Origin of the sequence: Exiguobacterium sp. 9-2, from assembly GCF_036287235.1 — a bacterium.
Taxonomy (GTDB): Bacteria; Bacillota; Bacilli; order Exiguobacteriales; family Exiguobacteriaceae; genus Exiguobacterium_A.
Window position 1 is genome coordinate 95,172 of the sequence record NZ_CP142850.1, and the last position, 49,829, is coordinate 145,000.

A 49,829-nucleotide genomic window follows, 5' to 3' on the forward strand; every position below is an offset into this window, starting at 1 on the left:
GATGCATCGAATATCCTTAAACCGTCGCTCGCACGAGGCGAACTCCAGTGTATTGGAGCTACAACACTTGATGAGTACCGGAAGTACATCGAAAAAGATGCGGCACTCGAACGTCGTTTCCAACCGATCCAAGTCGCAGAGCCAACAACGGATGAAGCGACGCAAATCCTATTTGGTCTTCGCGATCGTTATGAAGCACACCACCGTGTGACGATCACAGATGAAGCGATTCAAGAAGCCGTCACCTTGTCGGATCGATACATTTCGGATCGGTTCCTTCCGGATAAAGCGATTGACTTGATCGATGAAGCGGCATCAAAAGTTCGGTTGCGTTCGTATACAGCACCACCGAACTTAAAAGAAGTTGAAGCAAAACTCGAAGGCATCCGTAAGGACAAAGATGAAGCTGTCCAAAGTCAAGAGTTTGAAAAAGCAGCAAGCCTCCGCGATACGGAACAAAAATTACGCGATGAGCTTGAGCGTTTGAAAGAGGAATGGCAGAATAAACAAGGCAACGAAAAACTTGAAGTCACAAAAGATGACATCGCACAAGTTGTTGCCAACTGGACAGGTGTACCGGTCACGAAGATTGCGGAAGAAGAGACGGATCGTCTCCTTCGTCTCGAAGAAATCCTTCACGATCGTGTCATCGGTCAAAATGAAGCCGTTAAATCGATTTCAAAAGCGATCCGTCGCGCACGTGCTGGACTGAAAGATCCAAAACGTCCGATCGGTTCGTTCATTTTCCTCGGTCCTACTGGGGTTGGTAAGACAGAACTCGCACGTGCGGTTGCCGAAGCAATGTTCGGTGATGAGGATGCAATCATCCGGATCGACATGTCAGAGTACATGGAGAAACATGCAACGAGTCGTCTCGTTGGTTCACCTCCAGGATATGTCGGTTACGAAGAGGGCGGTCAATTGACTGAAAAAGTTCGCCGGAAACCATACTCAGTCATCTTACTTGATGAAATCGAGAAGGCGCACCCAGAAGTCTTCAACATTCTCTTGCAGGTACTCGATGATGGGCGCCTAACAGACTCGAAAGGTCGCACGGTTGATTTCCGTAACACGATCATCGTCATGACGTCGAACGTCGGTGCAAGTGCCCTTAAACGTAATAAATATGTCGGCTTCGCTGTTTCTGAAGATACGGATCGCGAATACAAAGACATGAAAGATAAAGTCATGGAAGAACTCAAACGGGCCTTCCGTCCAGAGTTCTTGAACCGGATTGATGAAACGATCGTCTTCCATTCACTCGAGAAACAACATATCGAAGAGATCGTGAAGTTGATGGCGAAAACCCTTGAAAAACGTTTGGCTGAACAGGAAATTCATTTCGAATTGACACCAGCTGCCCTCTCGAAGATCGCCGATATCGGATACGATCCAGAGTACGGCGCACGTCCAATCCGTCGTGCCCTTCAACGGGAAGCGGAAGACCGGTTGTCAGAAGCATTGCTCGCAGGTGATATTCAAAAAGGAGAGCATGTTGCGCTTGATGTCGAAGAGAACGAATTCATCGTTCGCCGGAATCACGTGAGTTCTGCCGCAACGGAATAAGCACTGAGCACAGGGCCAGCTTTCGCACTTTCTGAGCGAAGCTGGTCTTTTTTTGAAACAGAAAGGATGAATCGATTGGCTAAGTTAAAAACAAAATTCGTTTGCCAAAGCTGTGGAACTGAATCACCGAAATGGATGGGACGTTGTTCTGGATGCGGAGAATGGAACACGATGGTCGAAGAAGTCGTCGAAGAAAAAAAAGGACGGCGCGGTGCCGCTTTTGTTCATACGACGACAAAACAATTAAAGCCTGAACGCCTCGCGAATATCGTCTCGCAAGAAGAGAGTCGTGTCTTTACCGGAAGTGGTGAATTCGATCGTGTCCTCGGAGGCGGCATCGTTCCAGGTTCGATGGTGCTTGTTGGAGGAGACCCGGGGATCGGGAAGTCGACGATCTTACTGCAGACGAGTGCACGGCTTGCCCAACGTGGTGAAAAAGTGCTCTACATCTCAGGGGAAGAATCGCTTAAACAAACCAAATTGCGCGCGGAACGGCTTGGATTGCCGACACAGGATTTGTTCGTCCTTAGTGAAACGGACATGAACATGATTGAACGTGTCGTTGATGAAGAACAGCCACGGTTTTTAATCATCGACTCGATTCAAACCGTCTACATTGATGAAATTCAGTCCGCACCCGGGAGTGTGACACAGGTACGTGAATGTACGGCGATGCTGATGAAAATTGCAAAGAGTCGTGGTATTGCAATCTTTATCGTTGGTCATGTTACGAAACAGGGGTCGATTGCTGGACCACGTTTACTTGAGCACATGGTGGATGCTGTCTTGTATTTCGAAGGCGAACGTCACCATACGTTTCGGATTCTGCGTGCTGTTAAAAACCGATTTGGTTCAACGAATGAGATCGGAATTTTTGAAATGCGGGAGTCTGGTCTTGAAGAGGTCTTAAATCCGTCAGAAATTTTCCTCGAAGAGCGGACATCCGGCGTATCCGGTTCAACGATCGTTGCTTCAATGGAAGGGACACGGACCGTCCTCGTCGAACTGCAAGCATTGATTTCACCGACGTCATTTGGGAATCCTAGACGGATGGCGACCGGAATCGATCAAAATAAAGTAGCGTTATTGATGGCCGTTCTTGAGAAACGATCGGGTCTTCTCTTACAAACACAAGATGCCTATCTCAAGGCAGCGGGTGGTGTGAAGCTCGATGAACCAGCGATCGACTTAGCAGTCTGTGTTGCCATTGCCTCTAGTTTCCGTGACAAGCCGACGCGTCCGACGGATGTCGTGATTGGTGAGGTCGGGTTGACGGGAGAAGTCCGTCGTGTTTCACGGATTGAGCAACGTGTAGCAGAAGCAGCCAAACTCGGTTTTACACGAGCGATCATTCCGAAAAATAACTTAGGAGGCTGGACGTATCCGGACGGGATTACGGTCGTCGGTGTCGAAAGCGTGGACGAAGCATTACGCGAAACAATTCCGTTTTAAGCTGGAATGACGTAAAAAATGGGGGAACTGTAATGGATATGTAAACAGTTTCCCCTCCTTCCGGCGTAGGTAGTTCAATTCAGTACATGTTACAATGAACTTAAAATAGGCAAAGGAGGTGAGAAGATTGAAAATCGTCATACGGGTATTTTTTGCATTACTCGGACTTGCCCTTGGGATCTTGTTGCTTCCTCAGTTTTTCCAATTGATTGAAACAGCGACAAGTACGACTTTCCCGGCATGGTTGATGAGCGAATACGTAACTGGAACGATTGGTGCACTCATATTCTTATTAATTGGATTATTCATTACGGATTCGGTAATTCGACTTCTCCGATTTTTAGAAGAACGACTCGTCAAAGCCCCAGTAGCAGATCTCTTTTTTGGTACGTTTGGTTTGTTGATCGGATTAGTATTAGCATTTCTCGTCAGTACGTTAATCGACTTAGTTGGGATTCCTGTCCTCAGTAATGTCTTAACAATCTTCGTGACCGCGTTATTCGGATATCTCGGCTTTACGGTCGGGTATCGAAAACGTCATGAATTGACGAAAATCTTCTTACGTAGCAACCAAAGTGAAAAAAAGACGGCATCTGAAGTCGTCGTTCCAGCAAAGTCGAATAGTAAAGTGCTCGATACGAGCGTCATCATCGACGGACGAATCACAGATATCACGAAAACAGGCTTCGTCGAAGGGAAACTGATCGTTCCGCAATTCGTCATCGGTGAGTTGCAGTACATCGCGGATTCTTCTGATACGTTGAAACGAAACCGTGGACGCCGCGGGCTCGATGTCTTAAAAGAATTACAAGAGATCCCTGGAGTCGAGGTCGAAATTTATGATGGCGACTTCGAGGATGTACCGGAAGTCGACATCAAATTGATCAAACTTGCGGAACTCGTTAAAGGAATCGTCGTCACGAACGACTATAACTTAAACAAAGTCTGTGAAGTCCGACATGTTCCTGTCCTTAACATCAATGACCTGGCGAATGCGGTCAAACAAGTCGTCATTCCAGGAGAAGAAATGACCGTCCTTGTCATCAAGGAAGGGAAAGAACAAAAGCAAGGAATCGCCTATCTCGAAGATGGAACGATGGTCGTCGTCGAAGGAGGCAAACATCTCATTTCGAAAACGATTGGCGTCGTCGTCACGAGTGTCTTACAGACGTCAGCTGGACGAATGATTTTTGCGAAACCACAGGAAAAATGAGACACTATGCCTAGAGAGATATCGAGAGGCATTCAGATAGACCCGCAACGGATTCGATTTCATGATCGAGTCCGTTTTCGGTGTGATGGAATGGATCACGATGATCAGTGAGAGAGAAAAGAGGGAATGAGATGTCTACAGCCACATATCGCGTCGTCATCCCCGCTGCCGGTGCCGGTAAGCGGATGGGCGCAGATCGTAATAAATTGATGCTTGAACTAAGAGACCGTCCAATCATCGCTTGGACATTGGATGTCTTCGAGGCGGACCCGGCATGTGCGGAAATCGTTCTTGCGATCAATCCAATGGAGAAAGACTGGTTTACGGATGTCACTTCGTCCTATGCGACAGCCATCAAACTGGTTGCGGGTGGTGCCGAACGTCAAGAAAGTGTTCTCCGTGGTCTTGAGGCATTAGAAGGCGAAGGGATCGTCTTGATTCATGATGGGGCTCGACCGTTCATTTCACAAGAAGCGATTCATGCGGTCGTCCAGGCGGCAGTGTTGGATCAAGCAGCGATTCTCGCCGTACCGATCAAAGACACCGTCAAACGGATCGAAGCGAATCACATCAGTGAGACCGTTCCGCGAGAACACTTGATGGCAGCCCAGACACCACAAGCATTTGATCTTGCAACGATTCGCACGGTTCATGAAAAAGCGGCAACAAAATACCTAGGAACCGATGATGCAAGTTTGATAGAATGGGACGGAGGAAAAGTAACGATCGTCCACGGTCACTACGAAAATATCAAGATGACGACACCGGACGATCTATGGTTCGGTGAAGCAATTCTAATGAAACGAGGGAAATGACGATGATTCGAATTGGACAAGGTTTTGATGTACATGCCTTTGCAGAGGATCGGAAATTGATTTTAGGCGGCATTGAGATTCCGCATACGAAAGGATTGCTCGGTCATTCGGATGCAGACGTCTTGTTACATACGATTGCCGACGCAGCACTTGGTGCGATTGCAGCGGGGGATATCGGAAAACATTTTCCGGATACGGATCCGGAATTCAAGGATGCGGATTCAGCAAAATTACTGCAGCATGTCTACGCGCTCGTTAAACAACAAGGATATGAGCTTGGCAACCTAGATGCGACAGTCATCGCACAGGCACCAAAGCTTCGTCCGTACATCGACACGATGCGCGCTCGGATCGCAGAATTACTCGAAGCGGACATTGAACAGATCAATGTCAAGGCAACGACAACGGAATGGTTAGGTTTTACGGGACGAGAAGAGGGAATCGCTTGTCAAGCAGTGATTCTACTGAAACGAATCGAAGAATAAGGTATACTAGATAAGCGAATTTTAGTCGAAGGAGTGATTGGCAATGGCAGAAGTACGAGTACGTTATGCCCCAAGTCCAACAGGACACTTGCATATCGGGAATGCCCGGACTGCATTATTTAACTATCTGTTTGCACGCCATTTAGGCGGCAAGATGGTATTACGAATCGAGGATACGGACCAAAAGCGGAACATTGCAGGTGGTGTCGAGAGTCAAATGAAGAATCTCGAGTGGCTCGGTGTCGATTGGGACGAAGGTCCAGGTCGCGGTGGTGAGTACGGTCCTTATTCACAAATGGAGCGTCTTGATATCTATCAAAAGTATACGGATGAGTTACTTGAAAAGGGACTCGCTTACCGTTGCTACATGACATCGGAAGAGCTCGAAGCAGAACGCGAAGCGCAAATCGCACGCGGAGAAGCACCACGTTATTCAGGGGCACACCGTAACCTGACAGCAGAACAAGAAGAAGCGTTCCGCTCAGAAGGTCGCACGCCATCGATTCGGATTCGTGTACCGGAAGATGTCACGTATACATGGAATGATATCGTCAAAGACGACGTCTCGTTCGAATCAAAAGACTTCGGTGACTGGGTCATCGTTAAAAAAGACGGCATTCCGACGTATAACTTTGCTGTCGTCATCGACGATCACTTGATGGCGATCAGTCATGTTCTTCGTGGAGATGATCATATTTCGAACACACCGAAACAGATGATGATCTATGATGCGTTCGGTTGGGAATACCCGACGTTTGGTCACATGACATTGATTGTCAATGAAGCACACAAGAAACTCTCGAAGCGTGATCACTCGATCATTCAGTACATCGAGCAGTATAAAGAGCTCGGTTATCTCCCGGAAGCATTACTCAACTTCATCACGCTTCTCGGCTGGTCACCTGTCGGCGAAGAGGAAATCTTCACAAAAGAAGAGTTAATCAAGATCTTTGATGCGGATCGTCTCTCGAAGAGTCCGGCTGTCTTTGACCAAAACAAATTGGCTTGGATCAACAGTCAGTATATGAAACATCAATCGTTCGAAGAAGTATTCGAAGCAAGTCTTCCGTTCCTACAAGAAGCAGGTCGCGTCGAAGCGTCACCTTCAGAAGAAGAGCTCGCTTGGGCACGTGATCTTGTCGCGCTATACCGCGAACAGATGACGCATGGCGCGGAAATCGTCAAGCTTTCAGAGATGTTCTTTGAGGATGAAGTGGTGTATGATGAAGAGGCAAACACTGTCTTGAGTGGCGAGACGGTTCCGACTGTACTTGCAGAATTCGCGAACCAGTTACGCGCTCTCGAAGAGTGGACACCAGAAGCAATCAAAGCATCGATCAAAGCGACGCAAAAAGCGACTGGTCAAAAAGGAAAAAACTTGTTCATGCCAATTCGTGTTGCGACGACAGGACAGACGCATGGTCCAGAACTCCCGAACACGATTCAATTACTAGGAAAAGACCGTGTGCTTGCACGGCTTGAAGCAGAATAACGAAAGCGTAGACGAGGAAAGTAACGATGCGTCTTCTTCTCCAGAGACAAGCTCGAATGGTGCGAGGGCTTGAAGAAGCGAATCATGAAATGCCCCTCTGAGTGCTGCCCGAAATCCGTGAGAGTAGGCGCAGACGTATCTCCGGCGTTAACGGACGTCGAGAGGGACGAGTCAGTCAATCGTCCAAACAGAGTGGGACCGCGCTTCGTTAGCGTCTCTGTGCAGCAATGCATAGAGGCGCTTTTTCTTATGGAGAGGAGAACGTATATGGCACGGATGCGAGAAGATATCCGCAATGTGTTTGAGCAAGATCCAGCTGCCCGCAGCACGTTAGAAGTCATTTTGACATACCCGGGCTTACATGCGATTTGGATGCATCGCCTGGCCCATCGGCTCTGGAACGCGAAGTTTCGCTTGCTCGGTCGATTGATTTCGCAATTCAGTCGCTTTTTGACAGGCATCGAGATTCATCCAGGAGCGACGATTGGACGCCGATTCTTTATTGACCATGGGATGGGTGTCGTCATTGGTGAGACGACGATCATTGGCGATGACGTCACGTTGTTTCAAGGCGTGACACTCGGCGGAACGGGGAAAGAAACAGGAAAGCGTCATCCGACGATTGAAGACGGCGTACTTGTCTCTGCCGGTGCTCGTGTCCTAGGTGATATCACGATCGGGGCATACTCAAAAATCGGTGCCAGTTCCGTCGTCTTAAAACACGTTCCTCCAAATGCGACCGTCGTCGGCATTCCGGGACGTGTCGTCATTCAAGACGGCATGAAGGTCGAAGCACCACTTGATCATCGTTTCCCGGATCCGGTCAGCGAATGCCAAGAGCGGATTGAAATGGAACTAGAAGTATTAAAACAAGAAATTGAACGGATTAAAGGAGGGCGACGTCATGATTCAACTGTACAACAGCATGACCGGAAAAAAGGAACCATTTAAACCATTAGAAGAAGGAAAGGTCAAGATGTATGTCTGTGGTCCAACTGTGTACAACTACATTCATATCGGCAATGCACGTCCAGCGATCGTCTTCGATACAGTCCGTCGCTACTTCACATACCGCGGATATGAGGTCAAATACGTCTCGAACTTCACGGACGTCGACGATAAGATCATCCGGACAGCAAACGAACTGGGAGAAGATTATCATGCGTTGACGAAACGTTTCATTGAAGCGTATCACGCGGATACGGGTGCTTTAAATGTCCAAAAAGCGGACATCCATCCACTCGTCACGGAAACGATGGACGATATCATCGCATTCATCGAAGTCCTTGTTGAAAAAGGCAATGCCTACGCTTCAAGCGGAGATGTCTACTTCCGGACGCGTAGTTTCAAGGATTACGGACAATTAAGCCAACAGTCAATCGACGAGTTGCGTGCAGGTGCGCGAATCGAAGTCGGAGAGAAAAAAGAAGATCCGCTTGATTTCGTGCTCTGGAAAGCAGCAAAACCAGGCGAGCCGGCATGGACGAGTCCGTGGGGCGAAGGGCGACCAGGCTGGCACATCGAGTGCTCGGCGATGGCGAAGAAATACCTCGGAGAGACGATCGATATCCATGCCGGTGGACAAGACTTGAAGTTCCCGCACCATGAGAATGAGATCGCTCAGTCGGAAGCATGCAATTCTCAGAAGTTCGCGAACTACTGGATGCATAACGGGTTCTTGAACATCGAAAATGAGAAGATGTCGAAGTCGCTCGGTAACTTCCTGACGGTCCATGAAGCCATTCAAGCGGTCGATCCGATGGTCTTACGGTTCTTCATGTTGTCGGTTCAATATCGTCATCCGATCAACTACAGTCGTGAACTGATCGACCAAGCAGCGAATGGTCTCGCACGAATTCGGGAATCGGTCGCAAACATTGAACACCGACTTGACATGACGGCTGATCTCGGAACAGGTGACGAGAAGTGGTTGAATCGTCTAGCGGCGATCAAGGAACACTTCATCACATCGATGGATGATGATTTTAATACAGCGAACGCGGTGACGGATTTGTTTGATCTCTCAAAAGAAGCCAACCTATACCTTGGAGAAGCGCATGTATCGAAACAGGTTCTCGAACAGTTCCTCGCACTCTTCTCGGAATTATCAGGCGTCCTAGGTGTGACGTTGACAGTTGATAAAGGCTTACTCGATGAAGAAGTCGAACAGTTGATCGAAGAGCGGAACACAGCCCGTCAAAATCGTGACTTTGCACGAGCAGATGCAATCCGCGACCAACTACGTGACCAAGGCATTCTGCTCGAAGATACAGCACAAGGGATGCGGTGGAAGCGCGGATGAAGAACTACAAACAACTGAATGCACTCGCGTTAGCGTACATGGGCGATGTCGTCTATGAGATTCGTGTGCGCGAGCGATTGCTCGAACAAGGTTATGTGAAGCCGGGCGAGTTGCACAAAGCAGCTGTCCGGTACGTTCGGGCACAAGCACAAGCGACGGTCGTGACGCACTGGTTGAACACGGATGCGTTGACGGAAGAAGAGGCAGCGGTCGTCCGGCGCGGGAAGAACGCAAAATCCGGTTCCATCCCGAAGAGTACAGACGTCCACACGTATCGCTACGCGACAGCATTTGAAGCATTACTCGGTTATATTTATCTTTCAGAAGGAGGGGATCGCCTTGAAGAACTCATCGGACAAGCGTTCGAATTACTCGAAGCCGAAAAAACAGACGAATCCTAAGGCTACAAGCGCGAAGCCAAAAACGAAGGCACAGCGTCCAGCACAAGAGAAACGAAAAGCCGCTCCGGTCAAGGAACAGCCAGTCGCGATCGAACCGCTCGAAGAAGGACAAGATTTCTTGTCGGGTCGAAATCCGGTTCTAGAAGCATTACGGAGCGGACGAGAGATGAACAAGCTGTTTCTGCAGGAAGGACAACAAAAAGGACCACTTGCCGTCATCCACGCGATGGCGCAGGAAGCAGGGATTCAAATCCAGCTCGTACCTCGCTCACGGTTAACGGGTTTAGCCGGAACGGAAAATCACCAAGGTGTCGTCGCAGCGGTAGCGGCGTATGAGTACGCCGAGATGGAAGACATCTTTGAGCTCGCGCGTCAAAAGGACGAAACACCGCTCTTGATCCTACTCGATGAACTGGAGGATCCACATAATCTCGGATCAATCTTGCGGACAGCAGATGCTGTCGGGGCACACGGGATCATCATTCCGAAGCGTCGATCAGTCGGATTGACGCAAGTCGTCGCAAAGGCATCAACAGGCGCGATCGAACATATTCCTGTCGTTCGCGTGACGAACCTTGCGCGGACGATGGAGGATCTAAAGAAACAAGGCATCTGGTTCGTCGGAACGGATGCGCGCGAAAGTGATGACTACCGGACACTTGATGGGACGATGCCACTCGGAATCGTCATTGGAAGTGAAGGAAAAGGAATGAGCCGGCTCGTCCGTGAGAAATGTGATTTCCTCGTCCACCTCCCGATGGCGGGACATGTCACATCGCTCAACGCATCGGTTGCTGCTTCGTTATTACTATATGAAGTCTACCGGACTAGAAAGCCGTATGCGCGATGAAATATGATCGTCTCATCGTAGATGGCTATAATATCATTGGCGCATGGCCAGAATTTCGGACGTTGCGGGAGCAAGATTTTGAATTGGCACGGGAACGGCTGATTCATGCGATGGCGGAATACCAAGCTGTCACAGGTCTTAGCGTTACGATCGTCTTCGATGCCTATCTTCAACCGGGACGTGAATCCCGGATGCAAAAAAGCGGGATTGATATCGTCTACACACGGGAGAACGAAACGGCAGATGAATGGATTGAAAAGACAGCTGCTGATTGGCTACAAGATATCCGAGTCAAGTTAACGGTAGCGACGAATGATTATACGGAGCAGTGGGTCATCTTCACGCTCGGAGCACTCCGCATATCGGCGCAAGAGCTCCGGCGAGAGTGGAAAGCGGCAGTCGCTGTCATCAAACAACAGACGACGTCTGCGAAGACGACGGCTCAACCGCGCTCGAAGATTGATTTACCAGAAGACGTCGTCGCACGTTTAGAAGCGATCCGTCGCCGAAAGAATTCAGATACATGATATAAACCATTCGCATGAGCGGATCACCGTTTTTCCTACTTTGGAAGAACGGTGTTTTTTTATGAAAAGATACATTTTGGATACAACAAAAGAGGTCATGCCAATTTTCATTGTCGTGCGACAGGTAATTATTGTATAATTAAAAACAATTGAACTATTCGTCAATGATGCTTGGAGGGATACAAGATGAGTTTGGTTTCGTTCGACCAGTTTGGGTGCATGACCGATGAAGCGCTTGTAGAACAAGCGAAAGAGTTCGACAACAGCGATGCGCTCGAATTTTTGATCGAGCGGTATCGAAATTTCGTGCGCGCCAAAGCCCGTTCTTATTTTTTGATCGGGGCAGACCGAGAAGATATCATTCAAGAAGGAATGATTGGTCTCTATAAAGCAGTACGAGATTACCGAACGGATAAGCTTGCCTCGTTTAAAGGATTTGCCGAATTATGCATTACGAGACAGATGATCACTGCGATCAAGACGGCGACACGTCAGAAACATATCCCGTTGAACTCTTACATCTCACTCGATAAACCGATCTATGACGATGAATCGGAGCGGACGTTACTCGATATCATTACGTCGACAGCACCTTCTGATCCACAAATTTTGATCGTCAACCGGGAAGAATATGCAGACATTGAATCGAAGATGGATGAAATTTTAAGCGACCTTGAACGCAAAGTCCTCGCGCTCTATCTTGACGGACGGACGTATCAGGAAATCTCTGACGACCTCGATCGTCATGTCAAATCGATCGACAATGCCTTGCAACGCGTCAAGCGCAAGCTTGAGCGTTATCTCGAAGCACGAAAGATGACGGTCTAACAGAGAGGTAGATTGACCGTAATCCCTTCCTATGCTACTGTATAACTAGCGCCTTACTAGCGAGACGCCGCTCATAGGCGTTTTTTTTTACGCTCTTTTTCGGAAGGAAAGTACCTCAATAGAAGAGAAGAGTGGCAAAGAAGGAGGACTTTGAGATGGCGAAGAAAGTAGGCCTTGCTTGTGATAATTGCGGTGCCCGCGACTATACGACGATGAAAAAAGAGGACGTCACTGTCCGCTTGGAATTGAAGAAATTCTGCCGTCGTTGTAACGCGCATACGATTCATAAAGAAGCGAAATAAAGCTTCATCTGTCCCGATTTATTACATCCTGGAGGGAAAGTACGATGAAATTTTTGCGTGACGTATGGAATGAATTGAAAAAGACGAGCTGGCCCAAACGGAAAGAGCTGACGAAATACACATTGACGGTCATCGGTATGGTGATCTTTATGGGTGTCTTCATCTTCGGCGTCGATTCAGGGCTTAGCGCATTGATGAGCTGGTTGATTAAGTAAAAAGAAGAGGTGGCCTACCATGGAGAAACAATGGTTTGTCGTCCAAACGTATTCCGGATTCGAAAACAACGTCAAGGCGAACCTTGAACGTCGGATTGAATCCATGAACATGGACGAAAAAATCTTCCGTGTACTCGTTCCGATTGAAACGGTACAAGAAGAAGTAACGAACAAAAAGGGAGAAACGAAAATCAAGGAACGTGAAGTCAAGATCTTCCCGGGGTATGTCCTCGTTGAGATGGTCATGACGGATGATTCTTGGTATGTCGTCCGGAATACTCCGAACGTCACGGGCTTCCTCGGATCAGTCGGCGGCGGTTCAAAACCAACCCCACTTCTTCCGGAAGAAGCAGAAAATATCCTTGGATCAATGGGTCTTGTCGATCTGAAGAGCCGTTACGACTTCTCACTCGGACAAATCGTCCGAATCAAAGAAGGAGCTTTCGAAAATCTCGAAGGTACGATCGAGGAGCTTGATACAGATGCTGAGAAAATGAAAGTCTCTGTTGATATGTTCGGTCGCGAAACGAAGGTCGAGCTTGATTTCGCACAGGTCGATAAAATCGATTAAGTTTCCTATTGCGAATGTTTTGTTTTAATGATACAATTTTTCGTGTTTGATGTTGTGCTTATTTCGATAAATAACTCGTCGAATAGAATGAGTGGGAGGACGCGCAACGTCCAATTAAACCACATTAAAGAATTAAGGAGGTGTGTCTCGTGGCGAAGAAGGTTATGAAACTCGTAAAACTTCAAATTCCTGCGGGCAAAGCAAACCCAGCTCCACCAGTTGGACCGGCACTCGGTCAAGCAGGTGTGAACATCATGGGCTTCTGTAAAGAGTTCAACGCTCGTACACAAGACCAAGCCGGCTTGATTATCCCTGTAGTCATCACGGTTTTTGAAGATCGTTCATTCACATTCATCACTAAAACTCCTCCAGCAGCAGTTCTCTTGAAGAAAGCAGCTGGAATTGAGAGTGGTTCAGGTGAACCGAACCGTAAGAAAGTAGCGACTGTCAAACGTGACAAAGTTCGTGAAATCGCTGAAACAAAAATGCCAGACCTTAACGCATCATCTGTTGAAACAGCAATGTTGATGGTTGAAGGTACTGCACGTTCTATGGGTATCGTAATCGAAGACTAATGTCTTTTTGATTACCATGAACAACGATGAGGGTCGCAGGCGGATAGTTTCTTGAAGCCTGCTACCCTTTCATTATGTGGGAGGATTTTCCGCACAACCACAAAGGAGGAACCTAAAATGGGTAAGAAGTACAAAGAAGCTGCTAAGCTTATCGATCGTACGGTTTCATACGAACTCGCAGAAGCTGTAGATTTGACTAAAAAATCTGCAACTGCGAAATTCGATGAGACTATCGAATTGGCTGTTCGTCTCGGAGTAGATCCGAAGAAAGCAGACCAACAAATCCGTGGAGCAGTCGTATTGCCACACGGTACTGGTAAAACACAAAAAGTCCTCGTCTTCGCGAAAGGTGAGAAACTTAAAGAAGCGGAAGCTGCTGGAGCAGATTACGCTGGTGATGCTGAGTACATCAACAAAATCCAACAAGGATGGTTCGACTTCGATGTTATCGTTGCGACACCAGACATGATGGGTGAAGTTGGTAAACTTGGTCGCGTTCTCGGACCAAAAGGCCTCATGCCAAACCCGAAAACAGGTACAGTTACATTTGACGTCACAAAAGCAATCAACGATATCAAAGCTGGTAAAGTTGAGTACCGTGTCGACAAATCAGGTAACATCCACGTTCCTGTCGGTAAAAAATCATTCGATAACGAGAAACTCGTTGAGAACATCAACACAGTTATCGAAACTCTCGTAAAAGTTAAGCCTGCTACTGCTAAAGGTGTATACCTTAAGAACATCGCGATCGCTTCTACAATGGGTCCTGGTGTAAAAGTATCTTCAGCTGACTTCGCGAAATAATTTCGTCTAAAACGAACTTGACAACGTTCTAAGAACGCTGTTACAGTATAAAACGTTGATATATTTCGACATACCGTAGACAGAAGGTGCTCACATGGGCATAAATCCTTCCGAGGTGTTCTTGCTCAGAGAGCCTGTTTGTTCAGGTATCCTTTTTGACGATTACGCCTCCTCTGCTTTGCAGACGGAGGCTTTTTATTTGAAATCGAGCAGCCCCTCGCACCGGTACATTTCATCTACCAGGAGGTGCAACAGAAATGGCAAACGAAAAAGTTATCGCTGTCAAAGCGGATCTCGTATCTGAGATCGCTGAGAAACTCCAAGCGAGCGCAGGAACAGTTGTCGTCGACTACCGTGGTCTCACAGTAGAAGAAGTTACTGAACTTCGTAAACAACTCCGCGAAGCGGGCGTTGAATTCAAAGTTTACAAAAACGGTCTCCTCCGCCGCGCGGCAGTTCAAAGCAACCTCGAAGGTCTTGATGAAGTCTTCACAGGTCCTAGTGCGATCGCCTTCAGCAATGAAGACGTTATCGCGCCAGCTAAGATCTTGAACGACTTCGCTAAAACGCACAAGGCTCTCGAACTTAAAGGTGGTATCATCGAAGGCAAAGTCACTTCAGTAGAAGATGTCAAAGCCCTTGCGGAACTTCCATCACGCGAAGGTCTCCTTTCGATGCTCCTCAGCGTGCTTCAAGCGCCAATCCGTGGACTCGCGGTGGCAACGAACGCAATCGCAGAGCAAAAAGAAGAACAATCTGCTTAATTTCTGCTTAGCGGGATAGGCAACCAACACAATTTTCACACCCCAACGTGGGCTAAATCAAAGGAGGAAAACCATAATGGCTTTCAACAAAGAGCAATTTATCGAAGACCTCAAGGGCATGACTGTTCTTGAACTTAACGAACTCGTAAAAACAATCGAAGAAGAATTCGGCGTATCAGCAGCAGCTCCAGTAGCAGTTGCAGGTGCTGGCGCAGGCGCAGCAGCTGAAGAGCAAACTGAATTCGACGTTATCCTTACTAACGCTGGATCTGGTAAAATCAACGTCATCAAAGCAGTTCGCGAATTGACAGGCCTCGGTCTTAAAGAAGCGAAAGCTCTCGTAGACGGAACTCCAGCACCAGTTAAAGAAGGCGTTTCGAAAGAAGACGCTGAAGCAATGAAAGCTAAGCTTGAAGAAGCTGGCGCTACTGTAGAAGTTAAGTAATTTTCTTCTTCCGTAGAAACAAGAGAAGCTCGCATTGCGAGCTTCTTTTGTTTTCATCTTTTACATGAGAGGGGAAGGAAACATGGCGGATCATTATTATACGAATGACCCTTCATCGAAACGAGATCCGAAGACGTGGGAATATGTCCTGCGTGGTCAAACGCTCCGCTTTACATCGGATCACGGTGTCTTTTCAAAGAACGGAATCGATTTTGGTTCACGTCTGTTGATTGAGGCATTCACGGAACCGGCTGTAGCTGGAGACATTTTAGATGTCGGCTGTGGATATGGACCGATGGGCATTGCGCTCTCGAAGTCGACAGGACGTCCGGCACACTTGATCGATGTCAATGAACGGGCGCTCGAACTAGCGGCAGACAATGCGCGCGCGAACGGTGTTTCCGTGACGACCGGTGTGAGTGACGGGTATGATGGGGTAGGCGAATCGACATTCGCAGCGATCGTGACGAATCCACCGATTCGGGCAGGAAAAACGGTCGTTCATCGTATTCTCCGAGAAGCATATGATCATCTCATCGTTGGCGGCGAACTTTGGGTCGTCATTCAAAAGAAACAAGGTGGACCATCTGCGAAGAAGTTGATGGAAGAAGTATTCGGTATGTGTGAGACAGTTACACGTGATAAAGGGTACTCGATATTTAAATCAATTCGGTCTTGACAAATCGAAGGATTTGTCGTTGACCTCATGTTGTGTCTATGATAGTATTATAAAATGCCATTGGAGTGATTTTTGGATAAGATGTTTGAAAGCAGCTGGCGTTCTCGACTACAGATGATTGAGTAGACAAGACGTCGCTTTTTTGCGCTTATCAATCAAAAAATGGCTTCAATGTTCGATATTACACCCGTCCTTCTCTATAAGAAGAAGTGGGTCTGAGAGGTGAATCAGTTGACTGGTCAACTTGTTCAGTACGGTCGTCACCGTCAGAGAAGAAGCTATGCACGTATCAGCGAAGTATTGGAACTTCCAAACTTAATCGAGATTCAAACGAATTCGTATGAGTGGTTCCTGCGGGAAGGTCTTCGTGAAATGTTTCATGACATTTCGCCGATTTCCGATTTCACAGGGAATCTCGTATTAGAATTCATCGACTACTCGCTCGGAGAGCCGAAGTATTCGATCGATGAATCGAAAGAGCGCGACGTGACCTATTCGGCACCACTACGCGTTAAAGTCCGTCTTCAAAATAAAGAGACGGGTGAATTGAAAGAACAAGAAGTCTTCATGGGTGACTTCCCGCTTATGACGGAGTCGGGAACATTCATCATCAATGGAGCGGAACGCGTAATCGTTTCGCAGCTTGTTCGTTCGCCAAGTGTTTATTACAACAATAAGTTAGATAAGAACGGTAAGCGTGGGTTCTCCGCGACAGTCATCCCAAACCGTGGTGCATGGCTCGAGCTCGAGACAGACGCGAAAGACATCGTTTATGTTCGCATTGATCGCACGCGTAAGATTCCAGTAACGGTTCTTTTACGTGCTCTTGGTTTCGGTACGGATCAGGAAATCATCGATCTTCTCGGTGATGATGAGTACCTCCGGAATTCACTTGAAAAAGATAATACGGAATCAACGGAAAAAGCCCTCATCGAGATTTATGAGCGTCTACGTCCGGGAGAGCCGCCGACAGTCGAAAACGCAAAAGCGTTACTCGTGTCGCGCTTCTTTGACCCGAAACGTTATGATTTGGCAAACGTTGGTCGTTATAAAATCAATAAAAAGCTTCATCTTAAGAACCGTCTTTTCGGTCAGAAACTTGCGGAAACGCTCGTTGACCCAGAGACAGGTGAAGTCATCGCGGAAGCAGGAACGGTCCTTGATCGTCGTATGCTCGATAAAGTCCTTCCATTCCTCGAAGGATCCGTTGGTTACATCGAAGCGACGCCTACAGGCGGCGTGACGCAGGGTGAGGCTTTCAACTTACAGTCAATCAAGGTGTTCGCACCGGACGATGCTGAAGGTGAACGCATCATCAATATCATCGGTAACGGTAACATCGATCGTGACATCAAGCACATCACGCCTGCTGACATGATTGCTGCGATCAACTACTTCTTCAACTTGTTGCATGAAGTCGGTACGACAGACGATATCGATCACCTCGGTAACCGTCGTCTCCGTTCAGTCGGTGAGCTGCTCCAGAATCAATTCCGGATCGGTCTCTCGCGGATGGAACGTGTCGTTAAAGAACGGATGTCGATTCAGGATCAGAATGCGATCACGCCACAGGCATTGATCAACATTCGTCCAGTTATCGCATCGATTAAAGAGTTCTTCGGTAGCTCGCAGTTGTCTCAGTTCATGGACCAAACGAACCCGCTTGCAGAATTGACGCACAAACGTCGTCTTTCAGCACTCGGACCCGGTGGTTTGACACGTGAGCGCGCTGGTTTCGAAGTTCGTGACGTACACTACTCGCACTATTCCCGTATGTGTCCGATCGAAACGCCAGAGGGACCAAACATCGGTTTGATCAACTCGTTGTCTTCGTACGCGAAGGTCAATGAGTACGGCTTCATCGAAGCACCATATCGTCGTGTCGATCCGGAAACGGGCGTCGTCACAGATGAAATCCATTACATGACTGCAGACGAAGAGGATCTCTACGTCGTCGCACAGGCAAACATGTTGTTGACGGAAGAGAAGACGTTCCAAGATTCACACGTCCTTTCACGTTTCCGTGGACAAAACTTGTCTGTTGAACCAGCACGTGTCGATTATATGGACGTTTCACCGAAGCAGGTTGTATCTGCCGCAACGGCTTGTATCCCGTTCCTTGAGAACGATGACTCGAACCGTGCCCTCATGGGAGCGAACATGCAACGTCAGGCCGTCCCACTTCTGAACCCGGAATCTCCGATTGTCGGTACAGGTATGGAGTACGTGTCTGCAAAAGACTCAGGAGCCGCTGTTGTTGCGAAGCACGCAGGGATCGCTGAGCGCGTTACGGCGCGTGAAATCCTTGTCCGTCGTACGACGGAAGTCGATGGCAACATCGTTGAAGGTGAACTCGACCGTTACAAAATTCAAAAATTCATCCGTTCTAACCAAGGAACGTGTTATAACCAAAAACCAATCATCAAAGCAGGCGACCCAGTCGATAAAGGCGAGATCCTTGCAGATGGTCCATCGATGGACGGTGGGGAACTTGCGCTTGGTCGTAACGTACTCGTCGGTTTCATGACATGGGATGGTTACAACTATGAGGATGCTGTCATCATGAGTGAACGTCTTGTCAAAGACGACGTCTACACATCGATCCACATCGAAGAATACGAATGTGAGTCGCGTGATACGAAACTCGGACCGGAAGAAATCACACGTGATATTCCGAATGTCGGTGATGATGCCTTGAAAAACCTCGACGATCGCGGAATCATCCGCGTCGGTGCGGAAGTCAAGGACGGCGATATCCTCGTCGGTAAAGTTACGCCGAAGGGTGTAACGGAATTGACAGCGGAAGAACGTCTTCTTCATGCAATCTTCGGTGAAAAAGCACGTGAAGTCCGTGATACATCTCTCCGTGTTCCACACGGTGGTGATGGAATCATTCTCGATGTCAAAATCTTCGACCGCGATAATGGGGACGAGCTCTCACCTGGTGTCAACCAGTTGATCCGTGCTTACATCGTTCAGAAGCGTAAGATTCACGAGGGTGATAAAATGGCGGGTCGTCACGGTAACAAAGGTGTTATCTCACGTATCCTTCCAGAAGAAGACATGCCGTACATGCCAGACGGTACGCCAATTGACATCATGTTGAACCCACTTGGGGTTCCATCACGGATGAACATCGGGCAGTTGCTCGAGCTTCACCTCGGGATGGCAGCACGTCAACTCGGCATTAAAGTCGCATCACCAGTATTCGATGGTGCGCGTGAGGAAGATGTTTGGGCAACGATTGAAGAAGCAGGTATGGATCGCGACGCGAAGACTGTCCTTTATGATGGTCGTTCGGGTGAAGCGTTCGATAACCGTATCTCTGTCGGTGTCATGTATATGATTAAACTTGCTCACATGGTCGATGATAAACTTCACGCACGTTCGACAGGACCATACTCACTCGTTACACAACAACCGCTTGGTGGTAAAGCCCAGTTCGGTGGTCAGCGTTTCGGTGAGATGGAAGTATGGGCACTTGAAGCATACGGCGCAGCCTACACGCTCCAAGAAATCCTTACAATCAAGTCGGATGACACGATCGGTCGTGTCAAAGCGTACGAAGCAATCGTCAAAGGTGAGAATGTACCACAACCGGGCGTACCGGAATCGTTCCGAGTCCTCATTAAAGAGCTTCAATCCCTCGGTATGGACGTTAAGATGATGTCTGCTGATGATGAAGAGATCGAAATGCGCGACGAAGACGAGGACAATATCCCGAACGCGACTCCAGCACTCGAAGAAGTTCAAGCGCCTGTCGCACCAGTTGTTACTGAAGAGGAATAAGCGAAAGGGAGGTCCACCCCTTGGTAGATGTTAATAGATTTGAATATATGCAAATCGGCCTCGCTTCCCCCGAAAAGATCCGTTCATGGTCTTTCGGGGAAGTGAAAAAGCCGGAGACGATCAACTATCGTACACTCAAACCGGAGAAAGACGGTTTGTTCTGTGAACGTATCTTTGGTCCAACAAAAGACTGGGAATGTTACTGTGGTAAATACAAACGGATCCGCTATAAAGGAATCATTTGTGACCGCTGTGGCGTTGAAGTCACGAAGTCGAAAGTCCGCCGTGAGCGCATGGGTCACATCGAGCTCGCAGCACCGGTTTCGCACATCTGGTACTTCAAAGGAATTCCTAGCCGTATGGGACTCGTCCTCGACATGTCACCACGTGCGTTAGAAGAGATCATCTACTTCGCGTCGTACGTCGTAACAGATCCAGGCGAATCGACACTTGAGAAGAAACAACTCCTTTCAGAGAAAGAATACCGTGCCTATCGTGAGAAGTTCGGTCGTTCGTTCACTGCTGAAATGGGTGCGGAAGCAGTTCGTAAATTGCTCCGTGACGTGGAACTCGATAAAGAAGTCGCTGCATTACGTGAAGAACTTCGTATGATTCAAGGACAACGTCGTACGCGTGCGATCAAACGTCTTGAAGTCCTCGATGCTTTCCGTAACTCGGGCAACAATCCAGAATGGATGGTGCTCGAAGTGCTTCCAGTCATCCCACCGGAACTTCGTCCGATGGTTCAACTCGATGGCGGACGTTTCGCAACGTCTGACTTGAACGACTTGTACCGCCGCGTCATCAACCGTAACAACCGTCTCAAGCGTCTCCTTGACCTTGGCGCTCCGAACATCATCGTTCAGAATGAAAAACGGATGCTTCAAGAAGCAGTCGATGCCTTGATCGATAACGGTCGTCGTGGTCGTCCAGTCACAGGACCAGGTAACCGTCCACTTAAATCACTTTCACACATGTTGAAAGGGAAACAAGGACGTTTCCGTCAAAACTTGCTCGGTAAACGTGTCGACTATTCTGGTCGTTCGGTTATCGTCGTTGGTCCGAATCTGAAGATGTATCAATGTGGTCTTCCAAAAGAAATGGCCCTTGAACTCTTCAAACCGTTCGTCATGAAAGAACTCGTCTCTCGTGGCATCGCACCGAACATCAAGAGTGCGAAACGGAAAATCGAGCGCGTTCAACCTGAAATCTGGGATGTTCTTGAAGAAGTCATCCGTGAGCATCCGGTTCTCTTGAACCGTGCACCGACACTTCACCGTCTCGGTATCCAGGCGTTCGAACCAACGCTCGTCGAAGGACGCGCGATTCGCCTTCACCCACTCGTATGTACGGCATATAACGCCGATTTCGATGGTGACCAAATGGCGGTTCACGTACCACTTTCGGCAGAAGCACAAGCAGAAGCGCGTCTTCTCATGCTCGCTGCACAAAACATCTTGAACCCGAAAGACGGTAAACCTGTTGTTACACCATCGCAGGATATGGTCCTCGGTAACTACTACCTCACGCTCGAGCGCGAAAATGCGATCGGCGAAGGTAAAATCTTCTCGACAGTGAATGAAGCGCTCATCGCTTATCAAAACGGTTATGCGCACTTCCATACACGTGTTGCGATTCCAGCCGGCGTTCTCAAGAACCCGACATTCACGGAAGAGCAAAACGAGAAATTATTGATTACAACAGTCGGTAAGTTGATCTTCAACGAGATCCTCCCAACGACGTTCCCTTACTTGAACGAACCAACGATGACGAACCTTCAAGAAGCGACGCCAGACAAGTACTTCCTTGAAAAAGGAACAGATGTTGCGGCAGAACTGAAGAACCGTCCGATCATCGACCCGTTCAAAAAAGGATTCCTTGGAAATGTCATCGCGGAAGTCTTCAAACGGTTTGAGACGACAGAAACAAGCCGCATGCTCGACCGCATGAAAAACCTCGGATTCAAACACTCGACTCGTGCCGGTATCACGGTAGGGATCGCGGACATCATCGTTCTTCCGGATAAACAAGAGATTCTTGTTGAAGCCCAGGACAATGTCGACCGCGTCATGAAATCGTACCGTCGTGGTCTCATCACAGAAGACGAGCGCTATGAGCGCGTCGTTAAATCGTGGAATGATGCGAAGGATGAAATTCAGTCTCGTCTGATGAAATCCCTCAACCGTCTCAACCCGATCTTCATGATGAGTGACTCCGGTGCCCGTGGTAACGCGTCGAACTTCACGCAGCTCGCTGGTATGCGTGGACTCATGGCCGCTCCAAGTGGACGGATCATCGAGCTCCCGATCAAATCATCGTTCCGTGAGGGTCTAACGGTACAGGAATACTTCATCTCGACACACGGTGCGCGTAAAGGTCTTGCCGATACAGCCTTGAAAACGGCTGACTCAGGTTACCTGACTCGTCGTCTCGTTGACGTCGCTCAAGACGTCATCATCCGTGAAGATGATTGTGGAACGGATCGTGGTATCCGCGTCACAGCACTCCGTGAAGGAACGGAAGAAATCGAAAGCCTTTACGACCGCCTCGTCGGCCGTACTGCATTCGAAAACGTCGTTCACCCTGAAACAGGAGAAGTCCTCGTTTCGACGAACGAACTCATCGATGAAGACATCGCGCGTGTCATCACTGACGCAGGTGTCGACAACGTTGAGATCCGTACTGCCTTTACTTGTAACACAAGCCATGGTGTCTGTAAGAAATGTTACGGACGCAACTTGGCAACAGGCAACGACGTCGAAGTCGGCGAAGCTGTCGGTATCATCGCGGCACAATCAATCGGTGAGCCAGGAACGCAGCTTACGATGCGTACCTTCCACACAGGTGGGGTTGCCGGGGACGATATCACACAAGGTCTTCCGCGTATCCAAGAGTTGTTCGAAGCGCGTAACCCGAAAGGTCAAGCGGTCATCTCGGAAATCGATGGTCAAGTCATCGATTTCACGGAATCGCGTGACAAACGTGAATTGACGGTCCAAGGACTCAGCGAAACACGCACATACACGATCCCATTCGGTTCGCGTCTACGTGTTCAGCTTGGGGACGACGTCAAAGCCGGTCAAGTCTTCACGGAAGGTTCGATCGATCCGAAAGAACTCTTGAACGTTAAAGGTGTATCCGGCGTTCAGAACTACTTGCTTCAAGAAGTTCAAAAAGTATACCGGATGCAAGGGGTTGAGATCGGTGACAAACACGTCGAGGTCATGGTTCGCCAAATGATCCGTCGCGTACGTGTCATCGAGTCTGGTGAGACTTCACTCTTACCAGGTTCGCTCGTCGATATCAGCACGTTCAAGGAAGCTTGTAAAGAAGCGCTCCGTAACGGGAAAGCTCTCGCTTCGGCGAAACCAGTTCTTCTCGGTATCACGAAAGCGTCACTTGAAACAGATTCATTCCTATCGGCTGCGTCGTTCCAAGAAACGACTCGTGTCCTTACGGATGCAGCGATTAAAGGGAAGAGCGACTACCTTCGCGGCTTGAAAGAGAACGTCATCATCGGTAAGTTGGTTCCAGCTGGTACTGGGATGTCACGTTACCGTCAGATCGATCTCGAAGTAGCTGGCGAAGCACCTGTAGAAGCCGATTCTCCGGTAGAATAAAACGCCTTGACACGCCGGTATGGCGGTGCTACTATGATATAGTGTTGCCAACCGGCTGTGTTATTTTGGAGGATATCTTCATGTCTTACAAAAAAGTAGTCGGCGCAGATTTGAAGTTTGTCGGTCAAAAGCAAACGCTCAAAGCATTGCGATCTGGCAAGGCGTCGGAAGTGATCATTGCGGATGACGCAGATGAACACGTAAAACAAGCATTGCTCGATGCGGCGAAACAAGCTAACGTTCCAGTCGTGAATGTTCCTTCTAAGCAAGAGCTTGGAAAAGCTTGTGGAATCGATGTCGCAGCAACAGCTGTTGCCATTAAGAAAGTTTGATAATGCGTTTTGTGTGGCGATGGAATGCCTGAGCCACGCAAAACGTTTCATTATGACTTTCGATGAACCACCCGGCTCGGTGGTTTTGAAATTTGTCATGAATTCAGGAAGGGAGGATCTCAAAGATGCCTACTATCAACCAATTAGTCCGTAAAGGACGTCAATCAAAAGTTGTGAAATCAGATTCGCCAGCGCTGAACAAAGGGTACAACAGCTTCATTAAAGCTCGTACTGACATCAGCTCACCACAAAAACGTGGTGTTTGTACTCGTGTAGGTACAATGACTCCGAAGAAACCGAACTCGGCTCTTCGTAAATACGCACGTGTACGTTTGACGAACACAATGGAAGTAACAGCTTACATCCCAGGTATCGGCCACAACCTTCAAGAGCACAGTGTTGTTCTTATCCGCGGCGGCCGTGTAAAAGACTTACCAGGGGTACGTTACCACATCGTTCGTGGTGCGCTTGATACAGCTGGTGTTGACGGCCGTATGCAAGGTCGTTCGAAATACGGTACTAAACGTCCTAAAGTTAAAAAATAATCTAGATATCTTAAGATATCACCTCACTATATGAAAGGAGGGACTCGGAATGCCACGTAAAGGTCAAGCAGAACGTCGTGATGTAATGGCTGATCCGATCTACAACTCTAAACTCGTTACCCGCCTTATCAACCGTCTTATGTTAGATGGTAAAAAAGGTACTGCTCAACAAATCTTATACAAAGCTTTCGAAACTATCGCTGAACGTTCAGGTCGCGATGCAATGGAAGTCTTTGAAGAAGCGATGAACAACATCATGCCAGTTCTTGAAGTTAAAGCACGCCGTGTAGGTGGAGCTAACTATCAAGTTCCTGTCGAAGTTCGCCCAGAGCGTCGTACGACACTCGCACTTCGTTACCTCGTGAACTACTCACGTCTCCGTAACGAAAAAACTATGGATGCGCGCCTTGCTAACGAAATCATGGACGCTGCAAACAACACTGGTGCTTCTGTTAAGAAGCGCGAAGATATGCACAAAATGGCGGAAGCGAACAAAGCGTTTGCTCACTACCGCTGGTAATTCCGAAAATCACCACCTCATGCATGCCATTTTTAATGGAATTATGAGGTGGCTTTCGGGTATAGTCATGACGTGTGGCAACACACGACCACTAAACTAAAATGCGAAAGGAGAATGTTTAAAGATGGCAAGAGAATTCTCCCTTAAGAACACTCGTAACATCGGGATCATGGCTCACATCGATGCTGGTAAAACAACAACGACTGAGCGTATCCTGTATTACACGGGTCGTATCCACAAGATTGGTGAAACGCACGAAGGTGCTTCACAAATGGACTGGATGGAGCAAGAGCAAGAGCGTGGGATCACGATTACATCGGCAGCAACAACTGCTCAATGGAAAGGTAACCGCGTAAACATCATCGATACACCTGGACACGTAGACTTCACAGTTGAGGTTGAACGTTCACTTCGCGTACTTGATGGTGCGGTAGCAGTACTTGACGCTCAGTCTGGTGTTGAGCCACAAACTGAGACAGTATGGCGCCAAGCTACAACTTACGGCGTACCACGTATCGTTTTCGTTAACAAAATGGATAAAATCGGTGCAGACTTCTTGTACTCGGTCGGAACGCTTCGCGAACGCCTCCAAGCGAACGCACACGCGATCCAAATTCCAATCGGTGCGGAAGATGAATTCAAAGGAATCATCGACCTCGTTGAACAGAAAACATACATGTACGGTAACGATCTTGGAACTGACATCGAAGTGACTGACGGTTTCCCAGCTGATCTCGCTGATCAAGCTGAAGAACTCCGTGGATCATTGATCGAAGCAGTTGCGGATTACGAAGAAGAATTGATGATGAAATACCTCGAGGGTGAAGAAATCACAATCGACGAGTTGAAAGCGGCTATCCGTAAAGCAACTTTGACAGTTGACTTCTATCCTGTACTCGTAGGTTCGGCATTCAAGAACAAAGGTGTTCAGCTTATGCTTGACGCAGTTCTCGATTACCTCCCATCACCAATCGACGTAAAAGCGATCTCAGGTATCGACATGGATACGGATGAAGAAATCGTGCGTGAGTCTTCGGACGAAGCACCATTCTCTGCACTCGCGTTCAAAGTCATGACTGACCCTTACGTCGGTAAATTGACATTCTTCCGTGTGTACTCTGGTACAGCTTCGGCAGGATCGTACGTTAAAAACTCAACAAAAGGCAAACGTGAGCGTCTTGGACGTATCCTTCAAATGCACGCAAACAGCCGTGAAGAGATCCCGATGGTATACGCGGGTGACATCGCTGCAGCTGTAGGTTTGAAAGATACGACTACTGGAGATACGCTTTGTGCAGAGAAAGACAACGTCGTTCTCGAATCAATGACATTCCCAGAACCAGTTATCTCGGTCGCTATCGAACCAAAAACGAAAGCTGACCAAGATAAAATGGGTCAAGCCCTCGCTAAGCTTGCTGAAGAGGATCCAACGTTCCGCACTGAAACAAACCCAGAGACTGGTCAAACGATCATCTCAGGTATGGGTGAGCTTCACCTCGACATCATCGTTGACCGTATGCGTCGCGAGTTCAAAGTCGAAGCAAACGTTGGTGCTCCACAAGTAGCTTACCGTGAAACGATCCGCCAAGCGGCGAAGATCGATTCGAAGTTCGCTCGTCAATCTGGTGGTCGTGGTCAGTATGGTCACGTCGTCGTAGAATTCGAGCCGAACGAAGAAGGCGCTGGCTTCGAGTTCAACAACAAAATCGTCGGTGGTGTTGTTCCACGTGAATACATCCCAGCGGTTGAGCACGGAATCGAAGAAGCACTTCAAAACGGTATCCTTGCTGGTTACCCGGTCGTTGACGTAAAAGCTTCACTCGTCTTCGGATCGTACCACGATGTCGACTCAAACGAGATGGCATTTAAAGTTGCGGCTTCAATGGCAGTCAAACAACTCAAAGATAAGAGCGGCGCTGTTATCCTTGAGCCAATGATGAAAGTTGAAATCGTCATCCCAGATGAATACATGGGAGACATCATGGGTGATGTTACATCACGCCGTGGTCGCGTAGAAGGTATGGAAGCACGCGGTAACGCTCAAGTTGTCCGTTCAATGATTCCACTTTCTGAAATGTTCGGATACGCTACTGGTCTTCGTTCACGCACACAAGGTCGCGGAACGTACTCGATGCACTTCGATCACTACGAAGAAGTACCGAAATCAGTTGCGGAAGAAATCATCAAAAAAGCAAACGGCTAATCCTTCACAGGTTGTCACGCTTTTATGATTAGTGTAAGCTAAGGAAGGTGTACGTTATCTTACGACTCACCTTCCTAGTTATAAAAAATTATTAGACACATAGAGGAGGAATTCAGAATGGGTAAGGAAAAATTCGACCGTTCTAAACCGCACGTTAACGTTGGTACAATCGGCCACGTCGACCACGGTAAAACAACTTTGACAGCAGCTATCTCAGCTGTACTTGCAAAATCACAAGGTAAAGCTGCAACTAAGTTTGACCAAATCGATGGTGCTCCAGAAGAGCGCGAGCGCGGTATCACAATCGCAACAGCTCACATCGAGTACGAAACAGACAAACGCCACTATGCACACGTTGACTGCCCAGGTCACGCTGACTATGTTAAAAACATGATCACTGGTGCTGCACAAATGGACGGCGCGATCCTCGTTGTTTCTGCAACAGATGGTCCAATGCCACAAACACGTGAGCACATCTTGCTTTCACGTCAAGTAGGTGTTCCTTTCATCGTAGTATTCATGAACAAAGTTGACATGGTTGACGACGAAGAGCTTCTTGAGCTCGTCGAAATGGAAATCCGTGAGCTTCTTTCTGAGTACGACTTCCCAGGTGATGACCTCCCAGTTATCCAAGGTTCTGCTCTTGGCGCGCTTAACGGCGAAGCTAAATGGGAAGAAAAAATCATGGAACTCATGGCAGCTGTCGATGAGTACATCCCAGAACCAACTCGTGACACTGAAAAAGACTTCATGATGCCAGTTGAGGATGTCTTCTCAATCACTGGTCGTGGTACAGTTGCTACTGGCCGCGTTGAGCGTGGAGTTCTTAAAGTCAACGACGAGATCGAAATCGTTGGTCTTCACGAAGAAACTAAAAAATCAGTATGTACTGGTGTAGAGATGTTCCGTAAGCTTCTTGACTATGCTGAAGCTGGCGACAACATCGGTGCTCTTCTCCGTGGTGTATCACGTGACGACATCGAGCGTGGACAAGTTCTCGCGAAACCAAACACAATCACACCACACAAAAAGTTCAAAGCGCAAGTTTACGTTCTTTCTAAAGAAGAGGGTGGCCGTCACACGCCATTCTTCGCGAACTACCGCCCGCAGTTCTACTTCCGTACAACTGACGTAACTGGTATGGTTCAACTTCCAGAAGGTACTGAAATGGTTATGCCTGGGGACAACATCGAAATGACTGTTGAACTCATCGCACCAATCGCTCTTGAAAAAGAAACTCGTTTCTCAATCCGTGAAGGTGGCCGTACAGTAGGCGCTGGATCAGTTACAGAAATCGTTGAGTAATTTTTAAGACAAAGGTCTTCCGTCTCCCGTGGCGGAAGACCTTTTTTCATTTCTTTGAAAACAGTCTTGCAACATGGTCTGACATCTTATATACTGAGGAAAGTGTTTGTGCGAGTGGTGAGAGACTTGAATACATATTCTATTTTATTAGTGCTTGCATTCTTGCTGGTGATTCAGTATGATAGAATATGTTGGTCACAAACACAACGCGATGAAGCGGGAGGTTATGACACACCAGGCGGCATTGCCATGGCTAGTGTGGAAATTTCCGCGGAGAATGTCTATTTACGAAATAGGCGAAAAGGAGGGAAATAACATGGCAAATGAAAAAATTCGGATCCGTTTGAAAGCATACGATCACCGCGTGCTTGATCAATCGGCTGAGAAGATTGTCGACACAGCAAAACGTTCAGGTGCTACTGTATCTGGTCCGATCCCACTCCCAACGGAGAAAGCGGTCTACACAGTACTTCGTGCCGTTCACAAGTACAAAGATGCTCGTGAGCAGTTCGAAATGCGTACACACAAACGTTTGATCGACATCGTTAACCCAACACCGAAAACTGTTGATGCGCTTATGCGTCTCGAACTTCCATCGGGCGTTGACATCGAAATCAAACTTTAATTTTTCTTCTATAGATAGTTGATACTAGCCAGAAGATCAAAATCATTCAATATTAGGAGGTGTATCTCATGGCTAAAGGAATCTTAGGAACTAAACTCGGTATGACACAAATCTTCAACGAGTCAGGTGAAGTCGTCCCTGTTACTGTCGTTTCAGTCGAAGGTAACGTTGTTCTTCAATTGAAAACAACGGAAGTTGACGGTTACGAAGCAGTTCAACTCGGCTTTGGTGATATCAAAGAAGGTCGTCAAAACAAACCGCAAAAAGGTCACGCTGCGAAAGCAAACGCGACACCTAAGCGCTTCATTAAAGAAATCCGTACATCAGTAGCAGATTTCGAAATCGGTCAAGAGATTAAAGCAGATACTTTCGCTGCAGGCGAAATGGTTGATGTAACAGGTACGTCGAAAGGTAAAGGTTTCGCTGGTGCAATCAAGCGTCACAACCAATCACGTGGTCCAATGGCTCACGGTTCGCGTTACCACCGTCGCCCAGGTTCAATGGGTCCTGTTGCTCCTAACCGTGTATTCAAAGGGAAATTGCTCCCTGGACGCATGGGTGGAGAGCAAATCACTGTTCAAAACCTTGAAATCGTAAAAGTTGATGCAGAACGCGGCTTACTCCTCGTCAAGGGTGCTATCCCAGGCGCACGTAAGAGCCAAGTTGTCATCAAAACTGCGGTTAAAGGCAACTAATCCGTTTGCAAGGAAAGGAGGAATAACGAATGCCTAAAGTAGCTTTGCTTAACCAAACAGGTACACAAGTTGGAGACATCGAGCTCGCAGATGCCGTTTTCGGAATCGAGCCAAATGAAGCAGTCGTATACGATGCAATCGTCATGCAACAAGCTTCACGTCGCCAAGGTACACATGATACAAAAGGTCGCTCGGAAGTTCGCGGTGGCGGCCGTAAACCATGGAAACAAAAAGGTACTGGTCGTGCACGCCAAGGTTCGATCCGTTCGCCACAATGGGTTGGCGGTGGAACAGTCTTCGGTCCAACACCACGTTCGTACGCTTACAAACTTCCTAAAAAGGTTCGTCGTCTCGCACTTCGTTCAGCACTTTCTTCGAAAGTCGCTAACAACGAGTTCATCGTTCTTGAAGGATTGACAATCGATGCTCCTAAAACTAAGGACATGATCGCAGTATTCGCTGCTCTTTCAATCGAACGTAAAGTTCTCGTCGTTACTGCTGATTACAACGAGTCAGTCGTTCTTTCAACACGCAACATCCCGGGTGTCACAGTCGTTGACGCTGCAGGTGTAAACGTCCTTGATCTTGTCGCTCATGACAAAGTCATCATTACGAAGGACGCTGTTGCGAGAGTAGAGGAGGTGCTTGCATAATGGCACACACACACGACATTATCAAACGTCCTGTCATTACTGAACGTTCAGTAAACCAAATGGCTGAGAAAAAGTACACATTCGAAGTAGACGTGAAGGCATCTAAGACTCAAATCAAAGATGCAGTTGAAGCGATCTTCGGAGTGAAAGTTGACAAAGTCAACACATTGATCTCAAAACCAAAAGCAAAACGCGTAGGTCGTCACGCTGGTTACACAGCACGCCGCAAAAAAGCGGTCGTCACGCTTACTGCAGATAGCAAAGAACTCGATTACCTCGGTTAATCGGAACTCTGTAGAAAAGGAGGGAACTCTCGATGGGAATTAAAAAGTTTAAACCGACCACTAACGGTCGTCGTAATATGACTGCACTTGACTTTGCTGAGATTACGGCTTCACGTCCTGAAAAATCGTTAACTGAAAAGCTTTCGAAAAAGGGCGGACGTAACAACCAAGGTCGCTTGACAGTACGTCACCAAGGTGGCGGACACAAACGTAAATATCGTATCATCGACTTCAAACGGAACAAGGATGGCATCGCTGGTCGTGTCGCTACAATTGAGTACGATCCAAACCGCTCTGCTAACATCGCATTGATCCACTACATCGATGGTGAAAAACGCTACATCCTCGCACCGAAAGGCTTGAAAGTAGACATGCAAGTCATGGCTGGACCAGAAGCTGACATTAAAGTCGGTAATGCTCTTCCACTTTCAAACATCCCAGTCGGTACGTTGATCCACAACATCGAACTTAAGCCAGGTAAAGGTGGTCAGCTCGTTCGCGCAGCTGGTACTTCTGCTCAGCTTCTCGGTAAAGATGGTAAATATGCGATCGTTCGTCTTCAATCAGGCGAAACTCGTATGATCCTTGCTACTTGCCGTGCAACAGTCGGCGCTGTCGGTAATGAAGAGCACGAGCTCGTCAATATCGGTAAAGCTGGTCGTTCACGCTGGCTCGGAAAACGTCCTACAGTTCGTGGTTCTGTCATGAACCCAGTCGATCACCCACACGGTGGTGGTGAAGGACGTGCTCCAATCGGTCGTTCGGGCCCACTTACTCCTTGGGGTAAACCGGCACTCGGATACAAAACTCGTAAGAAAAACAAAGCGAGCGATAAATATATCGTCCGTCGTTCTAAAAAATAATTACATGATTTCTGGACGGTTCGTAGGAACCGTTCCTGAATCATGCCAAAGGGAGGTACAACTATGGGTCGCAGCTTGAAAAAAGGTCCATTCGCAGATCACCATCTGCTCGCTAAGGTTGATAAAGCCAACGAAGCTGGTGACAAACATGTCATCAAAACTTGGTCACGCCGCTCGACAATCTTCCCAGAGTTCATCGGTCACACGATCGCTGTCTACGATGGTCGTAAACACGTACCGGTTTACGTGACAGAAGATATGGTCGGTCACAAACTTGGTGAATTCGCTCCAACACGTTCTTACAAAGGACATGCTGGAAACGATAAGAAAACGAAACGTTAATCTGAGGGGAGGTACTCATTATGCAATCAAAAGCATCGGCTAATATGGTTCGCATTGCTCCTCGTAAGGCACGTCTCGTAGTAGACTTAATCCGCGGGAAGCAAATCGGCGAAGCACTTTCGATTCTTGCTTACACGAACAAGGCAGCAACGCCAATCGTTGAGAAAGTATTGAAATCGGCAATCGCGAACGCTGAGCACAACTTCGACATGAACATCGAAAACCTCGTAGTCACTGAGGCTTACGTAAACGAAGGTCCAACGCTCAAACGTTTCCGCCCACGTGCAATGGGTCGCGCAAGCCGCATCAACAAACGTACGAGCCACGTTCACATCGTGGTATCTGAAAAATAAGGAGGGATTACCGTGGGTCAGAAGATTAACCCAACTGGTCTTCGCGTAGGTATCATCAAAGACTGGGAATCACGTTGGTTCGCAGATAAAGACTATGCTGATCTCCTTCATGAAGACTACGTAGTTCGTGAATATATCGAAAAACGTCTTAAAGACGCTAGTGTCTCTAAAGTAGAAATCGAGCGCGCAGCTAACCGCTTGAACATCTCACTTCACACTGCTAAGCCTGGTATGGTTATCGGTAAAGGCGGTTCTGAAATCGAAACACTTCGTAAAGACATCACTAACCTTGCAAAAGGCAAACGCGTTCACGTTAACGTCGTTGAAGTGAAAAACCCGGATGCAGTTGCTAAGCTCGTCGCTGAGAACATCGCTCGCCAACTTGAAGGTCGCGTATCGTTCCGTCGTGCTATGAAGCAATCAATCCAACGCTCAATGCGTTCTGGTATCAAAGGAATCAAGACTGAAGTTTCTGGTCGTCTTGGTGGCGCTGATATCGCTCGTTCTGAGAAGTATTCGGAAGGAACAGTTCCACTTCATACACTCCGTGCAGACATCGATTACGGTACTGCAGAAGCTGATACAACTTACGGCAAAATTGGCGTAAAAGTATGGCTCCACCACGGTGAAGTGCTTCCTACGAAAAAAGCAGCAGCAAACGAAGAATAATCCACATCCGTCTAGGGAAGGAGGCAACACAACATGTTGTTACCAAAACGTGTAAAATATCGTCGTGTTCACCGCGGCAACATGCGTGGTAAAGCGAAACGTGGTACTACAGTACACTTCGGCGAGTTCGGTATCCAAGCTCAAGAAGCTAGCTGGATCACTAGCCGTCAAATCGAATCAGCGCGTATCGCGATGACTCGTTATATGAAACGTGGTGGTAAAGTGTGGATCAAGATCTTCCCACACAAGCCATACACTAAAAAACCTCTTGAAGTCCGAATGGGTTCAGGTAAAGGTGCTCCGGAGGGCTGGGTAGCAGTCGTCAAACCGGGTAAAGTAATGTTCGAAATCGCAGGAGTATCGGAAGAGATCGCACGCGAAGCTCTCCGTCTTGCATCACACAAACTTCCAGTAAAATGTAAGTTCGTAAAACGTGAAGAAAATGGTGGTGATACGAATGAAAGCAACTGATCTCCGTCAGCAAACAACTGAAGAGCTTAACGGTAAAGTCGGTTCGTGGAAAGAAGAGTTGTTCAACCTTCGTTTCCAACTCGCGACTGGTCAGCTTGAGAACCCTGCTCGTATCCGTGAAGTGCGCAAGTCGATTGCACGCGCGAAAACCGTTCTTCGTGAACGCGAACTCGGCATCAACAACGCATAATTCACTCGGATTCTGAGAGGAGGAACACTCAATGGAACGCACTAACAACCGCAAAGTGTTAACTGGACGCGTCGTTTCTGACAAAATGGACAAAACGATCGTAGTTACAGTTGAAACAAAAGTAAAGCACAAGCTTTACGGCAAACGCGTAAACTACTCTAAAAAGTACAAAGCGCATGATGAAAACAACACAGCTAAAATCGGTGATGTTGTACGCATTCAAGAAACACGTCCATTATCTAAGGACAAACGTTTCCGTCTCGTAGAAGTCATTGAAGAAGCAGTAATCATCTAAACTCTAATTAGTTCGGGTGAATAAACATCCGGAGGGAGGTACAATCGTATGATTCAACAAGAATCTCGCTTAAAAGTAGCAGACAACTCAGGAGCTCGTGAAGTCTTGACGATCAAAGTCCTCGGTGGTTCTGGTCGTAAAACTGCTAACATCGGTGACGTTATTGTTTGTACAGTAAAACAAGCAACACCAGGTGGCGTTGTCAAAAAAGGTGAAGTTGTACGCGCAGTAGTCGTTCGTACTAAACGTGGCGTTCGTCGTAAAGACGGTTCGTACATCCGTTTTGACGAAAACGCAGCAGTCATCATCAAAGATGACAAAAGCCCACGTGGCACACGTATCTTCGGACCAGTCGCACGCGAACTTCGTGAAAAAGACTTCATGAAGATCGTCTCGTTGGCACCGGAAGTACTTTAATTCCAAAGAATTCCTACAAGGAGGTGCTCTAACGATGCATGTCAAAAAAGGTGATAAAGTTCAGGTTATGACTGGTAAAGACAAAGGCAAACAAGGCGTTGTCCTTACAGCTATGCCTAAAAAAGATCGCGTAATCGTCGAAGGCGTTAACATGATCAAAAAACACTCAAAGCCTTCTCAACTCAACCCGCAAGGCGGAATTGTCGAGAAAGAAGCACCGATTCACGTATCGAACGTTATGCTCATCGACCCTAAGACAGGTAACCCAACACGCGTTGGTTTCACTGTGGTTGACGGCAAGAAAGTACGTATCGCTAAAAAATCGGGCGAAGCTTTAGATAAATAAGAAGATTTAAAGAAAGGAGGTCCACTTTCTGATGAACCGTTTAAAAGCGAAATACCAAGACGAAATCGTCAAAGTAATGATGGAGAAATTCAACTACAGTTCTGTAATGCAAGCGCCGAAAGTCGATAAAATCGTAATCAACATGGGTGTTGGTGACGCTGTTACGAACTCTAAGGCACTTGACATGGCAGTCGAAGAGCTTCAGCTCCTCACTGGTCAGAAGCCACTCATCACGAAAGCTAAGAAATCAATCGCTGGTTTCAAACTTCGTGAAGGTATGCCAATCGGTGCGAAGGTTACACTTCGTGGCGAGCGCATGTACGAATTCCTCGACAAGTTGATCAACGTGTCACTTCCACGTGTACGTGACTTCCGTGGCGTATCGAAAAAATCTTTCGATGGCCGTGGTAACTACACGCTAGGCGTGAAGGAACAATTGATCTTCCCAGAGATCGACTACGATCGCGTATCGAAAGTCCGTGGTATGGACATCGTTATCGTAACTACTGCTAACACGGATGAAGAGTCACGTGAGCTTCTCACAGCACTCGGCATGCCATTCCAAAAATAAGGGAGGTCGACAACATGGCTAAGAAATCAATGATCGCACGTGAAGTAAAACGTCAAGCACTCGTTGAGCGCTACGCTGAAAAACGCGCAGAATTGAAAGCACAAGGCGACTACATCGGCTTGAGCAAACTCCCACGTAACTCTTCAGCGGTTCGTTTACACAACCGTTGTAGTATCACTGGCCGTCCACACGGTTACATTGGTAAATTCGGTATCAGCCGTATTAAGTTCCGTGATCTTGCTCATAAAGGTCAAATCCCTGGTGTTAAAAAAGCAAGCTGGTAATTCATTAAAGTTGTGAAAGGAGGTACATCGCATGGTTATGACAGATCCGATTGCAGATATGCTTACACGCATTCGTAATGCAAACATGGTTCGCCATGAGAAGTTGGAAATGCCAGCTTCTACAATCAAACGTGAAGTCGCTGAAATCCTCAAACGTGAAGGTTTCATCCGCGATGTTGAATATCTCGAGGACAGCAAACAAGGTACGCTCCGCGTATTCCTTAAATACGGCGCAAGCAACGAGCGCGTTATCACTGGACTCAAACGTATCTCGAAACCAGGTCTTCGCGTTTACGCGAAAGCTGATGAAATCCCGAAAGTACTCGGTGGTCTCGGAATCGCTATCGTTTCAACATCTAAAGGTGTAATGACTGACAAAGAAGCTCGCCAACAAAAAGTCGGCGGCGAAGTGATCGCATACATCTGGTAATACACGCATAAAAAGAACGGAGGTGTCTTAAATGTCACGTATTGGTAAAAAGCCAGTCGTCATCCCAGCAGGCGTTACAGTAACAGTTGAAAACAACACGGTTACGGTAAAAGGTCCTAAAGGGGAACTCTCACGCGAGTTCAGCCCAGCTATGGCGATCAACGTAGAAGGTAATGAATTGACTGTCACTCGTCCGAACGACGAGAAAGCAAGCCGTACGATCCACGGAACGACTCGTGCGCTTATCGCGAACATGGTCGAAGGTGTAAGCAACGGTTTCGCTAAGACACTCGATATCCAAGGTGTTGGTTACCGTGCACAAAAGCAAGGTAACAAAATCGTACTCAACCTCGGTTACTCACACCCAATCGAGTACACTCCGGAACAAGGCATCGAAGTCGAAGTTCCTACGAATACGCAACTCATCGTTCGCGGAATCAGCAAAGAACGTGTTGGTCACGTCGCTGCATTGATCCGTTCGTACCGTCAACCTGAGCCGTACAAAGGTAAAGGTATTCGTTACAGTGATGAAGTCGTTCGTCGTAAAGAAGGTAAAACAGGTAAGTAATTCGCACATGCGAATTGACCGGAAAGGAGTGGCATAAATGATCTCAAAGGCAGATAAAAACGCTACGCGTAAAAAACGTCATGGTCGTGTCCGTCGTACAATCATCGGGACTGCAACACGTCCACGTATGAACGTATTCCGTTCGAACAAGAACATTTACGTACAAGTCATTGACGATGCAACACATGCAACACTCGCATCTGCATCATCACTCGACCTTGAAAAAGGCAACACGACTGACGCTGCGGCAGCAGTTGGTAAGCTCGCAGCTGAGCGCGCTCTTGAAAAAGGTATCGAAACAGTCGTTTTCGACCGTGGAGGATATCTCTATCATGGACGTATCAAAGCTGTAGCTGAAGCAGCTCGTGAAGCTGGTCTCAAATTCTAATAGAAAAGGAGGGAACCTCTACATGCGCCAGTTAGAAATTAACATGGATCAACTCGAAGAACGCGTTGTTACCGTAAACCGCGTCGCGAAAGTAGTAAAAGGTGGCCGTCGCTTCCGTTTTGCTGCCCTCGTCGTCGTTGGTGACAAGAATGGTCACGTAGGTTTCGGTACGGGTAAAGCTCAGGAAGTGCCTGAAGCGATCCGTAAAGCAATCGAAGATGCTAAGAAAAACATGGTTAACGTTCCAATCGTTAACACAACAATTCCACACGAAGTCAACGGTGTATTCGGTGCAGGTCACGTCTTCTTGAAGCCTGCTTCTGAAGGTACTGGAGTCATCGCTGGTGGTCCAGTTCGTGCGGTTCTCGAATTAGCGGGAATCAACGACATTCTTTCAAAATCACTTGGATCAAGCACTCCAATCAACATGGTTCGTGCGACTGTCGAAGGTCTCACATCACTCAAACGTGCTGAAGAAGTTGCGAAACTCCGCGGTAAAACCGTCGAAGAACTTCGCGGTTAAGAAAGGGAGGGAAAACAGATGGCGAAACTCGCAGTTACCCTCACACGCAGCATGATCGGTCGTCCGGAGAACCAACGCGTTACTACTCGTACGCTTGGTCTCCGTAAGATGCACCAGACTGTTGTCGTACCTGACAACGCTGCTATGCGTGGGATGATTAACCACGTGTCACACTTAGTGACAGTAAAAGAAATTCAAGAGTAATAGTTCGATATAATTTTATGAGGAGGTGCCCCACTATGAAACTCCATGAATTGAAACCAGCTGCTGGTTCACGTTCAGAACGCAACCGTGTAGGTCGCGGTATGTCTTCTGGTAACGGTAAGACTTCTGGCCGTGGTCACAAAGGTCAAAAAGCTCGTTCAGGCGGTGGTGTTCGTCCAGGTTTCGAAGGTGGACAAAACCCACTTTACCGTCGTTTACCAAAACGCGGCTTCAACAACCCAACTCGTAAAGAGTTCGCGGTCATTAACCTTGACACACTCAACCGTTTTGAAGAAGGAACTGAAGTCACTCCAGAACTTCTTGTCGAGACTCGTGCAGTCAAAGGCATGAAAGACGGCGTGAAAATTCTTTCTAACGGTAAGATCGAAAAGAAACTAACAGTTAAAGCTCATAAGTTCTCCGACGCTGCGAAGCAAGCAATCGAAGCTGCCGGCGGTACGGTTGAGGTGATCTAATGTTTCAAGCGATCTCCAATATGTGGCGCGTAGCTGACATTCGTCGGCGCATTCTCTTTACCTTGGCCTTGGTCATCGTGTTCCGTATCGGAGCACATATCCCGGTGCCGATGGTAAACACGGAAGTGTTCAAGATCGACCAGAATGGTATTCTTGGTTTCTTGAACTCGTTCGGTGGGAATGCTTTGCAGAATTTCTCACTCTTTGCGATGGGAATCATGCCGTATATCACGGCCTCGATCGTTGTCCAACTCTTACAGATGGACGTTGTTCCAAAGTTTGCCGAATGGGCAAAACAAGGAGAGGCGGGCCGTAAGAAGTTAGCAACGGTAACGCGCTATGGAACGATCGTACTCGGCTTAGTCCAAGCGTTTGGAATCGCGCTTGGATTTAACCGTATCTACCCAGGTCTTGTCGACGAACAGTTCGGCACCTGGACATACGTTATGATTGCACTCGTATTGACAGCGGGAACAGCATTCTTGATGTTCATCGGTGAACTCATCACGGAGAAGGGCATTGGTAACGGGATATCAATGATCATCTTCGCTGGGATCGTCGCGGGCTTCCCGAATGCATTCCGCCAGATTTACGAAACGAAGCTCCAAAATGCAGGGGATGCTTTGTTTGTAAACGTGCTTTATATCGTACTCTTGCTTTTAATCATCATCGCGGTCATCGTCGGAGTCATCTACGTCCAGCAAGCTGCACGTAAGATTCCGATTCAGTACGCTAAGCGTACGGTGAACCGGACACCAGTTGGCGGTCAATCGGCACACTTGCCGATCAAATTGAACGCTGCCGGTGTTATTCCAGTCATCTTCGCGGTGTCGTTCATGGTGACGCCACCAACGATTGCGAGTTTCTTTGCAAGTCCGGAGACGGCAACGAAGATCCGTGACATCTTCGACTATACGAGTCCAATCGGTATGTCGATCTATGTGGCACTGATCATCGCGTTCTCGTACTTCTACACATTCGTTCAGGTTAACCCGGAACAAATGGCAGAGAACCTTCAAAAACAAGGCGGATACATTCCTGGTATTCGTCCTGGTAAGCAAACGGAGCAGTACATCACGAAGATTCTATACCGTCTGACATTCTTCGGTTCACTCTTCCTCGCTGTCATCGCGGTGACGCCGACATTCTTCATTAAGTTTGCTGGCTTACCGAACTCGGTGCAGATTGGTGGTACGAGCTTGCTGATCGTCATCGGTGTAGGACTAGAGACGATGAAACAGATTGAAAGTCAATTGGTTAAACGACACTACAAAGGCTTTATCCGATAAGGCGGGAGGAAGGGGACCATCCCTTTCCTTTCTGTTGTGTCTATAGAGCTATAGAAGTGGAGGCTACCGACATGAATCTAGTATTGATGGGTTTGCCGGGTGCTGGTAAAGGAACGCAGGCTGCGAAAATCATCGAAGACTATGCGATCCCCCACATCTCGACAGGCGACATGTTCCGCGCGGCGATCAAAGATTCAACGCCACTCGGACAAGAAGCGAAATCATACATGGATAAAGGGGAACTCGTTCCGGACGAAGTCACAATCGGCATCGTACGTGAGCGTCTCGCCAAAGAAGACTGTGCAAATGGTTTTCTCCTTGACGGTTTCCCACGCACAGTGAAACAAGCAGATGCTCTTGAAGCATTACTTGAAGATCTGGGCAAACAAATTGATCACGTCATCCACATCGGTGTAGACCCGGAGAAACTTGTCCCTCGTTTGACAGGTCGCCGGATTTGCCCAACTTGCGGAGCAACGTATCATGTTCTCTACAACCCACCAAAAGTGGAGGGGATCTGTGATATCGACGGATCAGCACTTGTACAACGTGAAGATGACCAAGAGGAGACAGTACGTCGTCGCTTGGAAGTCAACGTCGCTCAAGCGCAACCTTTGATTGACTTTTACGCAGAAAAAGGGTATCTTCGTAATTTGGACGGTGATCGTCCAATCAACGATGTATATTCCGATGTTCAGGCACTCCTTGGTGATCAGTAATGATCATCACGAAAGCGCCGCGTGAAATCGACATCATGCGTAAAGCAGGACAAATCGTCGCCCGGACGCATAAGGAGCTTCAAGCTCATATTCGCCCAGGTATCACGACGGGGCAACTCGACGCGATCGCTGAACGCTATATTCGAAGTCAAGGGGCAACACCATCGTTTAAAGGGTATAATGGTTTCACGGGTAGCATCTGTGCTTCCGTGAACGAAGAGCTTGTCCATGGTATTCCGGGAGATCGTGTACTTCAGGACGGTGACATCATCTCGATTGACATCGGAGCAGAGTACAATGGGTATCACGGAGATTCAGCCTGGACATATCCGGTAGGTACAATCTCTGAAGAGACGAAGCGGTTACTTGACGTAACTGAAGAATCTCTGTATAAAGGATTGGAGCGCGCCAAAGCTGGCGTGCACCTGACAGATATTTCGCATGCGATTCAGTCACATGTTGAAGCAGCGAATTTTTCTGTAGTCCGCGAATATGTGGGCCACGGCGTGGGACAAAATTTGCATGAAGATCCGCAAATTCCACATTATGGACCACCGGGGAAAGGGCCGCGCCTGAAAACCGGCATGACACTGGCAATTGAGCCAATGGTCAACGTCGGGAAACGCTATGTTCGCACACTATCCGACAATTGGACGGTAGTGACGGTGGACGGTAGCATGTGCGCCCACTTTGAGCACACCATCGCCATCACAGACGACGGCTACGAGATCTTAACGGTCGATGCAGAGTGAGCTGTGCGCGTTATTGGTGTCACCTTTCTATAAGCCAGTATCCACTCGTGTTTGTGACCGATGATCTCTCAATGGCTCTTGTAGAAAGCCCCTAGCGCTACAAATCGTCTGGGCTCCCAATCAACTTTATAGAGAAAGGGGTATAATTGATGGCGAAACAAGATGTAATCGAAGTGGAAGGTACGGTTATCGAGCCGCTTCCAAACGCGATGTTTAAGGTGGAGTTAGAAAACGGCCACACGGTCCTCGCGCACGTCTCAGGAAAAATTCGGATGCACTTCATTCGGATCTTGCCAGGAGATAAAGTAACGGTTGAGTTGTCACCATACGACTTGACTCGCGGACGGATCACATACCGTTTCAAATAAAAACTCCGATTTTTTCAGGAGGAGGTATTCACAATGAAAGTAAGACCTTCGGTTAAACCGATCTGTGAAAAATGTAAAGTTATCCGCCGTAAAGGCAAAGTAATGGTTATTTGCGAAAACCCTAAGCATAAACAAAAACAAGGGTAATTAAACAAGGAGGTGCACACATGGCACGTATTGCTGGTGTAGATATTCCACGTGAGAAACGCATCGTCATCTCACTCACTTACATCTATGGTGTTGGTAAAACGACTGCTCAAAAAGTCTTGAAAGAAACTGGTATCTCTGAAGATACTCGTACTCGCGACTTGACTGAGGAACAATTGAACCAACTTCGTGATGGTTTAGACAAAATCAAAGTTGAGGGTGACCTTCGTCGTGAAATCTCACTCAACATCAAACGTTTGATCGAAATCGGTTGCTACCGTGGTGTTCGTCACCGTCGTGGTCTTCCAGTTCGTGGTCAAAACACTAAAAACAACTCGCGTACTCGTAAAGGCCCACGCCGTACAGTAGCGAACAAGAAGAAGTAAGGGAGGGTAAACTAAGATGGCAAAACGCAAACAGAACGTTCGTAGTAAACGTAAAGTCAAAAAGAATATTGAATCTGGTATCGTGCATATCCGTTCAACATTCAACAACACGATCGTTACGATCACTGATATGCAAGGGAATGCAATCTCTTGGGCAACTGCAGGTAACATGGGCTTCAAAGGCTCACGTAAATCGACTCCTTTCGCTGCACAAATGGCATCTGAAACAGCTGCTAAAACAGCAATGGATAACGGTATGCGTACTGTAGAAGTTAACGTTAAAGGTCCTGGTGCAGGTCGTGAAGCAGCTATCCGTGCTCTTCAAGCAATCGGTCTCGAAGTCACTGCAATCCGTGACGTTACTCCAGTACCACACAACGGTTGCCGCCCTCCAAAACGTCGTCGCGTGTAACCCGTCTTGTACTGCAGAGCGGGGATTCGAGTAGACTTTTGTTGATCGTTTGACCAAGCAAGGCAGTAGAAACGTACACAAGGCGGTTGGCGATTGAACGCGATGGCCAACATGACGATATTCAAGGAGGGGTTCAGATGATCGAAATCGAAAAACCGAAGATTGAAACGATCGAGTTAAGCGAGAACGCTACGTTTGGTAAATTCGTAGTTGAGCCGCTTGAGCGTGGATTCGGTACAACGCTTGGTAACTCATTGCGTCGTATCCTATTGTCTTCACTTCCGGGTGCTGCAGTCACTGCAGTCCAAATCGATGGCGTTCTTCATGAGTTCTCGACGATTGATGGCGTTGTAGAAGACGTTACCCAAATCATCTTGAACCTTAAGAAACTCGCCCTCAAAGTGTACTCGGAAGAAGAGAAAACGCTTGAGATCGATATTCAAGGCGCTGGTGTTGTCACTGCTGCGAACATTACGCATGACAGCGACGTCGAAATCCTCAACCCAGAACTTCACATCGCAACGCTTGCAGAAGGTGCATCACTTCATATGCGTCTTACAGCACGCCGTGGTCGTGGGTATGTTCAGGCTGAAGATAACAAACGGGACGATATGCCAATTGGTGTCATCCCAATCGACTCAATTTACACGCCAATTCAACGAGTAAATTATCAAGTTGAAAAAACACGTGTTGGTCAAGATGCGAGCTTCGATAAATTGACGCTTGATGTTTGGACGGACGGTTCAATCCGCCCTGAAGAAGCAGTGTCACTCGGTGCGAAAATCATGACAGAACACTTAAACATCTTTGTTGGTCTTACAGACGAAGCGCTCCATGCTGAAATCATGGTCGAAAAGGAAGAAGATCAAAAAGAAAAAGTACTCGAAATGACGATCGAAGAACTCGATCTTTCAGTTCGTTCGTACAACTGTTTGAAACGCGCTGGTATCAACACGGTTCAAGAACTCGCGAACAAGAGCGAAGACGAGATGATGAAAGTCCGTAACCTCGGACGTAAATCACTCGAGGAAGTTCAAGCGAAACTCGACGAACTCGGACTAGGCTTGCGCAAAGAAGACTAATACTATTAATTGCACGAAGGAGGGAATCCATCCATGGCATACTCGAAATTAGGCCGTACAAGCTCACAACGTAAGGCACTTTTGCGTGACCTTGCGACTGATCTCATCATCAATGAGCGTATCCAAACTACAGAACAAAAAGCGAAGGAACTTCGTCCAGTCGTAGAGAAACTCATCACTTTAGGTAAACGCGGTGATCTCCACGCTCGTCGTCAAGTTGCATCGTTCGTTCGCCGTGAAGCTGCTGGTCAAAACGCAGAGGGCAAAGCACAAGACGCGATCCAAAAATTATTCGCTGATGTGGCTCCACGTTTTGCTGAGCGTCAAGGTGGTTACACACGCATCATGAAAATGGGACCACGTCGTGGTGACGGCGCAGAAATGGTCATCATCGAACTCGTTTAATCCTCATTAAATGATTCGCCATAAAAGGGCAGTGCGTATCCCGCTTCTGCCCTTTTGCTACAAAATGAAAGTATTGATTTGATGAAGGAGGAGAGATCATGGACAAGCTGATTGAACTGGAACAGGTCACCTATCGGTATCCGGAACAGGAGCAAGCAGCCTTACACGAGGTCTCTCTGACGATTCGTTCAGGTGAATGGGTCGCCATCGTTGGTCACAACGGCTCTGGAAAATCAACGCTGACGAAATTGTTTAATGGATTGCTGTTACCGGAGACAGGGACTGTTACGGTTGCTGAGCGCTTTTCAAGTGCAAATCCGGATCAACTGTGGGAGATGCGCCGAGCAATCGGCATCGTCTTCCAAAATCCAGATAATCAATTCGTTGGCACGACCGTGCGCGACGACGTGGCATTTGCTCTAGAAAACTGGGGTGTGCCACGCGAGGAAATGGTTCGTCGTATCGACGACAGTCTAGCGCGCGTTGGCCTTACGGATTTTGTTGATCGGGAACCCCATCAACTATCCGGCGGACAGAAGCAGCGTGTCGCAATCGCTTCGGCGCTTGCGATGCGCCCTGATGTTCTCGTGCTCGATGAAGCTACATCGATGCTTGATCCATTAGCACGACAAGAGGTCATGTCGACCGTTCAGGAACTCCATGCGACTCACCCAATGGCGGTCATCGCGATTACACACGAATTAGACGAAGTATTACGGGCTAGTCGTGTCATCGTCATGGATGCCGGGAAAATCGTATTAGAAGGATCCCCTCAGGAAGTCTTTCGTCATGCATCGTTCTTAGAAGACATCGGACTCGATGTTCCATTCGTTGTTCGGGTACAAGAACGTTTACGGGCGCAAGGTCTCTCACTCGAGGAGACGATACTAGATGAAAGAGAATTGGTGAACCGTTTATGCCAATCTTAATCCAGGAATTAAATTATACGTATCAACTCAATAGTCCGTTCGAACGAGTCGCGCTGCGTGATGTGAATCTTGAGATTCCGTCAGGGGCGCTTGTTGCGTTTGTAGGGCATACCGGATCCGGGAAATCGACGCTCGTGCAGCACATCAATGGGTTGCTCAAGCCGACAGCGGGGAAGGTACAAGTCGATGACATCATCGTCGAACCGAAGAAAAAACAGGACCTCAAGCCATTAAGACGTCGCGTCGGGCTTGTTTTTCAATATCCGGAATATCAATTGTTCGAAGAGACGGTTTTAAAAGATGTCATGTTCGGTCCGATGAACTTCGGTCATGATGGTGCGACGGCTGAGCAATTAGCAAAAGAGGCATTACGGACTGTCGGACTCGATGAAGTCTTTTGGAGTCGTTCGCCGTTTGACCTGTCTGGTGGGCAAATGAGGCGTGTTGCAATTGCCGGCGTACTCGCTAGTCAACCAGACGTGTTGATCGTCGATGAGCCGACGGCAGGACTCGATCCGCAAGGACGCAAGCATATGCTGAGTCTGTTTGCCCGGCTCCATGCAGAAACCGGTATGACGTTGCTCCTAATCACGCACGACATGGATCAGGTGCTTGAGTATGCCGAGCGCGTGATCGTCATGGAAGATGCACAGGTGGCGTTTGACGGACTACCGCTTGATCTGTTTAAAGAAGAGACTTTGCTCGAGCAATTCCATCTCGATCTCCCGCACGTCTTATCGCTTGCCTGGCAAGTCGCCGATCAGCGTGGGCTGGAACGTCCGGACATCCGGACGGAAACCGAATTGATCGACTGGTTGATGACGAAGGGGGTGAGCGAATGATCGTTGGACAACATATTCCCGGTCAGTCGTACTTGCATCGCTCGTCAGCACTCGCTAAGATCATCTTTGCTTTCTGCTTCATTCCGCTCGTCTTTCTCGCGAACAATGCAGCAACGAACATTTTTTTACTCATCTTTACGTTCTTAGCACTCATGAGTAGTCGCTTACCGCTTCGTTATGTTCTAAAGGGACTGCGACCGATTCTTTTCCTGATTGTCTTTACGTTCGTCATCCAACTGTTCTTCACGCGCGAAGGGGCTGTCCTCTTTGAGTTTGGCTGGCTTCGGATCTATGAAGAAGGACTGCGACTCGCGATCATCGTCTCATTACGTTTCTTCTATCTCGTCTCGATCACGACACTCGTCACGTTGACGACCTCACCGATCGAATTGACGGATGCGATTGAATTGTTATTGAAGCCGTTCAAGGTCGTCCGTGTCCCGACGCATGAGATCGCCTTAATGTTGTCGATCTCACTTCGGTTCTTACCAACCTTAGCAGAGGAGACAGAGAAAATCATGAAGGCACAGCAAGCACGTGGTGTCGATTTGTCAGCAGGACCGATTAAGGAACGTTTACGGGCGATCATTCCGTTATTGATTCCCTTGTTCATCTCCGCCTTTAAGCGGGCAGAGGATCTTGCGACAGCGATGGAAGCGCGGGGGTACCGTGGAGGAGAGGGACGGACACGTCTACGTGAGTCCAAGTGGACGATGCGGGATACGGGTCTGATGATCTTGCTCGTCCTCCTGACGATCAGTTTAGTAGGATTGCGAGGGATCGGGTAATGCGTCGTTTAAAATGTACGATTCAATATGATGGAACCGGCTACGCCGGGTATCAGGTGCAACCAAACGGATTGACGATTCAAGAAGTGATTGAAACGACGCTTGCGCGGATGCACAAACATCCCGTCAAGGTCATCGGGTCGGGACGGACGGATGCGAGAGTGCATGCCTACGGACAAGTCATTCATTTTGATACGGAACTAGCGATTCCCCCGGAGAACGTCGTTAAGGCACTTAATACGCTCTTACCAGCGGATATTCGTGTCCGGAGCTGCGAGGAGGTCGAATCGACCTTTGAAGCACGTTACGATGTCGTAGGGAAGGAATACCGCTATTTCGTCCGCCGCGAAGAAAATGCGTTTCGTCGGAATCTGTCGGTTCATGTTCCGTATCCGATTGATCTTGAGCGGATACGCCAAGGGATGGCGCATCTCGTCGGGACGCACGACTTCAGTTCGTTCTGTGTCGCGAAGACGGAAACGGATAACCGGGTCCGGACGATTTACGAGGCAGAGTTGATGACGATCGGTGACGAACTCGTCTTTCGGTTCCAGGGCAGTGGTTTTCTCTATAATCAAATCCGGATCATGGTCGGGACGTTACTTGACGTCGGACGCGGTCGTTTTGCACCAGAGGACATTAAAAAAATGTTGCTGGCAAAGGACCGGAACGTTGCAGGCGTGACGGCGCCTCCTCATGGACTCTATCTATGGGAAGTTTTCTATCCGGAGTGAAAAAAGGCAATTGACATTGGCTATTAAAAAACATACAATGTTTATTGGCATTTCATTTATTATGAAACCACAATCTTAGCCCCGTACACCTAAGATTATGATAGATTCACCTAGTGAATAAATGAAAAATCAAAAACAGAACTTTTAATTCCTTAGGAGGTATTTTACATGCGCACAACTTTCATGGCGAAAGCTACTGATGTAGAACGCAAATGGCTCCTTATCGACGCTGAAGGTAAAACACTCGGTCGCCTTGCGAGCGAAGTTTCATCACTTCTCCGTGGTAAGCACAAGCCTACGTTCACACCACACGTTGACTGTGGGGATAACGTTATCCTCATCAACGTTGAGAAAATCGTTTTAACTGGTAACAAACTCGACAAAAAAGTCTACTACCGTCACTCTGGTCATCCAGGCGGCTTAAAGCAGACTGTTGCACGCGATATGCTTGCTAACAAACCTGAGCGCATGCTTGAACTCGCGATCAAAGGGATGCTTCCAAAAGGTAGCCTCGGTCGTCAAATGTTCAACAAACTCCACGTCTACGCTGGAGCTGCACACAAGCACGAAGCACAACAACCAGAAGTTTACGAACTTCGCGGTTAATACGAATTTAGGAGGAACTACACGATGGCAGATGTACGTTACTACGGCACTGGTCGCCGGAAACACGCGGCAGCGCGCGTTTTCCTCGTTGCTGGAGACGGTAAAGTCACAGTTAACGGTCGCGATATCAGCGAATACTTCGGTTATGAGACATTGATCATGACTGCAAAAGAACCACTCGTAATCACAGAAACAGAAGGCAAGTACGATGTAATCGTAACGGTCAAAGGCGGCGGCTTCACTGGTCAAGCAGGCGCTATCCGTCACGGTATCTCACGTGCTCTTCTTCAAGCGGATCCAGAATTCCGCGGCGCACTCAAAGCGAAAGGCTTCTTGACTCGTGATGCTCGTATGAAAGAGCGTAAAAAATACGGTCTTAAAGCAGCTCGTCGTGCACCACAATTCTCGAAACGTTAATTCTTTTCGAATCCCTCTCACCCTTGTGGTGGGAGGTTTTTTTGTGCACTAAAAAACCGCTCTCCTGACGAAGTGTCAGAACAGCGATTAAAGTCAAGACGACGGAGTGGAGCGTAATCGGTGCAATATCGTCAGAAGAATATAGAGGATGACGATCGTCAGCGGGATGCTCCAAACAAAGACAGATTGTATGAATGCGATAGGTGTATGTGTCGTCGCTTGACCGACATGTCCCGTAAAAGAGGTTTCTTCACTCAAGACGGTTGCATTGTCCGGTAACTCCGTCTTGGTAGCTACGGTCGGTTGCAGCGTCAGATACAGGACGAAGCTAAGATGTAAGAGACAGGTGACGCCAAGTGTCCAAATGATGCGTTTTTTCATATGATGCTCCTTTTGATATGAGTTAAAATCATTCTGCATTCCATAAGTATAGCGGATTTTGTTTTCGGGAACAGGAGACAAAGGGAGTGAGCATAGATGGCATTATCAATCAGCTGGTTACTCGAGCGAGCGAATCGGAAGTTGAATGCTTCGGGACTGTCACGAGAAGTCGCCAAACGGACGCAAGAGGTCATCCGGGAGATGCATGCACAAGGGATTTATGTCGGTGTCGCCCAAGGGTACCGATCGATCGCAGAACAGAATCGGTTGTACGCACAGGGACGGACACTACCGGGACCAATCGTAACGAATGCACGCGGGGGACAATCGAATCATAACCGTGGAATTGCCGTCGACCTCTTTCAATATTCCCAAGACGGTACACAAGCGCTATTTCGAAATGACCAAAGCTTTCAAAAGATTGTTGCTGCGATGAAACGACGTGGCTTTTCTTGGGGTGGGGACTGGACGAGCTTTAAGGATTATCCACACTTTGAATTACTAGGAGTGTCTGAAGAAACGCCGAATCGCTCTCGTGCGATCGTTCCGTATCCAGGTCGTCCGTTGTATCAAGGGGCAGCCAATATGAATCCACGGGATATCGAACGAATTCAGCGTGCAGTCAAAGCAACCGTGACTCGGCGCTTTGATGCAGAGACGGCTCAGAAGGTGCGTGCCTATCAAACACGTCAAGGACTTGACGTTGATGGTGTCGTGGGTCCTCGTACATGGAACCGAATGTTCTAAAACGAGCGAATGATCGAGTAAAATGATGAAAACTGACACTGGACATGGAAAAGTCATCCTTTCCGGTGTCGAAATGTGCAAGCGCTCTCTTATTTTTGTTATACTAATAAGGATTAAATCGAACGTTTTCAGGGGGAAGGCACTATGTTGAATGAACAAGAAATTCGCGAGGTAGTCGGAACGCTCGTCGATCCGACGATTGACCGCCCGCTTGCAGATACGAACGGCATTCGTGACGTCCGGATTAAAGGTGATTATGTCAGTCTGAAAATCGCTTTAGCACAATCCGGTTCTGGGGAGCAACTCGTGCTCCAACAGCAAATCGTCAAGGAACTGAAAGAAAAAGGATTCAAGACGGTGGGACTCCGTTTTGAGGCACTCGGTGATCACGGGATCCAAGCAGCGACGACACCGTCGATCCTTAAACCAGAATCCGGTACGACGTTCATCGCGATCGCCTCCGGTAAAGGGGGCGTCGGGAAATCGACGGTTTCCGTTAACTTAGCAGTCGCCCTCGCACGAGCAGGGAAGAAGGTCGGTTTGATTGATGCCGATATCTACGGCTTTAGTGTTCCAGA

Annotated in this window: 66 protein-coding genes and 2 other annotated features (2 of these 68 cut by a window edge); of the genes, 65 read left to right on the plus strand and 1 reads right to left on the minus strand. The window is 47.9% G+C overall.

Going from position 1 to position 49,829, the window contains the following annotated elements; translation table 11 throughout:
* From clpC to rpsI, 63 genes are all read left to right on the plus strand, one after another.
* Nucleotides 1–1,566 carry the 3' portion of an ATP-dependent protease ATP-binding subunit ClpC gene (gene clpC / locus VJ374_RS00535; RefSeq protein ID WP_035413120.1) on the plus strand. 882 nt of this gene lie to the left of the window's left edge, so only the last 1,566 of its 2,448 coding nucleotides appear in the window; its start codon lies beyond the left edge, outside the window; it ends in the stop codon at nt 1,564–1,566.
* A gap of 75 nt (nt 1,567–1,641) precedes the next feature.
* Nucleotides 1,642–3,018 (plus strand): DNA repair protein RadA, encoded by a 1,377-nt coding sequence (radA, locus tag VJ374_RS00540; RefSeq protein ID WP_029343076.1) that lies wholly within the window; start codon nt 1,642–1,644, stop codon nt 3,016–3,018.
* Between the two features lie 127 nt (nt 3,019–3,145).
* The gene (locus tag VJ374_RS00545) at nt 3,146–4,231 is read left to right on the plus strand and encodes a PIN/TRAM domain-containing protein (RefSeq protein WP_035413125.1); all 1,086 of its coding nucleotides are present in this window, start codon (nt 3,146–3,148) and stop codon (nt 4,229–4,231) included.
* 131 nt (nt 4,232–4,362) lie between these two features.
* Nucleotides 4,363–5,046 (plus strand): 2-C-methyl-D-erythritol 4-phosphate cytidylyltransferase, encoded by a 684-nt coding sequence (gene ispD / locus VJ374_RS00550; protein ID WP_329469727.1) that lies wholly within the window; start codon nt 4,363–4,365, stop codon nt 5,044–5,046.
* Nucleotides 5,047–5,048: 2 nt separating this feature from the next.
* A complete protein-coding gene (ispF, locus tag VJ374_RS00555) occupies nt 5,049–5,531 on the plus strand; it encodes a 2-C-methyl-D-erythritol 2,4-cyclodiphosphate synthase (RefSeq protein WP_029343079.1) in 483 nt (160 codons plus the stop codon).
* Between the two features lie 43 nt (nt 5,532–5,574).
* Complete coding sequence (gltX, locus tag VJ374_RS00560; RefSeq protein WP_290774586.1) at nt 5,575–7,023, plus strand: glutamate--tRNA ligase; 1,449 nt, start codon at nt 5,575–5,577, stop codon at nt 7,021–7,023.
* Nucleotides 7,023–7,245, plus strand: a binding site (T-box leader). Its footprint overlaps the gene before it by 1 nt.
* 9 nt (nt 7,246–7,254) lie before the next feature.
* Nucleotides 7,255–7,974 carry a serine O-acetyltransferase EpsC gene (epsC, locus tag VJ374_RS00565; RefSeq protein ID WP_313489801.1) on the plus strand — a complete coding sequence of 240 codons (720 nt, stop codon included), beginning with the start codon at nt 7,255–7,257 and terminating at the stop codon, nt 7,972–7,974.
* A complete protein-coding gene (gene cysS, locus VJ374_RS00570) occupies nt 7,928–9,325 on the plus strand; it encodes a cysteine--tRNA ligase (protein WP_035413137.1) in 1,398 nt (465 codons plus the stop codon). The genes epsC and cysS overlap by 47 nt, the downstream gene beginning before the upstream one ends.
* On the plus strand, nt 9,322–9,726 hold the full coding sequence (locus tag VJ374_RS00575; RefSeq protein WP_035413140.1) for a Mini-ribonuclease 3: 405 nt from the start codon (nt 9,322–9,324) through the stop codon (nt 9,724–9,726). Before cysS ends, VJ374_RS00575 begins: the two co-directional genes overlap by 4 nt.
* A gap of 166 nt (nt 9,727–9,892) precedes the next feature.
* Nucleotides 9,893–10,576 (plus strand): 23S rRNA (guanosine(2251)-2'-O)-methyltransferase RlmB, encoded by a 684-nt coding sequence (rlmB, locus tag VJ374_RS00580; protein WP_369792041.1) that lies wholly within the window; start codon nt 9,893–9,895, stop codon nt 10,574–10,576.
* Complete coding sequence (locus VJ374_RS00585) at nt 10,573–11,103, plus strand: NYN domain-containing protein (RefSeq protein WP_035413144.1); 531 nt, start codon at nt 10,573–10,575, stop codon at nt 11,101–11,103. Before rlmB ends, VJ374_RS00585 begins: the two co-directional genes overlap by 4 nt.
* A 186-nt stretch (nt 11,104–11,289) precedes the next feature.
* A complete protein-coding gene (gene sigH / locus VJ374_RS00590) occupies nt 11,290–11,931 on the plus strand; it encodes an RNA polymerase sporulation sigma factor SigH (protein ID WP_035413147.1) in 642 nt (213 codons plus the stop codon).
* A gap of 155 nt (nt 11,932–12,086) precedes the next feature.
* Nucleotides 12,087–12,233, plus strand: coding sequence for a 50S ribosomal protein L33 (gene rpmG, locus VJ374_RS00595; protein WP_023466603.1), 147 nt, complete (start codon nt 12,087–12,089; stop codon nt 12,231–12,233).
* 44 nt (nt 12,234–12,277) lie between these two features.
* The gene (gene secE, locus VJ374_RS00600; RefSeq protein ID WP_023466605.1) at nt 12,278–12,448 is read left to right on the plus strand and encodes a preprotein translocase subunit SecE; all 171 of its coding nucleotides are present in this window, start codon (nt 12,278–12,280) and stop codon (nt 12,446–12,448) included.
* 19 nt (nt 12,449–12,467) lie between these two features.
* The gene (nusG, locus tag VJ374_RS00605; RefSeq protein WP_023466607.1) at nt 12,468–13,019 is read left to right on the plus strand and encodes a transcription termination/antitermination protein NusG; all 552 of its coding nucleotides are present in this window, start codon (nt 12,468–12,470) and stop codon (nt 13,017–13,019) included.
* A 149-nt stretch (nt 13,020–13,168) separates the two neighbouring features.
* Entirely contained in the window at nt 13,169–13,594 is a 426-nt protein-coding gene (gene rplK, locus VJ374_RS00610; protein ID WP_023466609.1) for a 50S ribosomal protein L11, read from the plus strand.
* Nucleotides 13,595–13,711: 117 nt separating this feature from the next.
* Nucleotides 13,712–14,398, plus strand: coding sequence for a 50S ribosomal protein L1 (gene rplA / locus VJ374_RS00615; protein WP_023466610.1), 687 nt, complete (start codon nt 13,712–13,714; stop codon nt 14,396–14,398).
* 55 nt (nt 14,399–14,453) lie between these two features.
* Nucleotides 14,454–14,605 (plus strand) — a sequence feature (ribosomal protein L10 leader region).
* Nucleotides 14,606–14,655: 50 nt separating this feature from the next.
* Complete coding sequence (gene rplJ / locus VJ374_RS00620; protein ID WP_023466611.1) at nt 14,656–15,162, plus strand: 50S ribosomal protein L10; 507 nt, start codon at nt 14,656–14,658, stop codon at nt 15,160–15,162.
* A 76-nt stretch (nt 15,163–15,238) separates the two neighbouring features.
* Nucleotides 15,239–15,607, plus strand: a complete 369-nt coding sequence (gene rplL, locus VJ374_RS00625) for a 50S ribosomal protein L7/L12 (RefSeq protein ID WP_023466613.1) — start codon at nt 15,239–15,241, stop codon at nt 15,605–15,607.
* 82 nt (nt 15,608–15,689) lie between these two features.
* Nucleotides 15,690–16,286 carry a class I SAM-dependent methyltransferase gene (locus tag VJ374_RS00630; protein WP_035413150.1) on the plus strand — a complete coding sequence of 199 codons (597 nt, stop codon included), beginning with the start codon at nt 15,690–15,692 and terminating at the stop codon, nt 16,284–16,286.
* A 231-nt stretch (nt 16,287–16,517) separates the two neighbouring features.
* Nucleotides 16,518–20,075: a DNA-directed RNA polymerase subunit beta gene (rpoB, locus tag VJ374_RS00635; protein ID WP_035399374.1), complete on the plus strand. Its 3,558-nt coding sequence runs from the start codon at nt 16,518–16,520 to the stop codon at nt 20,073–20,075.
* A gap of 20 nt (nt 20,076–20,095) precedes the next feature.
* Nucleotides 20,096–23,695, plus strand: coding sequence for a DNA-directed RNA polymerase subunit beta' (gene rpoC / locus VJ374_RS00640; protein ID WP_056064898.1), 3,600 nt, complete (start codon nt 20,096–20,098; stop codon nt 23,693–23,695).
* An 80-nt stretch (nt 23,696–23,775) separates the two neighbouring features.
* Nucleotides 23,776–24,027, plus strand: a complete 252-nt coding sequence (locus VJ374_RS00645) for a ribosomal L7Ae/L30e/S12e/Gadd45 family protein (protein ID WP_023466620.1) — start codon at nt 23,776–23,778, stop codon at nt 24,025–24,027.
* A gap of 125 nt (nt 24,028–24,152) precedes the next feature.
* Nucleotides 24,153–24,572 (plus strand): 30S ribosomal protein S12, encoded by a 420-nt coding sequence (gene rpsL, locus VJ374_RS00650; protein ID WP_023466621.1) that lies wholly within the window; start codon nt 24,153–24,155, stop codon nt 24,570–24,572.
* A gap of 49 nt (nt 24,573–24,621) precedes the next feature.
* Nucleotides 24,622–25,092 carry a 30S ribosomal protein S7 gene (gene rpsG, locus VJ374_RS00655; RefSeq protein ID WP_023466623.1) on the plus strand — a complete coding sequence of 157 codons (471 nt, stop codon included), beginning with the start codon at nt 24,622–24,624 and terminating at the stop codon, nt 25,090–25,092.
* 124 nt (nt 25,093–25,216) lie between these two features.
* The gene (fusA, locus tag VJ374_RS00660; RefSeq protein WP_050677142.1) at nt 25,217–27,295 is read left to right on the plus strand and encodes an elongation factor G; all 2,079 of its coding nucleotides are present in this window, start codon (nt 25,217–25,219) and stop codon (nt 27,293–27,295) included.
* 117 nt (nt 27,296–27,412) lie between these two features.
* Nucleotides 27,413–28,600, plus strand: a complete 1,188-nt coding sequence (gene tuf, locus VJ374_RS00665) for an elongation factor Tu (protein ID WP_056064893.1) — start codon at nt 27,413–27,415, stop codon at nt 28,598–28,600.
* Between the two features lie 316 nt (nt 28,601–28,916).
* Nucleotides 28,917–29,225: a 30S ribosomal protein S10 gene (gene rpsJ / locus VJ374_RS00670; protein ID WP_029343090.1), complete on the plus strand. Its 309-nt coding sequence runs from the start codon at nt 28,917–28,919 to the stop codon at nt 29,223–29,225.
* Between the two features lie 68 nt (nt 29,226–29,293).
* Nucleotides 29,294–29,920 (plus strand): 50S ribosomal protein L3, encoded by a 627-nt coding sequence (rplC, locus tag VJ374_RS00675; RefSeq protein ID WP_023466629.1) that lies wholly within the window; start codon nt 29,294–29,296, stop codon nt 29,918–29,920.
* A 29-nt stretch (nt 29,921–29,949) separates the two neighbouring features.
* Nucleotides 29,950–30,573 (plus strand): 50S ribosomal protein L4, encoded by a 624-nt coding sequence (gene rplD / locus VJ374_RS00680; protein WP_023466630.1) that lies wholly within the window; start codon nt 29,950–29,952, stop codon nt 30,571–30,573.
* A complete protein-coding gene (gene rplW / locus VJ374_RS00685) occupies nt 30,573–30,857 on the plus strand; it encodes a 50S ribosomal protein L23 (RefSeq protein WP_023466631.1) in 285 nt (94 codons plus the stop codon). The genes rplD and rplW overlap by 1 nt, the downstream gene beginning before the upstream one ends.
* Nucleotides 30,858–30,889: 32 nt before the next feature.
* On the plus strand, nt 30,890–31,720 hold the full coding sequence (gene rplB / locus VJ374_RS00690; RefSeq protein ID WP_023466632.1) for a 50S ribosomal protein L2: 831 nt from the start codon (nt 30,890–30,892) through the stop codon (nt 31,718–31,720).
* Nucleotides 31,721–31,783: 63 nt separating this feature from the next.
* Entirely contained in the window at nt 31,784–32,062 is a 279-nt protein-coding gene (gene rpsS, locus VJ374_RS00695) for a 30S ribosomal protein S19 (RefSeq protein WP_012369013.1), read from the plus strand.
* Between the two features lie 20 nt (nt 32,063–32,082).
* Nucleotides 32,083–32,415: a 50S ribosomal protein L22 gene (gene rplV / locus VJ374_RS00700; RefSeq protein WP_012369014.1), complete on the plus strand. Its 333-nt coding sequence runs from the start codon at nt 32,083–32,085 to the stop codon at nt 32,413–32,415.
* A 12-nt stretch (nt 32,416–32,427) separates the two neighbouring features.
* Complete coding sequence (gene rpsC / locus VJ374_RS00705; RefSeq protein ID WP_023466633.1) at nt 32,428–33,084, plus strand: 30S ribosomal protein S3; 657 nt, start codon at nt 32,428–32,430, stop codon at nt 33,082–33,084.
* Between the two features lie 33 nt (nt 33,085–33,117).
* Nucleotides 33,118–33,555 carry a 50S ribosomal protein L16 gene (rplP, locus tag VJ374_RS00710; protein ID WP_012369016.1) on the plus strand — a complete coding sequence of 146 codons (438 nt, stop codon included), beginning with the start codon at nt 33,118–33,120 and terminating at the stop codon, nt 33,553–33,555.
* Nucleotides 33,542–33,745: a 50S ribosomal protein L29 gene (rpmC, locus tag VJ374_RS00715; protein WP_012369017.1), complete on the plus strand. Its 204-nt coding sequence runs from the start codon at nt 33,542–33,544 to the stop codon at nt 33,743–33,745. Before rplP ends, rpmC begins: the two co-directional genes overlap by 14 nt.
* A gap of 31 nt (nt 33,746–33,776) precedes the next feature.
* Complete coding sequence (gene rpsQ, locus VJ374_RS00720) at nt 33,777–34,040, plus strand: 30S ribosomal protein S17 (protein WP_023466634.1); 264 nt, start codon at nt 33,777–33,779, stop codon at nt 34,038–34,040.
* 48 nt (nt 34,041–34,088) lie between these two features.
* Entirely contained in the window at nt 34,089–34,457 is a 369-nt protein-coding gene (rplN, locus tag VJ374_RS00725) for a 50S ribosomal protein L14 (RefSeq protein WP_012369019.1), read from the plus strand.
* Nucleotides 34,458–34,491: 34 nt separating this feature from the next.
* Nucleotides 34,492–34,803: a 50S ribosomal protein L24 gene (gene rplX, locus VJ374_RS00730; protein ID WP_012369020.1), complete on the plus strand. Its 312-nt coding sequence runs from the start codon at nt 34,492–34,494 to the stop codon at nt 34,801–34,803.
* A 31-nt stretch (nt 34,804–34,834) separates the two neighbouring features.
* Nucleotides 34,835–35,374 carry a 50S ribosomal protein L5 gene (rplE, locus tag VJ374_RS00735; RefSeq protein ID WP_023466635.1) on the plus strand — a complete coding sequence of 180 codons (540 nt, stop codon included), beginning with the start codon at nt 34,835–34,837 and terminating at the stop codon, nt 35,372–35,374.
* 14 nt (nt 35,375–35,388) lie between these two features.
* Complete coding sequence (gene rpsN, locus VJ374_RS00740) at nt 35,389–35,658, plus strand: 30S ribosomal protein S14 (RefSeq protein ID WP_023466636.1); 270 nt, start codon at nt 35,389–35,391, stop codon at nt 35,656–35,658.
* 31 nt (nt 35,659–35,689) lie between these two features.
* Nucleotides 35,690–36,088, plus strand: coding sequence for a 30S ribosomal protein S8 (gene rpsH / locus VJ374_RS00745; protein WP_012369023.1), 399 nt, complete (start codon nt 35,690–35,692; stop codon nt 36,086–36,088).
* Nucleotides 36,089–36,119: 31 nt separating this feature from the next.
* Nucleotides 36,120–36,656, plus strand: coding sequence for a 50S ribosomal protein L6 (rplF, locus tag VJ374_RS00750; protein ID WP_023466637.1), 537 nt, complete (start codon nt 36,120–36,122; stop codon nt 36,654–36,656).
* Between the two features lie 37 nt (nt 36,657–36,693).
* Nucleotides 36,694–37,044, plus strand: a complete 351-nt coding sequence (gene rplR / locus VJ374_RS00755) for a 50S ribosomal protein L18 (RefSeq protein WP_023466638.1) — start codon at nt 36,694–36,696, stop codon at nt 37,042–37,044.
* Nucleotides 37,045–37,066: 22 nt separating this feature from the next.
* Nucleotides 37,067–37,567 carry a 30S ribosomal protein S5 gene (gene rpsE, locus VJ374_RS00760; protein ID WP_023466639.1) on the plus strand — a complete coding sequence of 167 codons (501 nt, stop codon included), beginning with the start codon at nt 37,067–37,069 and terminating at the stop codon, nt 37,565–37,567.
* Between the two features lie 18 nt (nt 37,568–37,585).
* A complete protein-coding gene (rpmD, locus tag VJ374_RS00765; RefSeq protein WP_023466640.1) occupies nt 37,586–37,771 on the plus strand; it encodes a 50S ribosomal protein L30 in 186 nt (61 codons plus the stop codon).
* 35 nt (nt 37,772–37,806) lie between these two features.
* The gene (gene rplO / locus VJ374_RS00770; RefSeq protein WP_035399353.1) at nt 37,807–38,247 is read left to right on the plus strand and encodes a 50S ribosomal protein L15; all 441 of its coding nucleotides are present in this window, start codon (nt 37,807–37,809) and stop codon (nt 38,245–38,247) included.
* On the plus strand, nt 38,247–39,536 hold the full coding sequence (secY, locus tag VJ374_RS00775; protein ID WP_023466642.1) for a preprotein translocase subunit SecY: 1,290 nt from the start codon (nt 38,247–38,249) through the stop codon (nt 39,534–39,536). The genes rplO and secY overlap by 1 nt, the downstream gene beginning before the upstream one ends.
* Before the next feature lie 71 nt (nt 39,537–39,607).
* Nucleotides 39,608–40,255 (plus strand): adenylate kinase, encoded by a 648-nt coding sequence (locus VJ374_RS00780; RefSeq protein ID WP_023466643.1) that lies wholly within the window; start codon nt 39,608–39,610, stop codon nt 40,253–40,255.
* A complete protein-coding gene (gene map / locus VJ374_RS00785) occupies nt 40,255–41,007 on the plus strand; it encodes a type I methionyl aminopeptidase (protein ID WP_023466644.1) in 753 nt (250 codons plus the stop codon). Before VJ374_RS00780 ends, map begins: the two co-directional genes overlap by 1 nt.
* 149 nt (nt 41,008–41,156) lie before the next feature.
* Nucleotides 41,157–41,375, plus strand: a complete 219-nt coding sequence (gene infA / locus VJ374_RS00790) for a translation initiation factor IF-1 (protein WP_012369032.1) — start codon at nt 41,157–41,159, stop codon at nt 41,373–41,375.
* A gap of 33 nt (nt 41,376–41,408) precedes the next feature.
* Entirely contained in the window at nt 41,409–41,522 is a 114-nt protein-coding gene (rpmJ, locus tag VJ374_RS00795; protein ID WP_003156543.1) for a 50S ribosomal protein L36, read from the plus strand.
* 20 nt (nt 41,523–41,542) lie between these two features.
* Nucleotides 41,543–41,908: a 30S ribosomal protein S13 gene (gene rpsM / locus VJ374_RS00800; protein WP_023466646.1), complete on the plus strand. Its 366-nt coding sequence runs from the start codon at nt 41,543–41,545 to the stop codon at nt 41,906–41,908.
* Between the two features lie 16 nt (nt 41,909–41,924).
* Nucleotides 41,925–42,320, plus strand: coding sequence for a 30S ribosomal protein S11 (rpsK, locus tag VJ374_RS00805; protein WP_023466647.1), 396 nt, complete (start codon nt 41,925–41,927; stop codon nt 42,318–42,320).
* Nucleotides 42,321–42,457: 137 nt separating this feature from the next.
* Nucleotides 42,458–43,402 carry a DNA-directed RNA polymerase subunit alpha gene (locus tag VJ374_RS00810; protein WP_023466648.1) on the plus strand — a complete coding sequence of 315 codons (945 nt, stop codon included), beginning with the start codon at nt 42,458–42,460 and terminating at the stop codon, nt 43,400–43,402.
* 33 nt (nt 43,403–43,435) lie between these two features.
* On the plus strand, nt 43,436–43,807 hold the full coding sequence (rplQ, locus tag VJ374_RS00815; protein WP_023466649.1) for a 50S ribosomal protein L17: 372 nt from the start codon (nt 43,436–43,438) through the stop codon (nt 43,805–43,807).
* A 98-nt stretch (nt 43,808–43,905) separates the two neighbouring features.
* Entirely contained in the window at nt 43,906–44,736 is an 831-nt protein-coding gene (locus VJ374_RS00820) for an energy-coupling factor ABC transporter ATP-binding protein (RefSeq protein WP_329469748.1), read from the plus strand.
* Nucleotides 44,724–45,578, plus strand: a complete 855-nt coding sequence (locus VJ374_RS00825; protein WP_290754294.1) for an energy-coupling factor transporter ATPase — start codon at nt 44,724–44,726, stop codon at nt 45,576–45,578. The genes VJ374_RS00820 and VJ374_RS00825 overlap by 13 nt, the downstream gene beginning before the upstream one ends.
* Entirely contained in the window at nt 45,575–46,366 is a 792-nt protein-coding gene (locus tag VJ374_RS00830) for an energy-coupling factor transporter transmembrane component T family protein (protein ID WP_029343097.1), read from the plus strand. The genes VJ374_RS00825 and VJ374_RS00830 overlap by 4 nt, the downstream gene beginning before the upstream one ends.
* Entirely contained in the window at nt 46,366–47,100 is a 735-nt protein-coding gene (gene truA / locus VJ374_RS00835; protein ID WP_056064887.1) for a tRNA pseudouridine(38-40) synthase TruA, read from the plus strand. The genes VJ374_RS00830 and truA overlap by 1 nt, the downstream gene beginning before the upstream one ends.
* 168 nt (nt 47,101–47,268) lie before the next feature.
* Nucleotides 47,269–47,706, plus strand: a complete 438-nt coding sequence (rplM, locus tag VJ374_RS00840; protein WP_023466654.1) for a 50S ribosomal protein L13 — start codon at nt 47,269–47,271, stop codon at nt 47,704–47,706.
* 24 nt (nt 47,707–47,730) lie between these two features.
* Nucleotides 47,731–48,123 (plus strand): 30S ribosomal protein S9, encoded by a 393-nt coding sequence (rpsI, locus tag VJ374_RS00845; RefSeq protein ID WP_023466655.1) that lies wholly within the window; start codon nt 47,731–47,733, stop codon nt 48,121–48,123.
* 93 nt (nt 48,124–48,216) lie between these two features.
* Here the strand turns inward: rpsI and VJ374_RS00850 are convergent, their stop codons facing one another.
* Nucleotides 48,217–48,504 (minus strand): hypothetical protein, encoded by a 288-nt coding sequence (locus VJ374_RS00850; protein WP_056064884.1) that lies wholly within the window; start codon nt 48,502–48,504, stop codon nt 48,217–48,219.
* A 96-nt stretch (nt 48,505–48,600) separates the two neighbouring features.
* Between VJ374_RS00850 and VJ374_RS00855 the strand changes: the two genes are divergently transcribed.
* Together VJ374_RS00855 and VJ374_RS00860 are read left to right on the plus strand one after the other, a co-directional pair.
* Complete coding sequence (locus VJ374_RS00855; protein ID WP_058705165.1) at nt 48,601–49,251, plus strand: M15 family metallopeptidase; 651 nt, start codon at nt 48,601–48,603, stop codon at nt 49,249–49,251.
* A gap of 144 nt (nt 49,252–49,395) precedes the next feature.
* Nucleotides 49,396–49,829, plus strand: partial view of an Mrp/NBP35 family ATP-binding protein gene (locus VJ374_RS00860; protein ID WP_029343101.1) — the 5' portion only. It continues 598 nt past the right edge of the window; 434 of the gene's 1,032 nt are visible here — the first part of the coding sequence; its start codon is at nt 49,396–49,398; the stop codon falls past the right edge of the window.

Excerpts from the sequence above, each read along its gene's own strand:
- ispD (WP_329469727.1), top strand. The coding sequence starts at position 4,363 with ATGTCTACAGCCACATATCGCGTCGTCATCCCCGCTGCCGGTGCCGGT.
- ispF (WP_029343079.1), top strand. The coding sequence starts at position 5,049 with ATGATTCGAATTGGACAAGGTTTTGATGTACATGCCTTTGCAGAGGAT.
- gltX (WP_290774586.1), top strand. The coding sequence starts at position 5,575 with ATGGCAGAAGTACGAGTACGTTATGCCCCAAGTCCAACAGGACACTTG.
- cysS (WP_035413137.1), top strand. The coding sequence starts at position 7,928 with ATGATTCAACTGTACAACAGCATGACCGGAAAAAAGGAACCATTTAAA.
- VJ374_RS00575 (WP_035413140.1), top strand. The coding sequence starts at position 9,322 with ATGAAGAACTACAAACAACTGAATGCACTCGCGTTAGCGTACATGGGC.
- rlmB (WP_369792041.1), top strand. The coding sequence starts at position 9,893 with ATGAACAAGCTGTTTCTGCAGGAAGGACAACAAAAAGGACCACTTGCC.
- VJ374_RS00585 (WP_035413144.1), top strand. The coding sequence starts at position 10,573 with ATGAAATATGATCGTCTCATCGTAGATGGCTATAATATCATTGGCGCA.
- sigH (WP_035413147.1), top strand. The coding sequence starts at position 11,290 with ATGAGTTTGGTTTCGTTCGACCAGTTTGGGTGCATGACCGATGAAGCG.
- rpmG (WP_023466603.1), top strand. The coding sequence starts at position 12,087 with ATGGCGAAGAAAGTAGGCCTTGCTTGTGATAATTGCGGTGCCCGCGAC.
- secE (WP_023466605.1), top strand. The coding sequence starts at position 12,278 with ATGAAATTTTTGCGTGACGTATGGAATGAATTGAAAAAGACGAGCTGG.
- nusG (WP_023466607.1), top strand. The coding sequence starts at position 12,468 with ATGGAGAAACAATGGTTTGTCGTCCAAACGTATTCCGGATTCGAAAAC.
- rplA (WP_023466610.1), top strand. The coding sequence starts at position 13,712 with ATGGGTAAGAAGTACAAAGAAGCTGCTAAGCTTATCGATCGTACGGTT.
- rplJ (WP_023466611.1), top strand. The coding sequence starts at position 14,656 with ATGGCAAACGAAAAAGTTATCGCTGTCAAAGCGGATCTCGTATCTGAG.
- rplL (WP_023466613.1), top strand. The coding sequence starts at position 15,239 with ATGGCTTTCAACAAAGAGCAATTTATCGAAGACCTCAAGGGCATGACT.
- VJ374_RS00630 (WP_035413150.1), top strand. The coding sequence starts at position 15,690 with ATGGCGGATCATTATTATACGAATGACCCTTCATCGAAACGAGATCCG.
- VJ374_RS00645 (WP_023466620.1), top strand. The coding sequence starts at position 23,776 with ATGTCTTACAAAAAAGTAGTCGGCGCAGATTTGAAGTTTGTCGGTCAA.
- rpsL (WP_023466621.1), top strand. The coding sequence starts at position 24,153 with ATGCCTACTATCAACCAATTAGTCCGTAAAGGACGTCAATCAAAAGTT.
- rpsG (WP_023466623.1), top strand. The coding sequence starts at position 24,622 with ATGCCACGTAAAGGTCAAGCAGAACGTCGTGATGTAATGGCTGATCCG.
- fusA (WP_050677142.1), top strand. The coding sequence starts at position 25,217 with ATGGCAAGAGAATTCTCCCTTAAGAACACTCGTAACATCGGGATCATG.
- tuf (WP_056064893.1), top strand. The coding sequence starts at position 27,413 with ATGGGTAAGGAAAAATTCGACCGTTCTAAACCGCACGTTAACGTTGGT.
- rpsJ (WP_029343090.1), top strand. The coding sequence starts at position 28,917 with ATGGCAAATGAAAAAATTCGGATCCGTTTGAAAGCATACGATCACCGC.
- rplC (WP_023466629.1), top strand. The coding sequence starts at position 29,294 with ATGGCTAAAGGAATCTTAGGAACTAAACTCGGTATGACACAAATCTTC.
- rplD (WP_023466630.1), top strand. The coding sequence starts at position 29,950 with ATGCCTAAAGTAGCTTTGCTTAACCAAACAGGTACACAAGTTGGAGAC.
- rplW (WP_023466631.1), top strand. The coding sequence starts at position 30,573 with ATGGCACACACACACGACATTATCAAACGTCCTGTCATTACTGAACGT.
- rplB (WP_023466632.1), top strand. The coding sequence starts at position 30,890 with ATGGGAATTAAAAAGTTTAAACCGACCACTAACGGTCGTCGTAATATG.
- rpsS (WP_012369013.1), top strand. The coding sequence starts at position 31,784 with ATGGGTCGCAGCTTGAAAAAAGGTCCATTCGCAGATCACCATCTGCTC.
- rplV (WP_012369014.1), top strand. The coding sequence starts at position 32,083 with ATGCAATCAAAAGCATCGGCTAATATGGTTCGCATTGCTCCTCGTAAG.
- rplP (WP_012369016.1), top strand. The coding sequence starts at position 33,118 with ATGTTGTTACCAAAACGTGTAAAATATCGTCGTGTTCACCGCGGCAAC.
- rpmC (WP_012369017.1), top strand. The coding sequence starts at position 33,542 with ATGAAAGCAACTGATCTCCGTCAGCAAACAACTGAAGAGCTTAACGGT.
- rpsQ (WP_023466634.1), top strand. The coding sequence starts at position 33,777 with ATGGAACGCACTAACAACCGCAAAGTGTTAACTGGACGCGTCGTTTCT.
- rplN (WP_012369019.1), top strand. The coding sequence starts at position 34,089 with ATGATTCAACAAGAATCTCGCTTAAAAGTAGCAGACAACTCAGGAGCT.
- rplX (WP_012369020.1), top strand. The coding sequence starts at position 34,492 with ATGCATGTCAAAAAAGGTGATAAAGTTCAGGTTATGACTGGTAAAGAC.
- rplE (WP_023466635.1), top strand. The coding sequence starts at position 34,835 with ATGAACCGTTTAAAAGCGAAATACCAAGACGAAATCGTCAAAGTAATG.
- rpsN (WP_023466636.1), top strand. The coding sequence starts at position 35,389 with ATGGCTAAGAAATCAATGATCGCACGTGAAGTAAAACGTCAAGCACTC.
- rpsH (WP_012369023.1), top strand. The coding sequence starts at position 35,690 with ATGGTTATGACAGATCCGATTGCAGATATGCTTACACGCATTCGTAAT.
- rplF (WP_023466637.1), top strand. The coding sequence starts at position 36,120 with ATGTCACGTATTGGTAAAAAGCCAGTCGTCATCCCAGCAGGCGTTACA.
- rplR (WP_023466638.1), top strand. The coding sequence starts at position 36,694 with ATGATCTCAAAGGCAGATAAAAACGCTACGCGTAAAAAACGTCATGGT.
- rpsE (WP_023466639.1), top strand. The coding sequence starts at position 37,067 with ATGCGCCAGTTAGAAATTAACATGGATCAACTCGAAGAACGCGTTGTT.
- rpmD (WP_023466640.1), top strand. The coding sequence starts at position 37,586 with ATGGCGAAACTCGCAGTTACCCTCACACGCAGCATGATCGGTCGTCCG.
- rplO (WP_035399353.1), top strand. The coding sequence starts at position 37,807 with ATGAAACTCCATGAATTGAAACCAGCTGCTGGTTCACGTTCAGAACGC.
- secY (WP_023466642.1), top strand. The coding sequence starts at position 38,247 with ATGTTTCAAGCGATCTCCAATATGTGGCGCGTAGCTGACATTCGTCGG.
- VJ374_RS00780 (WP_023466643.1), top strand. The coding sequence starts at position 39,608 with ATGAATCTAGTATTGATGGGTTTGCCGGGTGCTGGTAAAGGAACGCAG.
- map (WP_023466644.1), top strand. The coding sequence starts at position 40,255 with ATGATCATCACGAAAGCGCCGCGTGAAATCGACATCATGCGTAAAGCA.
- infA (WP_012369032.1), top strand. The coding sequence starts at position 41,157 with ATGGCGAAACAAGATGTAATCGAAGTGGAAGGTACGGTTATCGAGCCG.
- rpmJ (WP_003156543.1), top strand. The coding sequence starts at position 41,409 with ATGAAAGTAAGACCTTCGGTTAAACCGATCTGTGAAAAATGTAAAGTT.
- rpsM (WP_023466646.1), top strand. The coding sequence starts at position 41,543 with ATGGCACGTATTGCTGGTGTAGATATTCCACGTGAGAAACGCATCGTC.
- rpsK (WP_023466647.1), top strand. The coding sequence starts at position 41,925 with ATGGCAAAACGCAAACAGAACGTTCGTAGTAAACGTAAAGTCAAAAAG.
- VJ374_RS00810 (WP_023466648.1), top strand. The coding sequence starts at position 42,458 with ATGATCGAAATCGAAAAACCGAAGATTGAAACGATCGAGTTAAGCGAG.
- rplQ (WP_023466649.1), top strand. The coding sequence starts at position 43,436 with ATGGCATACTCGAAATTAGGCCGTACAAGCTCACAACGTAAGGCACTT.
- VJ374_RS00820 (WP_329469748.1), top strand. The coding sequence starts at position 43,906 with ATGGACAAGCTGATTGAACTGGAACAGGTCACCTATCGGTATCCGGAA.
- VJ374_RS00825 (WP_290754294.1), top strand. The coding sequence starts at position 44,724 with ATGCCAATCTTAATCCAGGAATTAAATTATACGTATCAACTCAATAGT.
- VJ374_RS00830 (WP_029343097.1), top strand. The coding sequence starts at position 45,575 with ATGATCGTTGGACAACATATTCCCGGTCAGTCGTACTTGCATCGCTCG.
- truA (WP_056064887.1), top strand. The coding sequence starts at position 46,366 with ATGCGTCGTTTAAAATGTACGATTCAATATGATGGAACCGGCTACGCC.
- rplM (WP_023466654.1), top strand. The coding sequence starts at position 47,269 with ATGCGCACAACTTTCATGGCGAAAGCTACTGATGTAGAACGCAAATGG.
- rpsI (WP_023466655.1), top strand. The coding sequence starts at position 47,731 with ATGGCAGATGTACGTTACTACGGCACTGGTCGCCGGAAACACGCGGCA.
- VJ374_RS00850 (WP_056064884.1), bottom strand. The coding sequence starts at position 48,504 with ATGAAAAAACGCATCATTTGGACACTTGGCGTCACCTGTCTCTTACAT.
- VJ374_RS00855 (WP_058705165.1), top strand. The coding sequence starts at position 48,601 with ATGGCATTATCAATCAGCTGGTTACTCGAGCGAGCGAATCGGAAGTTG.